Origin of the sequence: Pseudonocardia sp. EC080619-01 (assembly GCF_001420995.1) — a bacterium.
GTDB lineage: Bacteria > Actinomycetota > Actinomycetes > Mycobacteriales > Pseudonocardiaceae > Pseudonocardia.
Genome location: NZ_CP012184.1, coordinates 6,062,608 through 6,120,278, shown reverse-complemented (window position 1 = coordinate 6,120,278; position 57,671 = coordinate 6,062,608). Strand labels below are relative to the sequence as shown.

Below are 57,671 nucleotides of genomic sequence, written 5' to 3'. Positions count from 1 at the left end.
ACCTCGACCAGCGTCCGGCCCAGGTCGGCGGCCACCCGGTCGATCATGGACGAGCTGACCGCGGTCTTGCCGATCCCGGCGGTGGCCGGCCAGCCGGGGCGGTGCGCGAACAGGTAGCCGATCGCGACGGCCAGGTAGTGGTTCGGGTTCATCAGCCCGCCGTCGGCGGTGACGATGCCGTGCCGGTCGGCGTCGGCGTCGTTTCCCGTCGCGATCCGGAACGGCGCCGGGTCGGCCTCCATCCGACTGCGCAGCGACGCCATCGCGTACGGCGACGAGCAGTCCATCCGGATCTTGCCGTCCCAGTCGAGGGTCATGAACCCGAACGCCGGATCGACCGCCGGGTTCACGACGGTCAGGTCGAGGCCGTAGCGCTCGGCGATGACACCCCAGTAGTCGACCGAGGCCCCGCCGAGCGGGTCGGCGCCGATGGTGACGCCGGCGTCGCGGATCGCGTCCATGTCGAGGACCTGGTCGAGCTGGGCGACGTACTCGCCGAGGTAGTCGTAGCGCCCGGCCTCGAACGATGCCGTCCGCCGGACCCCGGAGAGCCCGGCCTCGAGGAGCTCGTTCGCCCGGTTCGCGATCCAGGACGTCGCCTCGGTGCCGGCCGGACCCCCGTCCGGCGGGTTGTACTTGAAACCGCCGTCGGCGGGCGGATTGTGCGACGGGGTGACGACGACGCCGTCGGCGAGGTGCTGCGACCGGCCGGCATTGGTCACGAGGATCGCGTGCGAGATCGCGGGTGTCGGGGTCAGACCGTCCCGCGAATCGATCACCAGCTCGACCCCGTTCGCGGCGAAGACCTCGGCGGCGGTGAGCCACGCCGGCTCGGACAGCGCGTGCGAGTCCCGGCCGAGGAACAGCGGGCCGTCGATGCCCTGCCCCGCCCGGTACTCGACGATCGCCTGGCTGGTCGCGGCGATGTGGTCGTCGTTGAACGTGGCGGTGAATGCCGAGCCCCGGTGCCCCGAGGTGCCGAACGCGACCCGCTGGACGTCGACCTTCGGGTCGGGGTGGGTCTCCCGGTACGCGGCGAGCAGCGCGTCCACGTCGATGAGGTCCTCGGGGCGGGCCGGCGTCCCGGCGCGCTCGTGCACGGACATGCGTCGTCCTTCCGTCCGTATCGTTCGGACTGCACACACTGCCGCATGGGCGGGTGTGGTCGCAGCACCTACGCTCGTCCTCGTGCGGATCGCGTCGTTGCTGCCCGCGGGCACCGAGATCGCAGGCCGGCTCGGGCTGGCCGATCGTCTGGTCGGTGTCACCTTCGAGTGCGACGACCCGCCCGGTGTCCGCGACCGGGTCCCGGTCGTCGTCGACACCGCGCTCCCGCACGGCGCGACGCCGGGTGAGATCGACGCCGTCGTCCGGTCCCGCGCCGCGGCCGGACTCCCGATGTACGAGGTCGACGGCGCGACGCTCGCCGCCGCGGATCCGACGCTGATCCCGACCCAGGACCTGTGCGCGGTCTGCGCGCTGCCCGGCGCCACCGTCGCCGAGGCGCAGGCCGCGCTCGGCACCCGTGCGGAGGTGCTGTCGCTGAACCCGCACCGGCTCACCGATGTCCTCGCGATGATCGCCGACGTCGGCGCGGCGGCCGGGGTACCGGCGGTGGCCGCGGAGCTGGTGGGGGTGCTGACCGACCGGTTGGACGCCGTCGCGGTGGCGGTGACGGACCGTCCCGCGCCGCGCGTGCTGGTGCTGGAGTGGACCGACCCGCCGTTCCTGCCCGGGCACTGGGTGCCCGACCTGGTCACCGCCGCGGGCGGCGTCCCGGTGGCGGGGGACCCGGGCGGGCGCAGTGTCGGCGTCGGGTGGGAGACATTCCCCGGCGACGTCGACGCGGTGCTCGTCGCCCCCTGCGGGTTCGGTCTGGACGACGCGGTGGCCCAGGCCCGTGCGGTGCTCGACCGCCTCCCGGCCGGGGTGCCGGTGCACGCGATCGACTCGGCGGGGCTCGTGGTGCGGGCAGGGCCCCGGCTGGTCGACGGGGTCGAGGCGATCGCGGCGGCGCTGCACCCCGGGACCGTCGCGGAACCGCCGCCGGGGCGGACCGAGCGCGTCCGTTAGGTGCGTGCGCCCGCGCCGAGCCGCCGGCCGACGAACCGGGCGATCCACGGCGCGACCATCAGCATCAGGATCACCCGTAGCACCTGCACCGCGACGACGGTCGTGACGTCGGCCCCGGACGAGATCGCCGTCGCCAGGACCGCGTAGATCCCCCCGGGCGTGGTCGCGAGGTAGCCCTCGAGCGGGGTCATCCCCGTGAAGTGCGACAGCAGGAGCCCGAGACCGGCGCAGACCGCGACGACGGCGAGGATCAGTGCGGTGGCCAGCGGCAGCACCCGGACCACCGTCCCGAGCGCCGCGCGGGTGAACCGGAGCCCGGCCTGCCAGCCGATGACGGCGTAGGCCACGTCGACGATCGGCAGGGGCACGGACGCGTCGAAGGAGAACCCGGCCAGGCTGATCACCAGCGCGACGACCATCGGCCCCAGCAGCGAGCCGGCGGGCACCCGGGTGACGCGTCCGAGCGGGACGCCGATCACGATGCAGGCCACGGTCACGCCGAGGCCGATCCACCAGGGTGCGGCAGGGCCGGCGGGCGGGCTCCCGGCGGGCTCCGCGACCTGTGCGCCGTAGGCCAGCGCGGCGACGACGGGCATCGTCGCGGTCACCAGCCCGACGCGGAGGTACTGGATGACGGCGACGGTGCGCTCGTCACCGCCGAGCTCGCGGCTGATGGCGACCAGGCCGGATGCCCCGCCTGCGGTCTGCGCGAGCATCCCGGTCAGCGGGGTCACACCGCGCTGCAACCCCATCAGCAGGCCCGCACCCATGCTGACCAGCAGCGTCAGCAGGCTGATGACGAGCACCGGGATCCACTGCGTCGCGACGGTCGCGAGCGTCTCCGGGCGGGCCAGCAGCCCGATGACGATGCCGATCACCGCCTGGGAACCGGCGGTGGCCGGTCGCGCGACCCGCGTGGGGCCGAGCCCGGCGAGGGCGAGGACCGTCGCCACGAACAACCCGGCGAACAGCGCCGGTGAGGGGACGTCGAGTGCGTCGAGCGCGACCGTGGCGGCGACGGTGAGCGCGGCGAGCAGCAGCCATCGCCACCAGGGGAAACTCCGGAGGCGCCCGGGCGCCGTCACCGTGCGATCACCGGTTCAGCCTAGGCGTCGGCCACGGGAGGTGTCCCGGTGAAACCGGCCACGGTCGTTGGCACGGGACAAGTACTTTCGGTCCCGGCGCGGACCGGGTAGTACGGACGGGCGAGGCGGGTCGGCAGGACGGGCGAGGCCGACGGGGGAGACGGACGGGCGAGACTCACGGGCGAGGAGGTGCGCCGATGGCGGAGCACGCCGACGAGATCGGGCTGGGACCGGTGATCGCGGGTCTGACCGGACCGGGCGGGGAGTTCGAGCTGGAGACCGTCGGTGCCGGCGGTGGGCGCCCGGTGCGGGTGTACCGGCGCGGCCCGCACACGCTGCGCGAGCTGTGGGAGACGACGGCCACGTGGCCGGAGCGGATCTTCACCGTGCACCACGGGGAACGGCTCACCTACGGCGCGCACCGGTCGCTGGTCGCGGACCTGGCGCGGCATCTCATCGACGGGCTCGGGCTGCGCCGCGGGGACCGGGTCGCGATCGCGATGCGCAACCTCCCGGAGTGGCCGGTCGCGTTCTTCGCCGCGCAGGTCGCGGGCCTCGTGACCGTTCCGCTGAACGCGTGGTGGAGCGCGCCCGAGCTCGCGTGGGCCGTCGCCGACTCGGGAGCACGGGTCGTGGTGGCGGATCCGGAGCGGGCCGCGGCACTCACGACGGCGTGGTCCGCGGACGAGGGGCCGCCACGCGCGGTCCCGGTGATCCGCGTCCGCGGGGACGTGCCGGCTGCGGCCGCTGCGGGCGTCGTCGACTGGGACGCGCTCGGCCTGCGCACGGACGGCCCCGGCACGCTCGACGGGCTGCCCGCCCCGGACGTCGGTGACGACGCCACGATCCTCTACACCTCGGGCACCACCGGCCGTCCCAAGGGCGCCGTGGGGACGCACCTCAACCACGTGACGAACCTGCTCAACGTCGCGCTGCAGGCCCGGGCCACCGCGCTCCTGACCGGCGCAGAGCCGCCCCCCGGGCAGCAGGGCACGCTGCTGATGTACCCGATGTTCCACATCGCGGGCATCAACGGGCTGGTCGGCGCGGTGCTCGGCGGGTCCAAGCTGGCCACCCTGCACCGCTGGGACCCGGTCGCGGCACGGTCGGTCGTCCGCGAAGAGCGGCTGACCCGGTCCAACGGCGTTCCCTCGACCACCGCCGAGCTCGTCGACGGCGCGGACCCGGCCGACCTGGCGTCGTTGCGGATGTTCGGGATGGGCGGTGCGCCGGTACCGCCGGAGCTGGTGACCCGGATCGGCCGCGAGCTCGGTGCCGGTACGGCGAACGGGTACGGCCTCACCGAGACGACGTCGGCGATCTGCGCGAACACCGGCTCCGACTACGCGGCCCGCCCGGACAGCGTGGGCAGGCCTGCGCCGGGGGCGGACCTGCGGATCGCCGGGCCGGCGGGGGACGCGCTTCCCGACGGCGAGGTCGGCGAGCTGTGGTTCCGCGGACCGAACATCGTGCGCGGCTACTGGAACGACCCGGACGCCGACGCGGCCGCCTTCACCGACGGCTGGTTCCGCACCGGCGACCTGGGGCACGTCACCGACGGCTGGGTGTACGTCGTCGACCGGCTCAAGGACGTCGTGCTCCGCGGCGGCGAGAACATCTACTCGGCGCAGGTCGAGGCGGCGATCCACGAGGTGCCGGGCGTCGTCGAGGCGGCCGTCGTCGGCGTGCCGCACCCGCGGCTCGGCGAGGAGGTCGCGGCGATCGTCCGGGTGTCGCCCGGCACGGCCCCCGACGACGACGCGGTGCGCTCGGCCGTCGCGGAGCGGGTCGGCGGGTTCGCGGTGCCCGCACACGTGCGGTGGACCGTCGAACCGCTGCCGCGGACGGCGACCGGGAAGGTGCGCAAGCGGGAGCTGCGGGACGGGTTCACCGCGGGCTGACCGTGGTCCGGCGCAGCGCGTGACGTCGCGTGACGTCGGAGCGGCACACCGGCGCACCGGCGCACCGGCAGAGCGGCGGGGCGGCGGGGCCGGCCGAGTGGGCTGGTCCGAGTCGGGGACTCCGGTCCGAGTCGTCAGTCCTCCAGGTCCGCGAGCGCCCGCTCGGCGTGCGTGACCTCGGCGTCGGCACGCCCGGAGCGGCGTGCGGCGTCGGCGGCGTCGCGTTCCGCGGAACGCAGGGCGCGCTCGGCGTCGGTGACATCGGTGCGGGCCCGGTCGAGGTCCGCGCGCAGCTCGTCGACGCGGCGGTGGGCGTCGTCGCGCCGGGTCGTGGCGGCGTCGGCGCGTTCGCGGGCGTGGTCGCGTTCGCGGGAGGCGTCGTGGGCGGCGAGCCGGGCCCGCTCCACCCGGTCCTCGGCCTCGGCGTGTGCCTGCTCGCGCCGGCGGCGCTCCCGGTCCTCGGCGGCGGCGCGGTCGCGCTCCCGGCGTTCCGCGGAACGCTGCTCGGACGCCCGCTCGTCGATCTCGCGACGCTTCCGGCCGAGCTCGCCGCCGGCACGGGCGCCGGCACCGGCATCGGCTCCCGCAGGTGTCTCCGCCGTGGCGCCGGCCGCGGCCCCCGCCCCGGCACGGTCTCCGGGGTGCTCCCGACCGTCCTCGCTGCCGCTCGAGCCGCTCGAGCCGCCCGAGCCGCCGGAGCCGTCGGAGCCGTCGGAGCCGCCCGGGTCTGCCGGGGCGTGCCGCGACGGTCCACTGCGGCGTTCCGCGGAACGCCCGGAGCGGCGGCCGGCGGCCGTGTCCGGTGCGTCGGCCCGGTCCCGGGGCGCGGCGTGGGAATCGGCGGTGCTGCCCGCGGTGCTGCCCGTTCCTGTGCCGACTGCCCCGGTGCCGCCTGCCCCGGAGCCGCTCGGCGCGGAGCCGGTGGTTCCGGGGTCGGCAGTCTCGAAGCCGAAGGTCCCGAAGCCGCTGTGGCGCTCGGCGCGCACCAGCCGTCCGGCGCGGACCTGCTCGGCCAGCTCCGGATCGGCCAGCGCCGCCTCCAGCACCGCGCGGACGTCGCGCTCCAGCCCGGAGTCGATCCGCTGCCCGGCGTCGCGGCCGAGCCCGGCCGCCCGCCGGGCCAGCCCGCCGACCAGCCGGGACCGCTGCGCCGAGACCCGGCGCAGCTCCGCACCGTCCAGGGAGCGCTGGGCCTCGGCCAGCGGACCGGCCAGCTCCAGCAGACCCGCCACCTCGTCCGGGACGGCGGCGACCAGCAGGTTCGTCAGCCAGGCCGCCCGCGTCGGACGCTTGAACCCCGCGATCTCCTTCGCGGCGGCGCGCTCCCCGGCGGCCCGGGCCTGCGCGACCAGATCGTCGCGGACGGCGACGAAGTCCTCGGGCGCGACCCGGTAGAGCCGGTCCGCGGCGTCGCCGACGTCCACGACCGACTCAGCTCAGGTTCGCGTGCGTACCCACCAGCACCGCGCGGGCGAGGGTGTGGCCGAACAGGTTGAACCCGAGGAACGACGGCGTCGCGGTGGCCGGCACCTCCAGCGACGGGACGTCGACCGCGTGGACGACGAAGTAGTAGCGGTGCGGTCCGTGCCCGGGCGGCGGGGCCGCGCCGAGGAAGCGGCGCAGGCTCGCGTCGTTCGCGAGTTGCACGGCGCCGTCCGGCAGGCCGGAACCCGTGTCGTCGCCCGCGCCGGTCGGCAGCTCCGTGACCGAGGCCGGGATGTCCAGGACGGCCCAGTGCCAGAACCCGGCGCCGGTCGGGGCGTCCGGGTCGAAACAGGTGACCACATAGGAGCGGGTGCCCTCGGGGGCGCCGGACCAGGACAGCTGCGGCGACACGTCCTCACCGCCGGCACCGAAGATGCCGGACAGCTGGGGCGTGGAGAGGGCAGCGCCGTCGTTCACGTCCGTGCTGGTCAGGGTGAACGACTGGACCGGGGGCAGCTCGTCGTAGGGGTTGCGGGGCACGGGGTGGACCTCCTCGTCTCGGATGCATGTGATCGGGTGAATCCTGGCACGGCGCGCCGCTCCGCGGTGCGGTGAGGAACGGGCAGGGTGGTGCGGGTGGAGATGCTGCTGGTGGTCGTCGGCCTGATGCTGGCGGCGGTCGTCCTGGTCGGGGTGGGGGAGCGGCTGCGACTGCCCTGGCCTGCCCTCATGGTCGTCCTCGGCGCCGCCGTCGCGCTGGTCCCGGGTCTGCCCGACGCGTTCGTCGTGGATCCCGAGCTGATCCTGCCGCTGTTCCTGCCGCCGCTGCTGTTCGCGACCGCGCAGCGGACGTCGTGGGCGGTGTTCCGGGCTCGCTGGCGGACGATCGCACTGCTCGCCGTCGCGCTGGTCCTGGTCACCGTCACCGCGGTCGCAGGGACGGTGTGGGTGCTGGTCCCGGGGATCGCGGTGACCGCGGCGATCGCGCTCGGGGCGATGGTGGCGCCGCCCGACCCGGTGGCGGTGGAGGCCGTCGCGGGTCAGACGCCGATCCCGCGCCGGATGATCTCCGTGCTGCAGAGCGAGGGCCTGTTCAACGACGCGACCGCCCTGGTCATCTTCCAGACCGCGGTGCTCGCGACCGTCTCCGGCGACGAACTCAGCCCGCTCGCGCTCGGCACGCGGTTCGTCGCGGGAGCCGTCGCCGCCGTCCTCCTCGGGCTGGCGGTCGCCTGGCTCGCCCGCACCGTGCTCGGCCGTCTCACCGACTCCACCGGCCGCAGCGCGCTGACCCTGGTGCTGCCGTTCGCCACCTACCTGGCCGCCGAGGAGATCCACGCGTCCGGGGTGATCGCCGTCGTCGTGCTCGCCCTGCAGTTGCGCGCCGGGGCGGACGCCGACGAGGCCGCCGAGCGGATCACCCAGTCGTCGCTGTGGAACGTCGTGGAGCTGCTCGTCACCGGCATCGCGTTCGGGCTGATCGGGCTGGACCTGCGCCAGGTCGTCGCGGCCGCCGGGGACGAGCTGCCACGGATGCTCGGGCACGCCGCGCTCGTGTGTCTCGTGGTGGTCGTCGTGCGGACGGTCTGGATGGTCGCCGCCTGGCGGGTCGTGCGCCGCACCGACGACGTCAGCGCCGCGCCGCGCACCGGCCGGGAGGCGGTGCTGCTGGCCTGGTGCGGGATGCGGGGACTCGCGACGCTGGCGCTCGCGCTGTCCCTGCCGACGACGCTGGCCACCGGCGAGCCGTTCCCGTACCGCGCCGAGCTGGTGCTCATCGCCGTGTCGGTGCTGGTGGTGACCCTGCTGGTGCCCGGGTTCACGCTGCCGCTGCTGGTCCGCGCGCTGGGTGTGGACGACGAGGCCGAGGCCGAGGAGCGCGCCGAACGGGAGATCGTCCTGCGGGCCCGGCGGGCCGCGATGGCGACCATGGAGTTCGAGCAGAAGGTCCGTGACCTCCCGGAGGAGGTCGGCGCGCGGATGCGCGACCGGGTCGAGCGTCTGGAGGCGGTGCTGTCCGGGGAGACGCCGTCCGACGAGGAGCGCAAGCAGTTCGCCACCATGAAGGCGGTGCGCGGGCAGATCGCCGACGCGCAGGCCTCGGCCCTGGCCGCGGCCCGGACCGAGGTGCTGGCGGCCCGCCGGGAGCCGGGGGTGGACCCGCACGCCGCCGACCGGGTCCTGCGCCGCCTCGACCTGCGGACCGTGCTGCTCGACTGAGACACCGGCGCGGTGTGGGCCGGCCGGACGTGCCGTCCGGCCCACACCTGCCGCTCGGCCCGGCCGCTCAGCGCAGGACGATCGCCGCGTCCGGTTCGGTGACCCGGAAGGTGAAGGACTCCTCCAGGTAGAGGTGCACCTCGCGGGCGTCGTGGTCGGAGTAGCCGATCGCGACGTCCTGGCCGACGTCGAGGACGAAGTCCCCGCCGCGCTGGGACACGACGAGCGCGCCGTCGAGGCCGGGCGCGCGCAGGATCTGCCCGCCCAGGATCCGGGTCAGGTGGTCGAACAGCGGGTAGCCGCCGTGCTCGGCGGTCTCCGCGATCCGGGTGAAGCCCTCCGGTGCGACGGCCAGCGCGAACGGCCCCTCGATGCCGTTCCGCCGCAGCACGTCCACCGCCCGCGCGACGACGGCCGGGTACCGGTCGGTCTCCTCGCCGAGCCCCAGCGCGTCGTACGGGCTCGACGCGGCGATGCCCTCGATGAGGGCGTCCGGCCAGCCGTGGAACAGCGCCCGGTTCTCGATCTCGGAGGCCTCCCGGGCTGCTCGGGCGAGGTCGTCGAACTCGGGGTCCTGGGCGCCGCGCTCGAGGTCGTCGATCTCGTCACGGGACACCGTGAAGGGCACCCGCACCTCGGCGAGCGGCTGGACCCGGCGCAGCCGCGCCGTCGCGTCGGTGGCCTTCACCCCCGGTGGCGGCCCGGACAGCCGCGTCGAGCGCCCGAGCGCCACCGACGACGCCTCCCAGCCGGCCGTCCCGCCCCAGTCGGCGATCCGGCGTCCGGCGAGCAGCGGGGTGAGGCGCTCGCGGGCCTCGTCGTCGATGGCCTTCCAGGCGGTGACGGGGATCGGGGCCTTGTCGCGGAGGAGGTGGTCCTGGACCGTCACTGCTGCCGTCCCTTCAGGTCGCCGATGCCGAGCCCGGTGGTGGACGGGTCCGGCGGGTCGATGCGGTTCTCGATCTCCTCGACGTAGGCCTCGGGGTCCTTGTCGGAGTTGTCGAGCCCGGCGGGGGTGGGGTGGGCGCCCATGAACTCCTCGAACTGCCGGCCGAGCGACTCGCGCAGGCCGGTGGTGGCGTGCAGCCGGAAGTTCGCGAGGCCCTCGTTCTCCTCCTCGCCCATGTGCTCGTCGTTGGCGCGGCGGGCGTCCCAGACGCCCGCCCACCACTCGGCCGAGCCGACGGGGTTGCGCTCGGCGCGCGCGACCCCGTCGCGGATCTCGTTGTGGTCGCCGATCGCGTCGAGGGTCTCGTCCTCGGGGTCCTCGCCGTGCTGCAGCAGTTGCGGGTAGAAGATCTTCTCCTCGGCGATCGCGTGCACGTCGAGCCGGGCGGCCAGGGGCTCCCAGAGCCGTGTCAGCTCGCGCGTGTCGGTCCCGGCGCGCGCCTGGAGCTCGTCGAGCTCCGCGAACTGCCGCCGGAACCAGGCGTGATCGTCGAGGATCAGCGTCGTGATGTCGGGCACACGGCGAGCCTAGGACCGCGCGGCCCGCCCGGCGCGCCGGGAACGCGCTCAGGTGATGGTGATCCCACCGTCGACGGCGACGGTCTGCCCGGTCAGGTAGCCGCCGGCGTCGGAGGCGAGGAACAGCACGGCCGCGGTCAGCTCCTCGGGGTCGTCCTTGCGGCCCATCGGGATGCGCTCGGCCATCTTCTCCAGGTACCCGGGCTTGTACTGCTCGGTCATCTCGGAGGCGAAGAAACCGGGCGCGATCGCGTTGACCCGGATCTCCCTGCGGCCGGACCACTGCTGCGCGAGGTCCCGGGTCAGGCCGATGACGCCGGCCTTCGACGCCGAGTACGCGGCCTGCGGCAGCCCGGCCGTCGTGAGGCCGAGGATGCTGGAGATGTTGACGATGCTCGACCCCGGCTGCATGTGGGCGGCGCAGGCCTGCGCCATCCAGTAGCTGCCGTTCAGGTTGATGTCGACGACCTGGGAGAACTGCTCGGGGGTCTCCTTCAGCGCGGGCACCGCGGTGCCCACCCCGGCGTTGTTCACCAGCACGTCGAGCCGGCCGAACTCGTCGACGGCGGCCTGGGCGAGGGCCCGGCAGTCGTCGGGTACCGCCACGTCGGTGGCGACGGCGACGGCGCGCCGCCCCGCGGCCTCGACCAGTTTCACGGTGTCGGCCAGCTTGTCGGTGCGCCGGGCGCCGAGCACCAGGTCCGCGCCGGCCTCGGCGAGGCCCTTCGCGAAGGCCACCCCCAGCCCCGACGACGCACCGGTGACGACGGCGACCTTGCCGTCCAGTCGGAATCGCTCCATCACGCTCACGGTCGAGACCCTAACCGGCGCCGGCTCAGCCCTGCTGCTGCGTGGCCGCCAGCTGCGGCACCAGCCGCTCCAGCGCGAACGGAGCCGAGAGCACGCTGTTGTAGGTCATCGCGCCGCGGGTGTCGGCGTCCGGGACGACCATGCGGCCCTGCGCGACGACCGGCACCTGCTGCAGCACCGGGTCGCCGTCGACCTGGGTCTTCGCGGCACCCTCGTCGGCCAGCATCACGAGTGCGTCGCCGTCGAGCAGGCTCGCCTGCTCGGACGACACCTCGACGTAGAAGCTGCCGGTGTCCTGCTCGGCGATCCGCGGCGGCTGGACGAAGCCCAGCCCGGCCATGAACTGGCCGCGGGCGTCGGCGGTGGTGAAGGCGCCGTACTTGCCGTCGAAGGGCAGCACGGTCGCCCCGACCTTCCCCCGGAAGGCGGGGTTGGCGGCGACGGCGTCGGCGAACGCGGCGTCGGCCTGGCGGATCAGCTCCTCGCCGCGCTCGGGCTGCCCGAGCGCGGTCGCGACGGTCCGCATCTGGTCGCTGCGGGGCACACCGAACGCGATCGTCCCCGCCGGGCGGGCGACGACCGGGGCGATGGCGGAGAGCTGCTCGTACATCGGCTGCTCGATGCCCGCGCTGACGGCGATGATCACGTCCGGGGCGAGTGCGGCGATCTGCTCGAGGTTCGGGTCCCCGGTCAGGACGACCGGCGGTTCGCCCTGCACGAGGTCGCGTGCCCACGGGCCGAGGCCGCCGGCCTCCTCGTAGAACGTGTACGTGGCCGTGGCGACCGGCGTGACGCCGAGCGCGAGCACCGGGTCGGCGTCGGTGACACCGAGTGCCACGACGCGCTGCGGCTGCTCGGGGATCTCGGTGCTGCCGTAGACGTGCTCGATCCGGGCCGGGAAGGCGCCGTCGGAGGCAGGGGCGGGCGCGCCGGAGGCGGAGTCCGGGGCGGGGGCGGAGGAGCACGCGGTCAGCAGGCCGAACAGGGCCAGCACCGGAAGCAGCTTGCGAAGCACGTGCCGACATTAGCCGAGCCTCCCCTTACGGGCGAGATGCCCGTTTTCCGTACCGCGTTCGCGCCCGCGTCGATCGCGCCGGTGCGGCCGACGCGGGCGCTCCGGTACTACGCGCGCGGGCGGCGCTTGCGGGCCACGACGGCCCGGTAGAGCAGGGGATCGCGAGAGGTCGCGAGGCGGTGCCGGTAGACGGTGGAGCCCAGCTGTTCGAGCTCCCCGGTCTCCAGCAGTGAGGTGATCAGCCCGGCGAAGCCGGAGGTGTCGGCCTCGGAGAGGAAGTCGTCACGCAACGTGATGGCGACGAATCCGTCCACCGCGACCATGTCCAGCGCCGCCCGGAAGGCCGCGGGCGGGATGTCCCCGAACCCGAGCGCGGCCACACAGGTCAGCGCGTCGAACCCGCCGGAGGCGATGGCCGAGGCCTCGCCGTCGTCCAGCGCCGTGAGGTCGATCACGTGGTAGTCGTCGTAGACACCCGGACGGTCGCGCTCGGCGGCCTCGCGGGCCTCCGGGATGATGTCCACCCCGACGACCTTGCCGATCCCGCGGGTCCGGAGTTCCTCGGCGACGATGCCGTTGCCGGCCCCGACGTCGAGCACCCGCAGGCCCGAGGGGTCGACGTTCTCGCCGGTCAGCTGCTCGGCGAGGAGGTCGCACACCACCGGTGGCGACTGGCACTGCAGGATGTCGTAGAAGAGCTTCTCGTAGAGGCCCGGGATCCGGTACAACGCGTCGTAGTCGTGGAACCGGTACTCGGTCCACCCGTCCCCGTCGTCGAGGACGCAGTACTCCACGTCCTGCTCGAACGAGGCGGTGGGTTCCGGCAGGGCCAGCCGGTAGGAGGGGTGGGAACGCTCGACGGCCATGAAAATCCTTCCTGGTCGGGAACGGACGCTCCGACGTTAGTCGAACCTCGCCGCCGCGTAAGGGGTGAGCAATCCCGCACAGCCGCCTGCCCATTCGCGTGCGCGGGGTGACACGATCGGCTCCGGCGGCGCCCCGGACCCGGGCGGACTCTCGCGTCCGGTGGTGTGCCGCACCGGGATCACCGGCGATAACCCGAGACGCGAGGAGAGACATGACCCAGCAGCAGAGGACCGCCATCGTCACCGGGGGTGCCCGCGGGATCGGCGCGGCCACCGCTATCCGGCTGGCGGCCGACGGGCACAAGGTGGCCGTGCTGGACCTGGAGGAGTCGGCGGCGAAGGCGACCGTCGAGGCGATCGAGGGCGCCGGGGGCACCGCGGCCGCCGTCGGGGCGAACGTGGCCGACGAGGCCGCCGTCGCGGCAGCGGTCGAGACGGTCACCGAGAAGCTCGGTGCCCCGACGATCCTGGTCAACAACGCCGGGATCACCAAGGACAACCTGCTGTTCAAGATGAGCACCGACGACTGGGACGCCGTGATGGGCGTGCACCTGCGCGGCTCGTTCCTGATGACCCGCGCGGTCCAGAAGCACATGGTCGACGCGCAGTGGGGCCGGGTGGTCAACCTGTCGTCGACCTCGGCGCTGGGCAACCGCGGCCAGGCGAACTACTCCACCGCCAAGGCAGGCCTGCAGGGCTTCACCAAGACCCTCGCCATCGAGCTGGGCAAGTTCGGCGTGACCGCGAACTGCATCGCCCCCGGGTTCATCGCCTCCGAGATGACGAAGGCGACCGCGGAGCGGCTCGGCGTGGACTGGGAGGAGTTCAAGTCCGCCCGCGCCAAGGAGATCCCGGTCCAGCGCCCCGGCGCGGTCGAGGACATCGCCCACACCGTGTCGTTCTTCGCCGACGAGCGGTCGTCGTTCGTCAGCGGCCAGATCATCTACGTGGCCGGTGGCCCCAAGGCCTGACCGGGACCCCATGACGACGACGGGGCCGGCCCACCGCGCAGGTGGACCGGCCCCGTCGTCGTCCCGGGTGCGTCCGGATCAGGTGCCGGCCTCCATGGGGACGATCGCCCAGCCCGGGATGTCCTCCTGCCCGGGGACCTCGACCGGTTCGCCGGCGAGGTTCATCAGCAGGACGGAGCCGTCCGGGGCGCGGAACGCGGCGAGCGTGGAGCCCTGGGCGCGGCCGAGCTCGACGGTCCCCTCGCGCAGCTTCGGGACCAGCCAGCGCCAGGCGTCGGTCATCGCCGTCGGCTGCCCGCCGTCCTCCTCGGTGGCGGGGCTCCAGAGCGACGAGTACTCCAGCGAGTCGCTGCCCTCCGGGCCCCACAGCAGCGCGCCCTGGGTGCCGGACCGGGCCATCGACTGCAGGACGGCCAGGGTCGAGACCGCGCTGGCCGGGGTGCCGTAGCCGGCCTGGGCGTCGGCCGGGACGTTCGCGTAGAACTCGGCCCACCAGATCGGCAGCTGGGTCCGCTCCTGGATCCACCGGTCGATGACGGAGAACTTCTCGGCGCCGACGTCGACCGGGGAGATCGCGTCCTGCTGGCCGCGGTTGGTGGTCGAGCCGTCGACGACGATGAAGTCCGCGCCCACGTTGTTGCGCAGCCAGTAGTCGAGGACGTCGAGCGGGCGCTGGTCGAGCGCGCCCCACGGGCCGCGGATGTCGGAGGCGTCCGAGGAGTCCGCCGGCACGCTGCTCATGACGACGTAGGGCCCGCCGACCTGCACGTCCGGCCGGACGGACTTCACGGCCTGGTAGACCTTGTTGTAGAGCTCGGTGTAGCCCTCGTAGTCCCAGCGGTTCTGGTCCTCGTGGTAGAAGCCCTTGAGCTCGTTCCAGACCAGGACGCGGTCGACCTGCGGGTAGCGCTGGACGGCCTCGCGGGCGAGGTTCGCGTAGTCGTCGAAGAACTCCGGCAGGATCTGGCGCTCCAGCTTGTCCCACGCCGTGACCCCGGGCGGGCCGCCCTTCATCCAGTCCGGCCCGCAGCACAGCGTGAGCATCGCCTTGCCGCCGGTCTCCTCGGTGAGCGCCATCCGGCGGTCCAGGGAGCCCCACTCGAACTGGCCGGGGGCGGGCTCCGGGTTCAGCGTGCCGAAGCCCATGAGGTGGTGGTTCTGGTACTCCTGGCCGAGGCTGGACAGGATGTCCGTGCCGCGCTGCCGGGCGGCGGCGGGCTCGGTGTCGTCCAGGCTGTTCTGCGTGTGGGTGACGCCGAGCTCCATCGGACCGGGCTGCGGATCCCACGTCCAGCCGTCGTTCAGGTCGACGGCGCGTGCCGAGGCCTCCAGCCCGGAGGCCGGGGCGGCGCCGGTCGCGTCCTCACCGGTCCCGCCGGAGGTGCACGACGCCAGGGTCAGGACCCCGGCCAGGAGGGCGGCCGGCAGGGACACCCTCCGCGCCCGGCCGGTCGGCCGGGGCCGCCGGGGGGACGTCGTCGGGGAGGGACGGCGCAACACTCGCACGGGTGGGGACCTCACGTTCTGACACGGTCTCGGCTCGTTCACGACCACGGGGCGGGACCGTGTCACCCGATGGTCGCTCCCAGCGTGGCAGCGGGGTCCTGTGATCCACCTGAGAGCGGTGCGCGACCGGTCGTCCACGCGCCGCACCCGGTGTTCGGAGCAGGGTAGGGGCGCGGTTCGGCTGCCGGTTCGTCACCCCCCGTTGCGGGGGTGCAACCGCCCGTCGCGCAGTGTGTGCACGGCGTGCACCCGGTGCAGGACGGCCGGGTCGTGGGTGATCAGCAGCAGGGTGCGACCGGCCGCCGCGACCAGCAGGTCGTCGAGGACGGCGTCGCGGGTGTCCGGGTCCAGGTGGGCCGTGGGCTCGTCGAGCACCAGGACGGCCGGGTCGACGAGCAGCGCCCTGGCGAGCGCGAGCCGGCGCCGCATCCCGCCGGAGAGCCGGGCGCCGTGCGCGCCGACCTCGTCGTCGAGCGCCAGGCCGCCGAGCCCGACCCGGCGCAGGACGCCGGCCAGCTCGTCGTCGGGCGCCGCGGGCCGGGCCAGGCGCAGGTTCTCCCGCACCGTCGAGTCGAACACGTGCGGGTCGGCCGGGACGCCGGAGACGACGACCCGCACCTCGTCCGGCGGACGGGTGGTGAGCTCCTGCCCGCCGAGGGTGACCGAACCGGCGACCGGGTCCAGGAACCGGAACAGCACCGAGGCGAGCGTCGACTTCCCGGAGCCGCTGGCGCCGACCAGCGCGACGTGCTCGCCCTCGGCGACGTCGAGGTCGAGCCGGTCGAGGACGGTGCGGCCCGGTGTCCCGTCCGGGTCCGGGTGGGCGACGACGAGACCGCGGATCCGCAGCCCGCCGCGCCGGGGGAGCGGCTCGGCCCCCGGGGCCCGGTGGGTCACCGCCGGCTCGGCGGACAGCACCGGGACGAGCCGCGCCAGGCCGGCCCGGACGCTCGCGAGCCGGGCCGCGGCGGCCGGTAGCGGCGCCGTGATCTCGAACGCGGCGAGTGCGGTGAGCACGAGGACCGCCATCGGGACGGCGCCGAGGGTGCCGTCCCCGACGGCGGCGACACCGAGCAGCAGCGTCCCCGCGAGGGTGAGCCCGGCGACCAGCGCACCGGACCCGGCGCCCAGCCCCAGCAGGACGGCGTCGCGGCGGGCGGTGTGGGTCAGCTCCGCGTCGGCCCGCTCGACGGCGGCCACGGCCCGGCCGGTGGCGCCGTACGCGAGCAGGTCGGGGGCGCCGTCGAGAAGGTCGACGAGCCCCGCCGACAGCCCGGCGCGGGCCCTGCCGGCGCGGGCGGCAGGCCCCCGGGACAGCGCCGCGGCGAACGCCGGGACGGCGACGCCCGCCAGCAGCAGCCCGGCCGCGAGCAGCGCGCCACCGGGCACGAGCAGCACGGTGGCGAGCAGCACCGCCCCCGAGCCGACGAGGGCGGCGGCCACCACCGGCAGTACACCCCGCACGACGAGGTCCTGGACCGAGTCGGTGTCGGTGACCAGCCGCGACACCAGGTCGCCGGACCGGAACCGGCGGACCGGCTCGGTCGCGGCGAGCCGGGCGTAGACCCGGTTGCGCATGTCGGACAGCGCGCGGAGGGCGGCGTCGTGACCGACCAGCCGCTCCGCGTAGCGGGTGACGCCGCGCCCGACGCCCAGCGCCCGGGTGAGCACGACGGCGACCGACAGCGCCGTCACCGACGGGTGCTGCGCGGCCGTGGCCAGCAGCCACGCGGCCAGCGACAACAGCCCGGCCCCGCAGGCCGTCGCGAGCGCGCCGAGCAGGGCGCCGCCGAGGACACCGCGGGCCTGCGGGCGGAGCACGGACCCGGCGAGCGACCAGGGGCCCCCGGGGGCGCTCGGGGTGCTCATCGGCGGGCCTCGTCCCGCTCGGGGCCGTGGGCCGGGACGGGCCCGGTGATCCGGCCCCGCTCCAGGTGCACGGTGCGGTCGGTGTGCTCGGCCCAGCCGGCGTCGTGCGCGACGACGGCCGCCGTCCGGCCGCGGAGCAGGTCCGCGGCCGCGGAGCGGACGGCCTCGGCCGAGTCCGGGTCGAGGTGCGCGGTGGGCTCGTCGAGCAGGACCAGCGGGGCGTCCCGCAGGAACGCCCTGGCCAGCGCGACCCGCTGCCGTTCCCCGGACGACAGCCGCGCGCCGCCCTCGCCGAGCGGGGTGTCCCAGCCCTGCGGCAGGCCCGCGACGACGGCGTCGAGACCGGACCGGCGGCCCGCCTCGCGTACCGCGGTGTCGGACGCACCGGGCTCGCCGAGCCGCACGTTGTCGGCGACCGACCCGGCGAACAGGTGCGGTTGCTGGGGCACCCAGGCGACAGTGCGCCGCCACGCGTCGAGATCCAGGTCGGCGAGCTCCCGGTCGGCGCAACCCGGGCCGGGCACGCGCACCGTGCCGCCCGTGGGGGCCACGAAGCCGAGCAGCACCCCCAGCAGGGTCGACTTCCCCGACCCGGACGGTCCGCTGAGCAGCACCGACTCCCCGGGGCGCAGCTCCAGTGAGAGACCGGTCAGTGCGTCGGCGGGGGCGCCCGGGTACCGGACGTGGAGCGCGTCGACGGCCAGCGCGCGCCCGGCGGGGGCGGGCGCCGGTGGGGGGAGGGTCCCGCCTGCCGGGCCGGTGGAGGGGCGGTCGAGCTCGTCGAACACCTGCCGGGCGGCGGCGACGCCCTCCAAGCTCGCGTGGAACCGGGCGCCGACCTCGCGCAGCGGCAGGTACGCCTCCGGCGCGAGGATCAGCACGAACAGCGCCGTCGCGTAGTCGAGGTCGCCGTAGAGCAGCCGCAGCCCGACCTCGACGGCGACGAGCGCCACGGCGAGGGTCGCGAGCAGCTCCAGCACGAACGCGGACAGGAACGCCACCCGCAGCGTCCCCATGGTGGCGGTGCGGTGCTGGTCGGTGGTCTCGCGGACCTTCTCGGCGACGACGGTCGCCCGCCGGAACAGCGCCAGCGTCGGGAGGCCCTGCACGACGTCGAGGAAGTGCCCGCCGAGCCGCGACAGCAGCCGCCACTGCCGGTCGGTGCGCGCGCGGGTGTGCATCCCGACCAGCGCCATGAAGACCGGGATCAGCGGCAGCGTCACGCCGATGACGACCGCGGAGATCCAGTCCGCGCCGCCGACGACGACCAGCACGGCCACCGGGACCAGCACCGCGAGGACGAGCTGGGGCAGGTAGCGGGCGAAGTAGTCGTCGAGTGCGTCGAGGCCGCGGGTGGCGAGTGTGACGACCTGCCCGGTGGACCGCGACGGGTCCGGCGGGGCCGCGGCGAGCCTCCGGACCAGCTGCATCCGCAGCTGCGACTTGGCGCGTGCGGCGCTGCGCAGCGCCGCGGACTCCGCCCCGTAGGACAGCAGGGCGCGGGCCAGCGGCACGCCGGCGACCCCCACGACGAGCGGCCACAGCACGTCGAGCCCGGAGCCCGGGCCCAGCGGTGACCCGTCGCCGGTGAAGGCCGGGGTCGCCCCGGCGACGACCCGGGACACCAGCCAGGCCTGCGCCAGGATCAGGCCGGTCGCCGCGACCCCGCAGACGGCCGCGACCAGCAGGTGCACCCGGACGGCGCTCGCGGTCCGGACGAGCCGGGGATCGACCGGCGGGGAGGCGGGAGCGGGCCGGGACACGACGCTCATCGTGGCGCCGGTACCGCCGCGCCGCCAGAGCCGTCGGTCCCGGCGGGCGACACCCGGTCGCCGCCGAGCCGCCTGCGGAACACCCAGTAGCTCCAGCTCTGGTAGAGCAGCACCAGCGGCAGGAACACGACCGCGACCCAGCTCATCACGGTCAGCGTGTACGGCGCGGACGCCGCGTTCGCCACCGTCAGGGTGTGCGCCGGGTCGGTGGTCGAGACCAGCAGCTCCGGGTGGAGCTGCCCGAAGAGGACCACCGACAGCGCCCCGACCGCGGTCGCGGTGGCGGTGAACGCCCAGCCCTCGCGGCCCAGGAGCAGGGCGAGCCCGGCGAGCGCCAGCGCCAGCCCGGACGCCCAGGCCACCGGGGTGGTCCAGGACGGGGCGCGCAGGGCCAGCGTGGCGGTCAGGAACGCGACGGTCACCAGCAGTACCGGGACCACCGCGCGGACCGCGAAGCGGTGGGCCCGGCGGCGGACCGGGCCGTCGGTCTTCAGGGCGAGGAACACCGCGCCGTGCAGCAGGAACAGGGCGGTGGTGACGACGCCGCCGAGCAGCGCGTAGCCGTTGGCGAGGTCGAGCAGCGACGCCGTGACCACGGTGTTCGCGCCGTTCCCCGGCGCCGTCGTGGTCGTCGGCAGTCCGCGTACCAGGTTCGCGAGCACCATCCCCCACACGAAGGCGGGGACCAGCGACCCGATGCCGATGCCGACGTCCCAGCGGAGCTTCCAGGCGTCGTCGTCGCGCTTGTGGCGGTACTCCAGCCCGACCCCGCGCACGATCAGCGCCAGGAGCACCAGCAGGACGGGGACGTACAGGCCGGAGAGGGTGGCCGCGTACCAGGCGGGGAACGCGGCGAACATCGCGCCGACGGCGGCGATCAGCCAGACCTCGTTGCCGTCCCAGACGGGGCCGATGGCGCCGAGCGCGACCTCGCGGTCCTCCTCGTCGCGGCCGAACGCGCGCACCAGCATGCCGACGCCGAAGTCGAACCCCTCGAGCACGAGGTAGCCGGTCCAGAGGACGGCGACGGCCAGGAACCAGATCGTGGGCAGGTCCATGACGCTCTCCTCAGTAGCTGAACGCCGGGTCGCGGCGCTCGCCGGGTGCGGCGGTGGGGCCGTCGGGCTCCGGGGGGTCGGGGTAGGGCATCGCGGCGGCCGGGCCCGCCTTCACGTAGCGGAACAGCAGCCCCACCTCGACGACGGCGAGGACGCCGTAGAGCAGCGTGAACGCGGCCAGCGAGAACGCCACCTGCCCGAGGCTCACCCCGGGCGACACGCTCGCCGCGGTCAGCAGCTCGCCGTGCACGGTCCACGGCTGGCGGCCCATCTCGGTGAGGATCCAGCCGAAGATGTTCCCGGCCAGCGCGGCCGGCAGCGCCGCGACGACGACGCGGTACATCCAGCGGTGCCGGGGCAGTCGTCCGCGGCGGGTCAGCCACAGTCCCGCCGCCGCGACGGCGACGCCGGCCAGCCCGAGCCCCATCATCATGCGGAACGACCAGTAGAGGACCGCGATGTTCGGCCGGTAGTCGCCGGGGCCGTAGAGGGCCTCGTACTGGGCCTGGACGTTCTCGATGCCCTGCACCGGCCCCCAGGGGTCGCCGGTGGCGAGGAAGCTGAGCACGCCCGGGATCTGGACGTTGATGTGGTTGCGGCTGCCCTGGATGTCGCCGACCGCGAACAGCGAGAACCCGGCGGAGCCCTCGGTCTGCCACAGCGCCTCGGCCGAGGCGAGCTTCATCGGCTCGTAGGTCGCGGCGAGCTTGGCCTGGTGGTCCCCGGAGGCGACGACGAGCGCGCCGGCGATCAGGGTGACCAGCAGGCCGGCCCGCAGGCTCTTCCGGAACAGCTCGTGCTCGGAGCCGTGGGGGACCGCGTCACCGGTCCGCGGCCACCGCTCCCGCATCAGCTTCCAGGCGCTCACGGCGGCCACGAACAGCCCGGCGATGACGAACGCCGCGGCGACGACGTGGAAGTACGTCGACCACGCCTGCGGGTTGGCCAGGACGGCGCCGATGTCGGTGAGCCGGGCGCGGCCGGTGGCGGGGTCGACCTCGTAGCCGACCGGGTTCCGCATCCAGGCGTTCGCGGCGAGGATGAAGTACGCCGACAGGTTCGACCCGAGCGCGGCGGCCCAGATGCAGGCCAGGTGGACGCCCTTCCGGAGCCGGTCCCAGCCGAAGATCCAGAGCCCGATGAAGGTCGACTCCAGGAAGAACGCGATCAGCGCCTCCATCGCGAGCGGCGCCCCGAAGACGTCGCCGACGAAGGTCGAGTAGGTGCTCCAGTTCATCCCGAACTGGAACTCCTGCACGATGCCGGTGACCACACCCATCGCGAAGTTGATCAGGAAGAGCTTCCCGAAGAACTTCGTCGCGCGCAGGTACTCGGTCCGGCCCGTGCGGAACCACGCGGTCTGCAGTGAGGCGACGATCACCGACAGGCCGATCGTCAGCGGGACGAACAGGAAGTGGTAGATCGTCGTGATCCCGAACTGCCAGCGTGCCAGGTCGAGCGCGTCCATTCCGGCCCCGTCCTCCGCGAAGTTCTACGTTCAGTAGTAGTTCTACCGTAAGTAGAAGATCGACGGGGGCCGGGGCCGGGGTGGGGCCCGCCACTCAGGACTGCGTGAAGGCTCCGTGCTCGCGGAGGACGTCGAGCACCGGTGGCAGGCCGGCGAACGCGCGCTCGACGTCGGCGGGCCCGGCGACCCGGTGCGCGTTCGCGTCGAGGTAGCCGCGGACCGCCTCGTCGAACCGCTCCGCTCCGACCCGGCGGCGGCCCTCCAGCAGGGCGGCGGCGCCCTGGTCGTAGACGCCGGTGACGTAGCCGTCGAACCCGCCGCGGCGGTCCCACACCCGCATCGGGTCGCCGATCCGCCCGTCCGACCCGGCCGAGTACTTGTCGAGGCGGTAGTAGTCGAACTGGTCGGAGACGATCGCCTGGGCCCAGGTCGCGAACGACTCGTCGAGCCACGGGTCGCGGGCCTGGTCGTTGCCGACCAGCGCGTAGAACCACATGTGCGCGAGCTCGTGGGCCACCAGCGACGGGCGGGTGCCGTTCGAGACGTCCCCGAACTGGACGTGCGTCGGGAACTCGACGCCGTCGCTCTGGGTGGGGACGATCGTCACCCACAGGTCCGGATACGGGTGCGGGCCAAGGAGCTGTTCGAGCCGGGTCAGGTTGTCGGCGACGCTCTCCGACCAGTCCGAGGCGGACCCGCGGAGATCGCCACCCTGCTCGCTGCCGCCGCTCTCACCGTCACCGGCGCCGGCGCGGCCGGCCGCCGGGAGCGCGACGTGCACCCGGGTGCCGCCGACCGTCGTCTCGGTGATCCGGTAGGCGCCCACCGCGATCGCGACGTCGCGGATCGCGTCGGCGGTGAAGGTGCGGGTCGTGCGGCCCGGGGCCGCCGGGCTGCTCCCGGTCGGGGTGCCGACGCCCGCGACCTGCTGGTCGTCGCCCGAGGTGACGGCCAGCGAGTTCAGCCGGACGTCCTCCGACACGACCGTCTCGCCGGAGATGTCCAGTGCCGGCTCGCGCACCCAGCCGCGGCCCCGGACGTGGTCGAGCACCGGCAGCGGGCTGCCGAGCCAGGCCGTCCCGGCGCTCGGCGAGTACCCGATCCGCTCGGCGGAGTCCGCGCCGAGCGTGAGCCGGAAGCCGAGATCGGCCGTCACCGGGGTGCCCGCCTCGGCGCACGACGGCAGCGGCAGCTCGACCAGGGTGCCGGGCGCACCGTCCGGGGCGCCCGCCTGCTCGACCCGCGGGGTGACCGGCGTCCCGCCGACCGACGCCCGGGTGACCTCCGACGACGTGCCGTCCTCGGAGGCGGTCGGCCGGTTCGCCCAGAGCCGGAACACCAGCTCGCAGACCCGGGTGTCCGGGGTGAAGCGGACGGTCTGGGTGCCGGTCGCCGACGACAGGTCGGGTGCCATGTCCAGGGTGGCGTCGACGACCGGACGGTCGGGCGCCGGGGCCGCCCGGTCGGTGTCCGGGACACCGGCCGCGCAGCCGCCGACGACCGCCAGGACGACCGCCACCCCGGCGAGACCGCGGTACCGCCGGGTGAGGTCGATCATGGACGCGAGGCTACCGGCGGTCGCGGCCCGCAGCGATCGGCGAGCGCGGCGCACCGGCGGGTGCCACCCGATCGCGGGTACGGGCCCGGACCCGGTCGCGCACGGCGTGCGCGGGTGCGGAGACCAGCGTCTCCAGCGGCCCGCGGCCGACCGCGCGGCGCCACGCCGTCCCGGCGGCCAGGGCGACGCCGATCTGCCACAGGTAGCCCTCGACCGGGTCGAACACGTCCAGCGGGGAGTTCATGAACAGGATCGAGGCGACGTAGAAGGTCAGCGTCATCGACCCGGCCGCGGCGAGCGGGCGGACGAGGACGCCGGCGACCGGTGCGACCACCCGGTGCGTGGCACCCGCGAGCAGCAGCGCCGCCCCCAGTACCGCGAGCGCGGAGCCCGCGGTCTGCAGCACGTCCAGCGGCGTGCCGGAGTGCGGGGCGACCGTCGCCAGCCACCACCAGGTGGTGGTGGGGGTGACGCCGTCGGGGTAGCCGGCGACGGCGTCGGCGATCGTCGGGGCGGACGCCGGCAGCGCGGGCGGGCTCGCCGCGGCGATGGCGGCGTACCCGCCGCCCGGGCCGAGCAGCCACATCGACGTCACGGTCGCGACGACGGCGACGGCGGTGCCCCCGCCGAGCAGCGCGAGCGCCGTGCGCGGCGACGACAGCCGCAGCCGCCCGACGACGATCCCCACCGCCATGTACGACACCCACAGCACCGCGGGGTAGGCCCCGGTCACGGCCAGCTCGGACAGCACCCCGCCCGGGTCGGTGACGATCTCGACGAGCGACGGGTTCGCCAGCGACGGATCGGGAAGCGCAGGCCGCACCAGGTGCGACAGCACCGGCACCCCGGCACAGAGCAGCACCGCGAGCGGCGCGAGCACCCGCGTCGGGACGGCGACCAGCGGGATCGCCAGCAGGAACGCCACCGCGTAGTACGGCAGGATCAGCGCGGCGATCGTCGGGTCGGTCCAGCTCAGCGCCAGCCCGACCAGCATCAGCATCCCCGCGCGGGTGGCGAGCGACGCCGCGGCCGCCGCCAGGTCCGGTCCGGGTCGGACCCGGGCCCGCGCGGTCAGGAACGCGAACGACACCCCCGCGAGCAGTGCGAACAACGCCGCGGACCGGCCGCCGAAGATCAGGTAGCTGGGGGTGGGGACGCCGTCGTCGGTGGTCTCGACGAGAGCGTGCACCGCGACGATCCCCAGCAGCGCGACACCACGGGCGGCGTCGACGCCGATCAGCCGGTTCCCGGACCGGTTCCCGTCCGGTGCCCGGTCCGGTCGCGGCCGTGGGGCGGGGACCGCGCGCTGCTCCGGCAGCCGGACCGGCTGCAGTGCCGGGACGGTCCGTTCGGCGTCGGGGGTCGGTCGGGTCACGCCATCACCTCGTCGATCAGTTGCAGGCCGAGGTCGCGCGCGTCGGTGCGGGGGAGCCCGGCGTCGTCGAACCAGTCGGGCCCCGCCTCGGGGTGCGGGCCGACGACGCCGACCCGGCCGGCGCCGAACGGCGTCACGGCGGCGGCGACCTCGTGGTCGGGGTAGCGGGCCAGCACGGTGCCGCCGGCGTCCGCGTCGAGCAGGAAGCGGGGCCCGTCCTGGAAGTAGAGCGCCCGGTCGCGGCCGCGCCAGTCGACCCGGACGACGGCGTCGCCGTCGTGGCCGACGGTGGCGCCGGGCCGGCCGATCCACCGGTCGGTGTCCCCGGGCAGCAGCCCGAAGCCCGGTGTCGCCCCGGCCAGGTACGCGCCGAGGCAGAAGCCCAGGTAGCGGCCCCCGCCCGCGACGAACTTGCGGACCGGGCCGCGGGCGCTGCGCATCCGGCGCCAGGCCGCGTCGAGCGTCCCGCCGCCGGGCTGGGCGTACAGGGCGGCGCCGGCCAGGGTCTCCGCGGTCAGGGGGAGGTCCTCGCGGCGGCCGACGAACCGGACGTCGAACCCGTGCCGGGACGACGCCAGCAGCGCCGCCACCGACTCCGGGCAGCCGGGCACGCTCGCCCGGCCGCGGTAGACCAGCGCGAGGGGCCGGTCACCGGAGGGCCGCCGTGGGCCGCCGACCAGGTCGCGCAGCCTCACCGCGGGTCCGGCCCGGGGCGGTCGCCCGCCGGTCCCGGCGACGGCCGGGAGGCCTCCTGCGCGGGGCCCCGGCGGTGCCGGCCCTGCCCGGCACCGGGACGCCGCGGACCGGGCGCCGCCGGCGGGGCGGGCCGGGAGGCCGGGGCCGGAGGGCCGGACCGGCTCGCGTGCCGTGGAGCCGGGACCGGGACCCGCTGCGGCCCCGGACCGGACGTTGCGGGGACGACGGGCGCCTGCCGGGCCGTCGCCTCCACGGGTGCCTCCGCGGGTGCCTCCTCGGGCCGGCGCGCGGCCGGGACGGCCGGGGCCCGGCGCACGGTGTCGCCACCCGACCGCCGCGGCGCCGACCGGGCCGCCTGCACCGAACGGAGCCGCACCGTGCGGCCCGGGTCGGGTGCCCCGCCGACCCGCGCGAGCGCGGTCGTCCGCTCCGGGTCGGCGTGGTCGGTGACGGGGGCGATCCGGGTGGTCCGCTCCGGGTCCGGCGCCGGGAGGGCGGGGAGCGGCTCCGCCGGCGCGTCGAGCACGGCCTGCGCGGTGATGCCGCGCCAGCGCGTGCCGTCGGGCAGGTGCTCGCCCTTCATCACCAGCGACAGCGGGTCCAGCCGGGTCCCGGCGCCGACGACGGCGTCGTAGAGCACGATCGCGCGGTCGCCGACCGAGGCGCCGGGGCCGACGGTGACCGTCGACATCTTCATGACCCGGTCCTCGAACAGGTGGGTCTGCAGGGAGACGTCCCGGCCGACCACGGCGTCGTCGCCGATCACCACGAGGTCGAACTCGGTGAGGTAGGTGGTCGACACGCACGTCCGCCGCCCGATCCGGGCGCCGAGCAGCCGCAGCATCGGGGGCAGCAGCGGGGTCCCGGACAGCATCGTCAGCAGCCCGGGGACCGCGGACGCCTCGTAGAGGCCGGTGACGAACTCCGAGCGGCGCACGAACCGGCTCCACAGCGGTTCCCGGCGCGGCCGGTAGGTGCCGACGACCAGCCACTTCACGGCCGCGACCAGCAGCACCAGCAGCAGCGCGGTGCCGAGCGCGAGAGCGGGCGCCGCGAGCACCACCGCCCACGCCGGGGCGGTCCGTGCGACGTCGGACAGGCCCTGCAGGAACAGGTAGAGCGACACGGAGATCGCCGACGCGGGCAGCGTGGCACGCAGGAACTCGATCCCGAGCCGCTCCGCGACCCGCCGCCGCGACGGCGCGAACGTCATGCTCTCGGGGTGGTCGCCGGAGTCCTGCCGGACCGGTAGGTGCATCGCGGGGGACCCGAGCCAGGTGGTGTCACGCGGGACGCCGGACGTCGGCGGCACCGTGGCGACCCCGACCAGCGACTCGTCGCCCAGTTCCGACCCGGCCGGGACGACGGCGGCGTTCCCGACGAACGCCCGCCGGCCCACCAGCGTCGGACGGCGGACCATCCAGCCGTTGTGGAAGGTGGCGCTGCCGACGCTGGCCATGTCGGCGACGAACGAGCCCTGCGCGATCGTGAGCATCTCGGGGTCGATGTGCGATGCCGTGGAGACCTCGGCGCCGCGCTCGATCCGGGCGCCGAGCAGCCGCAGCCAGCCGACCGTGTAGAGCGTGGAGTACAGCGAGTTGGTGTAGGCCAGGCTCATCTCGAGCAGCTTGTCGCCGAACCACTTGCGCAGTCCCAGCGCGGACCGCGCGGGGAACACGCCCGGCCCGGTGCGGGGCCGGACGATCCGGCGGCCGAGCGCGACGAGCACGCAGACGGTCACCACGAACACCGGGCCGACGGCGACCGCGACGGCCAGCGCGGGGCCGTCGCCGAAGAACAGCAGCGACGTCCACACCAGCAGCACCGCCGGGACGAGCGACGCCAGCGCGACCAGTTCGAGGGCGGCGACACCGGCGGCCGCGGCGGCCATCTGCGCCCGGGTCCACGCCGGTGCGGGCCCGCGCTCGGACAGCTCGGCGACGGCGGCGTCGGCCGCGTCCGGCGCCGAGGGCGACCCGGCCCAGTGCTCGCCGGGCGGGACCAGCTGGTCGGCCGCCACCGCCGACTGCTCGCCCAGGACGGCGTCGGCACCGATGACCGCGCCCGGTTCGACGACCGAGCCGGCCCCGACGTGGGCGCCCTCGCCGATCATGATCGGGGCGACGGTGATCCAGCCGTCCGCGGCCGTCCACGGGCGCAGCGCCGCGCTGTGCCCGACGGTGGCGCCGTGGCCGAGGTGCAGCATCCGCGGCAGCGACAGCACCGAGCTGCCCAGGTGGACGTCGCGGCCCGCGCGGGCCCCGAGCATCCGCAGGTAGCCGGGCGCGAGCGGGCCACCGGAGAGCACCGGCAGCGGGGACATCGACAGCAGCAGGTCCGCCGCCCACAACCGCAGGTGCACCCGCCCCCACATCGGGTAGCGCCCGGGACGGACGCCCGCGCTCAGCGCCCGCACCGCGAGCGGCGCCAGCAGCCAGCGCTGCAGCAGGAAGACCGCGGTGGCGCCGAGCGCGAGCTGGGCCAGCACGTCCGGGGCGACGCGGCCGCCGTGCCAGGCGTAGACCCCGGCGGCCGGCAGCGTCATCACCAGCATGAGCACGAACAGGGACCCGGCCTGCGCGGCACCGGCGGCGGAGTAGCGGCGCCGCGAGTGCCGCAGCGGCTCCGGGCGCGGCGGCGGCGGGACCGAGCCGGGCGTGCCCCCGGTGCCGGTGCCGGCGTCCGGGTCGAGCGCGGCGGCCAGCGCGCGGGCGTCCGGGTTCTCGTAGAGGTCGCGCACGGCCGGGCTGCGCCCGACGCCGCGCTCCCGCAGCAGGGTGACGACGCGGGCGGCGAGGAGCGAGTGGCCGCCGAGCTCGTCGAAGAAGTCGGCGGTGACCGAGACCAGGTGCGGTTCCAGCGACAGCGCCTCGGCGAGCACCGACCGGACCCGGGTCTCCAGCTCCGTCGCGGGGTCGACCACCGGCCCGTCCGTCACGACGATCCGCGGCCCGGACGGTGCGGGCAGCTTCGGCCGGTCGACCTTGCCGCTGGGCATCATCGGCAGCCGGTCGAGCACCTCCAGGTACCCGGGGACCATGTACTCGGGCAGCCGGGTCCGGAGCAGCTCGTGCAGGGCTGCTCGGTCCACCGGCCCGCCCGGCCCGGCCGCGGGCACGACGTGGACGACGAGCTCCTCGCCGGTGCCGTCCCCGGGCTTCGTCAGGGCCGCGACGGCGCTCTCGACGTCGGCGCGCTCCAGGGCGACGCTCTCGATCTCGCCGAGGTCCACCCGGTGGCCGCGGATCTTGACCTCGTCGTCGGCCCGGCCCAGGTAGACGATCTCGCCGTGGTCGTCGATGCGGCCGAGGTCGCCGGTGCGGTAGAGGCGGCCGTCGCCGTTCGGCGGTGCCGCGGGGTGCCGGACGAACCGGTCGGCGGTCTTCTCCGGCAGGTTCACGTACCCGACGGCGACGCCCGGTCCGCCGATGCAGATCTCGCCGACCTCGCCGCGGGGGACCTCGCGCAGGGCGTCGTCGAGGATCACCACCGAGTAGGTGGGCACCGGTCGGCCGATGGTGACCGCGCGGCCGGGCACCAGCTCGCCCCAGGTCGCGGTGACGGTCGCCTCGGTCGGGCCGTAGGTGTTGAGCATCCGGCGGCCCGGCCGCGCCCAGCGCTCGACCAGCCCGGCCGGGCACGCCTCGCCACCGACGAGCAGGGTCCGCAGCGCGGGCAGCTCGCGCGGGATCGTGGCGAGCAGCGTGGGGACGCAGCACATCACGGTGACGCCGGTGTCGGCGAGGAAGTCGCCCAGCTCGGCGCCGATCCGGCGGGAGTCGGTGGGCCCCACGACGAGGGTCGCGCCGGCGGCGAAGGTCGTCCAGATCTCCTCGATGGAGAAGTCGAACGAGATCGTCATGCCCTGGTAGACGCGGTCGTGCGGGCGGACGTCGTACACCTGGGTGATGACGTGCACGAAGTTGCAGATGCTGGGGTGCGCGACGGCGACGCCCTTGGGGCGGCCGCTGGAGCCCGAGGTGTAGATGATGTACGCGAGCGGGTCCGCGCCGGGCCGGACGGGCTCGAGCGGGTGCCGCGGCAGCGCGGCGACCTCGGCGGCGCACAGGTCCAGCGGCACGACCCGGTCGCGGGGCAGCTCCTCGGCGAGGTCCGAGGTGGTGACGAGCAGGTCGAGCCCGGCGTCGTCACGGATGTAGACGACCCGGTCGGCGGGCGCGGCCGGGTCGATCGGCACGAACGCCGCACCGGTCTTCAGCACGGCGAGGAGCACCGCGTAGGTCCGCCAGCTGCGGTGCAGCAGGATCCCGACCCGGCGCCCCGGCCCGGCACCCCGCGCCAGGTACCGGGCGAGCTGCGCCGCACGGGCGTCGAGCTCGGCGTAGGTCAGCTCCAGGGCGCCGTCCTGGAGGGCGACGGCGTCGGGGCGGCGGGCCACCGACGCCTCGAAGAAGCGGTGCAGCCGATCGGGGTGGGGCGGTCCGGCCGGAGCCGGGCGTGTCTCGGTGCCCGCCCGGGGCGGGGACAACGTCAAGGTCATTCTCCTTGGGGGAGCTGCTGGGGAGCGCTCCGGTCACGAGGCCGTGGTGCTCCCGGTACGTCGGTCCGGAAACCCGATCGTGTTACGCCGACAGCGTTCGAGGTGACCTATCTCAATCACGTTGCGTGAGCATGGGGAGCGGTCTGCCCGCTGTGTGGGTGCCGCCGGTCGGCTACCCGGGGGAGTGCCAGGTCCGGGACGGATCAGCTGCCGGTGGGGCCGAACTGCTCGATCCGGATCGCGTCGTCGGGCACGCCGGCCTCGGCCAGCAGCGCCGCGGCGGCGTCGGCGAACGCGGGGGAGCCGCACACGTAGGCGGTCTCCCCGCCGCGGACGAGCGGTGCGACGTCGTCGAGTACGAGCCGGCCCGCCGGGCGGGCCGAACCGTCCGGCGCGGTGCGGGTGAACACCGGCGTCACCTGCGGCACGTGGAGTTCGTCGCCGTAGTAGAGGTCGCTCGGGGTCCGCACGGACAGGATCATCCGCACCAGGTCGGGACGTCCGGCGGCGCGGGCGTGCCGCAGCATCGCGGTGAGCGGGACCTGCCCGGACCCGCCGCCGACCAGCAGCGCGGGGGAGTCCCCGGTCCAGGCGAACCAGCCGCCGACGGGGCCGCGCACCTCCAGCACGTCCCCGGGGACGACGACGTCGTGCAGGAACTCCGAGACCTCGCCGTCGTCGAGGCGCTCGACGGTCAGGTCGATCTCGGGGCGCCCGTCCGGGGCGGAGGCGACCGAGTACGACCGCTGGGCGGTGTAGCCGTCCTCGGCGGTGAGCCGCAGGACGTAGTACTGGCCCGGCAGGTGGTGGGCGGGCTCCTCCAGGCCGAGGGTGAAGGTCCGGACCGCCGGGGCCTCGTCCCGGATCCCCAGGACGGTGGCGGCCTGCCAGCGCAGGGTGCGGCGCGGTGTCGTCGGGCGGGTGCCCGGGTCCGTGCTCATCGGTGCCCTCAGTCCCCCTGGAACCGCTGCTCGCGCCACGGGTCGCCGCGGTCGTGGTAGCCGTTGCGCTCCCAGAACCCCGGCTCGTCCTCGGCGAGCACCCGCAGCCCCGCCACCCACTTGACGCTCTTCCAGAAGTACAGGTGCGGGACCAGCAGCCGGGCCGGGCCGCCGTGCTCCCGGGTCAGGGGCCCGCCCTGGGCGTCGAACGCCAGCCACGCCCGCCCGCCGGTGACGTCGGCCAGCGGCAGGTTGGTCGTGTAGCCGGAGTGCGAGTGCGCGACGACGAACCGGGCCCGCGGCAGCGGGCCCGCCGCCTCGAGCAGGTCGTCGACCGGGATGCCCGACCAGCGCATCCCGAACTTGCTCCACGTCGTGACGCAGTGGATGTCGCCGTCCCACCGTTCCCGGGGCAGCGCGCCGATCTCGTCCCAGGTCCACTCGACCTCGCGCTCGACGAGCCCCTCGATCCGGAACGTCCACCGGTCGGTGTCGAGGTGCGGCGCCCGCTCGGCGGTGAGCACCGGCCACTGGTCACCGGCGTCGTACTGGCCGGGCGGCAGCCGGGAGTCGCGGGGGCGGCGGCCGACGAAGCCACGGGTCACACGGGGCATGACGACGACAATGCACCCGGAGGGCCGGTTGTTCCCGCCGGCGGTCGGTTGCGTCACAGCCCGTGCGCGCCTCGCCACACCTGAGACCGCACGGTGCCGGCCCGTCACTACACTCCCGACGACTTCGGTGACGCCGCGACGGCGTCGCCCCGGCGGGCAACGAGGCCGCCCCGCGGGCCGGTGAGGAGATACTGAGCGGATGACGGACAGCGACCGCGGAGCGGTCGGCGCACCTGACACGGACGCCCCGGTGGAGCCGGACGAGCTCGTCCTGGCAGGGGGCTTCGACCCGGTCACCCGCGAGCAGTGGACGGCGGCCGCGGACGGCGTGGTGCGCAAGTCGGGCCGCATCACCGACGACGCCGAGCCCGGGGCCGGGGTGGACACCCTCACCCGGACCTCGGCCGACGGCTTCCGGGTCGCGCCGCTCTACGCCGCCGAGGACGTCGAGGGCCTGCCGGAGACCGGCGTCCCGGGCTCGTGGCCCTTCACCCGCGGCGCCCTGACCGACGGTCACGTGCCCGAGGGCTGGGACATCCGGCAGCGGCACGCGGGCACCGACCCCGCCGCCGTCCGCGAGGCCCTGCTCGCCGACCTGGAGTGCGGCGTCAACTCGATCTGGCTGCGGGTCGGCGAGGGCGGTGTCCCGGTCGCGGACCTCGCGCGCACCCTCGACGGGGTCTACCTGGACCTCGCCGCGGTCGCGCTGGACGCCGGCACCGACGCCGTCCCCGCCGCGCACGCCTACCTCGACCTGGCCGCCCGGAACGGCGTCGAGGACGCCGACCTGCTCGGCTCGCTCGGCGTCGACCCGATCGGGCTGCGCGCCCGCGCCGGGTCCGCCGCCGGTGCGGCGGGCGAGCCGGAGACGGTCGTCGAGCCGGCCCGGCGGGTCGCGGAGTCGTTCCCGAAGGTCGCCGCGGTCACCGTCGACGCGACCGTGGTCCGCGAGGCGGGCGGCTCCGACGGCCAGGAGCTGGGCTGGTCGCTCGCGGCCGGCGTCGCCTACCTGCGGACCCTCACCGCGGCCGGGCTCGACGTCGCCGCCGCGGCCCGGGTGCTGGAGTTCCGCTACGCCGCCACCCCCGAGCAGTTCCCGACGATCGCGAAGCTGCGCGCCGCGCGCCGGCTGTGGTCGCGGGTGCTGGAGGCCAGCGGCACCACCGAGGTCGCCCAGCGCCAGCACGCCGTGGTGTCGGAGGCGTCGTTCTCCCGCCGCGACCCGTGGGTGAACATGCTGCGCGGCACCGTCGCGGGGTTCGCGGCGGGTGTCGGCGGCGCCGACGCGGTCACCGTGCCGCCGTTCGACGCCGCGCTCGGTGCGGCCGAGCCGTTCTCCCGCCGGATCGCGCGCAACACCCAGAGCCTGCTGATCGAGGAGTCGCACCTGGCCCGGGTGATCGACCCGGCAGGCGGCTCCTGGTACGTGGAGCACCTGACCGAGGACCTCGCCGCCGCCGCCTGGGCCTTCTTCCAGGAGATCGAGGCCGCCGGCGGGGCCGTCGCCGCGCTGGACTCCGGCCTCGTCGAGGAGAAGGTGGCGCAGGTGCGGGCCCGCCGGGAGACCGACGTCGCCCGCCGCAAGGTCCCGCTGACCGGCGTCTCGGAGTTCCCGGACCTCCACGAGCGCCCGGTCGAACGGACACCGCTGCCCGAGCCGGTGCGGCGCGGGGGACTTCCGCTCTACCGGCCCGCCGAGGCCTACGAGGTCCACCGCGACCGCTCGGACGCCGTGCTGGAGGCGACCGGCAGCCGTCCCACCGCGTTCCTGGCGACGCTGGGCCCGCTGGCCACCTACACGGCCCGCGCCGGGTTCACCCGCAATCTGCTCGCCGCGGGCGGGATCGACGCCACCGAGGCCGGCCCGACCGAGTCCGTGCAGGACGTCGCCGACGCGTTCCGCGGGGCCGGGACCACGGTCGCCGTGCTCTGCTCGTCGGACGCGCTCTACGACGAGCGCGCCGGCGCGACGGCCGCCGCGCTGCGCGAGGCCGGCGCGACCCGCATCCTGCTGGCGGGGAAGCCGAAGGACGACGTGCCCGGTGTCGACGGGTACCTGTTCGCCGGCTGCGACGCCCTCGCCGTGATCGACGACGTGTTCAGCGCGCTGGAAGCGCGCACCGGTACCGCCCTGGAGGGATCGAAGTGACGCAGATTCCCGACTTCACCTCGGTGCCCCTGGGCCCCGCGACGACGCCGTCGTCGGACTGGGCGGGGTCCGCCCCCACCTGGGAGGCGCCGGAGGGCATCGGCGTCAAGCCGCTGTACACCGCCCGCGACCTCGACGGGCTCGACTTCCTGGGCACCTACCCGGGGATCACGCCGTACCTGCGCGGCCCGTACCCGACGATGTACACGAACCAGCCGTGGACGGTCCGGCAGTACGCCGGGTTCTCCACCGCGGCCGAGTCGAACGCCTTCTACCGGCGCAACCTCGCCGCGGGCCAGAAGGGCCTGTCGATCGCGTTCGACCTGGCCACCCACCGCGGCTACGACTCCGACCACCCGCGGGTCGCCGGCGACGTCGGCATGGCCGGTGTCGCGATCGACTCGATCCTCGACATGCGCCAGCTGTTCGACGGCATCCCGCTGGACCGCATGTCGGTCTCGATGACGATGAACGGCGCCGTGCTGCCGGTGCTCGCGCTGTACATCGTCGCGGCGGAGGAGCAGGGGGTGAGCCCCGACAAGCTGACCGGAACCATTCAGAACGACATTCTGAAGGAGTTCATGGTCCGCAACACCTACATCTACCCGCCGCAGCCGTCGATGCAGATCATCTCCGACATCTTCGGCTTCACCAGCGCGAAGATGCCGAAGTTCAACTCGATCTCGATCTCCGGGTACCACATCCAGGAGGCCGGGGCGACGAACGACCTGGAGCTCGCCTACACCCTCGCCGACGGCGTGGAGTACCTGCGGGCCGGCGTCGACGCCGGGCTGGACATCGACAAGTTCGCGCCGCGGCTGAGCTTCTTCTGGGCGATCGGCATGAACTTCTTCATGGAGGTCGCCAAGATGCGGGCCGCGCGCCTGCTCTGGTCGAAGCTCGTCCACCGGTTCGACCCGAAGAACGCGAAGTCGCTGTCGCTGCGGACCCACTCGCAGACCTCGGGCTGGTCGCTGACCGCGCAGGACGTCTACAACAACGTCGTCCGCACCTGCGTCGAGGCGATGGCCGCCACCCAGGGCCACACGCAGTCGCTGCACACCAACGCCCTCGACGAGGCGCTCGCGCTGCCCACCGACTTCTCGGCGCGGATCGCCCGGAACACCCAGCTGCTGCTGCAGCAGGAGTCCGGCACCACGAACGTCGTCGACCCGTGGGGCGGCAGCTACTACGTCGAGAAGCTGACCTACGACATCGCGCGGCGCGCGTGGGCGCACATCGACGAGGTCGAGAAGGCCGGCGGCATGGCCGAGGCGATCGACGCCGGCATCCCGAAGATGCGCGTCGAAGAGGCCGCGGCCCGCACCCAGGCCCGGATCGACTCCGCCCGCCAGCCGGTGATCGGCGTCAACAAGTACGTGCTGGAGGCCGACGAGCAGATCGACGTCCTCAAGGTCGACAACGCGAACGTGCGCCGCGAGCAGCTCGAGAAGCTGCAGAAGCTGCGGGCCGAGCGCGACGACCGTGCCCTGGACGAGTCGCTCCGCAGGCTGACGGGCGTCGCCGAGAAGATCGCCGAGGGGTCGCGGCGCGGTGCCGAGGACAACCTGCTCGGCCTGGCCGTCGACGCGGCCCGCAACAAGGCCACCGTCGGGGAGATCTCCGACGCACTGGAGAAGGTCTTCGGGCGCCACGCCGGTCAGATCCGCATCATCTCCGGTGTGTACTCCGAGGAGGCCGGGCAGAACCCGGCGATCGACCGCGCCCGCGAGCTCGTCTCCGAGTTCGCCGAGCACGAGGGCCGCCAGCCCCGGATCCTGGTCGCGAAGATGGGCCAGGACGGCCACGACCGCGGCCAGAAGGTGATCGCGACGGCGTTCGCCGACATCGGCTTCGACGTCGACGTCGGGCCGCTGTTCCAGACCCCGGCCGAGGTCGCCAAGCAGGCCGCCGAGTCCGACGTGCACGTGATCGGCGCCAGCTCGCTGGCCGCCGGGCACCTCACGCTGGTCCCGGAGCTGCGCAGCGAGCTCGCCGCGCTGGGCCGCGAGGACATCATGGTCGTGGTCGGCGGCGTGATCCCGCCCGCCGACGTGCCGGAGCTCCTCGACATGGGTGCCGCCTCGGTCTTCCCGCCCGGCACGGTCATCGCCGAGGCGGCGGTGGACCTGCTCGGGAAGCTGTCGGCGGCCCTGGGCCACGGCGACGGCGCCGGTGACGGTGCAGGCGACGGTGACGCCCCCGCCGCGGCGGGGAGCGTGTTCGCCGACTGATGGGCAGCGACTGATGGGCGGATCCACCGGGCCCGGCCGCGCCGCCGGCCGCGTCCCGGACCCCGCCGCGCTCGCCCGCGGGGTCCTCGACGGAGACCGCACGCTGCTGGCCCGGGCGATCACGCTGGTCGAGTCCAGCCGCCCCGACCACCAGCGGGCGGCCCAGGAGCTGCTGCTGGAGCTGACGCCGAAGTCCGGCGACGCCGTCCGGGTCGGCATCTCCGGGGTCCCGGGGGTCGGGAAGTCGACGTTCATCGAGGCGATGGGCACCCGGCTGACCGGCCAGGGGCACCGGGTCGCGGTGCTGGCGGTGGACCCGTCGTCCACCCGGACCCGTGGCTCGATCCTCGGTGACAAGACCCGGATGCCGCGGCTGGCCACCGACCCGGACGCCTTCGTCCGGCCGTCGCCGTCGGCGGGCACGCTGGGCGGGGTCGCCCGGCGCACCCGGGAGACGATGGTGGTCATGGAGGCCGCCGGCTACGACGTCGTGCTGGTGGAGACGGTCGGGGTCGGCCAGTCCGAGACGACGGTCGCCGGCATGGTCGACACCTTCCTGTTCCTCACGATCGCCCGGACCGGCGACGCCCTGCAGGGGATCAAGAAGGGCATCCTGGAGCTCGCCGACGTCGTCGCGGTGAACAAGGCCGACGGCAAGCACGAGCAGGACGCCCGCGCGGCGGCCCGCGAGCTGGCCGGGGCGCTGCACATGATGACCCCGGCGTCCGCGCACTGGCGCACCCCGGTGCTGTCCTGCTCGGCGCACACCGGCATGGGCCTGGACACGGTCTGGGAGAAGGTCGGCGAGCACCGCGAGGCGCTGGACAAGGCCGGCGAGCTCGCGACCCGGCGCGCGGACCAGCAGGTCGACTGGATGTGGCAGATGGTGCGGGACCGGCTGATGGACCGGGTGGTGCACGACCCGGAGCTGAAGCAGCGGCTGCCGGAGCTGACCGCCGACGTCCGCACCGGCGGGCTCACACCGACCCTCGCCGCGCAGACCATCCTCGACGTCCTGCGCTGACGTCCTGCGCGGGCGGCGGCCGCTGCGGGTGCTCCTCGGCGGTGGCGGCCGGCCGGGCGGACGCGCCGTGATCACCGGCCTCGCCACACCGGGCGGCGCTTCTCCACGAACGCCGCGACCCCCTCGACGCGGTCCTCGCTGGTGTACGGGTCCGGTCCCACCGACAGCCGCAGCGCCGACGCGAGGGGGAGCTCGCCGCCCCGCCCGACGGCCGCCTTGTACCGGCGCACCGTCAGCGGCGCGTTCCCGGCGATCCGGCCGGCCAGCGCGGCGCAGTGCGCGGCGAGCTCGTCGCCCGGGACGACGTGGTTCACCAGCCCCCAGCGGTGCGCCTCGGCCGCGTCGATGTCGTCGCCGGTGTAGAGCAGCTCGTAGGCGATGCCGCGCGGCACGGTGCGGGACAGCAGGTGCACCCCGAAGTTGGCGCCCATGCCGCGTCTCGCCTCGGGCAGCCCGATGCGGGCGTGGTCGGCCGCGATCCGGATGTCGCAGGCCAGTGCCAGCTCGCAGCCCCCGCCGAGCGCCCAGCCGTTGAGCGCGGCGACGGTCGGCTTGCCGCACTCGAGGACGGTCTCGAACACGTTGCGGGAGGTCCCGCCCATCGGCCGCAGCCCGTTCCCGGCCCCGTCGTCGTGCTCGCGGACCTCCTTGAGGTCGACACCGGCGCTGAACGCCCTCGACCCGGCACCGGTGAGGACCACGACCCAGACGTCGTCGTCGGCGTCGAAGCGGTCGAAGGCCTGCACCAGGTCGGCCTGCAGACCGGCCGACAGCGCGTTGAGGCGTTCCGGCCGGTCCAGGGTGACGGTGGCGACGCGGCCGGCGACGCGGACGTCGAGGCCGTTCTCCGTGCGGGTCGGCGCGCTCACGCCACGGCTCCCCGCGCGATCGACGGCCACAGCGCGTCCGGCCCGCCCGCGACCAGGGACGCCCCGAGCCGGGTGCTCCACTCCCGTTCCGCGCCGTACTCCTCGCGCCACGACCAGAGGCGCCGGGTGAGGCGGCCGAGCTCGTACTCGCGGGTCATCCCCATCGCCCCGGTGGCCTGGTGGGCGGCCGTCGCGATCGTCCCGGCCGCCGCGGAGGCGACGGTCTTGGCGGCGGCGACGTCGAACTCCGCCGGGGTGCCCCCCGGTGCGGCCGTGGCGTTGGCGGCACAGACCCGGGCGGCCATCCGCACCGCCTCGGTCTGCTCGGCCAGGCGCACCAGGTGCGCGGCGACGGCCTGGAACCGGGCCACCGGCCGTCCGAACTGGTGCCGGTCGTTCGTGTAGCCGACGGTCAGCTCCAGGACCCGCCCGGCCGCACCCGCGACGAGCGCCACCCGGGACAGCGCCCCGCGGCGGCGCAGCGCGGCGAGGGTGACGCCGTCCGGTGCCGGCGCGGCCTCGTCGACGGCGACGCCGTCCAGGTGCACGGTGTCGCGCGGCTCGCCGGCGAGGTTCCGACCGGGCTCGACGCGGGCGCGCGCGGGGTCGACCGTGACGACCTGCGGGCCGTCGTCGGAGCGCGCCAGCAGCACCAGCCGCTGCGCGGACCGCGCCCACGGCACCCGGGCGACGGTCCCGTCCACCACCCGGCGTGCACCCTCGCGGCGCAGCGCGACCCCGGTGGGCGCCGTCGTCACCGGGCCGGGTGGGACGTCCGTGCCGGACGCGGCCAGCAGCCACCCGCCGAGCAGCCCGGTCTCCGCGACCGGGAGCGGCGCGGCGAACCGGCCGATCTGCTCCAGCACCGCGCACGCCTCGGCGACGGTGCCGCCGACCGCCGGACCGCCCGCCGTGTCGGGGACCGACACCCACGGGAAGCCGCCGTCCGCCGTCGTCGCCCAGAGGCCGCCCGCCCAGCCGGTCTCCTCGGCGGCGTCGACGACCTCGGCGGTGCAGCGGTCCCGCAGCACGTCCGCGACGGCCTCGCCGACGAGGTCCGCGTCGCTGCGCGCCCCGCTCATCGCCGTGCCCCCGCGTACTCCGCCGACAGGCCCCGGGCGGCGATGCTACGCAGCACCTCCGTGGTCCCGCCGCGCAGGGTGAAGGACGGGCCGGTGAGGACGGCCTCGGCCAGCAGCCGGCCGAACATCCCCGGCGACCCCGGGTCGATCTCCTGCGCCGCGACGTGGCGCAGCGCCTCGACCACCTCCTGCTCGTGGACCGTCCCGATGTCCTTGACCAGTGCCGCCTCCACGGCCGGCGCGGCACCGTGCTCCAGCGAGCGGGCCACGGCGAGCGACAGCTGCCGGATCGTCCACAGCGTCGCGGCGGCCCGGCCGACGGCGGACCGCCCGGCGTCGTCGAGCCGGTCGCCGCACTCCCGGACGAACGCGGTGAGCAGCCCGAACACCGACAGGTAGCGGTCCGGCCCGGACCGCTCGTAGGCCAGCTCCGAGGTGACCTGGTGCCAGCCCGAGCCGATCTCGCCGAGCACCATGTCGTCGGGCACGAACACGTCGGTGAAGACGACCTCGTTGAAGTGGTGTCCGCCGTCGAGGAACCGGATCGGGGACACCGTGATCCCGGGCGCGTGCAGGTCGACGATCAGCTGGGACAGGCCGCCGTGCCGGTCGTCGGACGGCGAGGTGCGGCACAGCACGACGAAGAAGTGGTTGAGGTGCGCCGCGCTCGTCCAGATCTTGGTGCCGTTCACCGTCCAGCCGCCGTCCACCCTCGTCGCGGCGGTCCGCACCGACGCCAGGTCGGAGCCCGCGTCGGGCTCGCTCATGCCGAGGGAGAACCAGCACTCGCCGGCCGCGATCCGGGGCAGGAACCACCGGCGCTGCTCCTCGGTGCCGAACGCGAGCAGGGTCGGCGCCGTCTGCCGCTCGGCGACCCAGTGCGCGACGATCGGTGCGCCCGCGGCCAGCAGCTCCTCGACGACGACGAACCGCTCCACCGGGGTGGCCCCCTGACCGCCGTACTCGCGCGGGATCGCCATGCCCACCCACCCGCGGGCGGCGAGACGGCCGGAGAACTCCGGGTCGTGCGCGCCGCCGAGGCCGAGCCCGGGCCGGAAATCCGGCGGCAGTTCGGTGGCGAGGAACCCGCGCACCTCGTGGCGCAGCTGTTCCTCCCGTTCGGTCAGCACGGTCGGGGTGAAGATCATGCGCTGCTCCTGCTCCGGTCGTCCGTGCGGCGGGGGCGGGCCACCGCCGCGCCGGAGCGCAGCAGGCGGCGGGCCTCGGCCGGGGTGAAGCCGAGCTCGTCGAGCACGGCGGTGGTGTGCGCCGCGAACGGCGGCGAGGGACGGGTCGGCTCGGACGGGGTGCCGCCGAACCGGATGGGTGCGCCGAGGCCGCGGTAGCGGCCGATCGCCGGATGCTCGACGTCGGCGACCAGGCCCTCCGCCTCGACGTGCGGGTCGGTCAGCACCTCGTCGAGGGCCCGCACCACGGCGCACGGGATCGCCACCTCCCGCAGCCGCGTCACCCACTCCGCGCTGTCGCGGGTGACGAAGAGCGCCGCCAGGTCGGCGCGGACGGCCTCGGTGCCGGTCCGCAGCCGGTCCACCGGCATCCCGGCGATCGCGGCCAGCCGCTCCTGGGTGGGCGGGCTGCCCGCCCCGACCGCGATGGCGCCGTCCGCGGTGCCGAACACCCGGTAGTGCCCGGTCAGGGTGAGCCGGTCGGGCTGGTGCGCCTCCCGGGCGGCGGCGATGCGGTCCCGGCCGGCGCCCGCGCGGCGCAGCCGGGGCAGCTCGTCGGCGACGAACGCCGCGCGCCACCCGTCGACGGCGTCGACGTGCGAGAACTGGTTGTTCTGCAGGGTCAGTGCCGCACCGAGCAGCGAGACGTCGACCGGCTGGCCGCGACCGGTGCGGTCGCGGGCGACCAGCGCCATCGACACCCCGGCGAGCAGGAGCAGCGACGACGCGTAGTCGGCGACCTGCACCTCGCTGTGCCGCGGGACGCCGTCGGCCTCGGCGCCGAGCGCCGCGACCAGCCCGGAGTGCGCCTGCACCACGACGTCCATCCCGGGCAGCCCCGCGTCCGGGCCGACCGTGCCGTAGCCGGTGACCGCCCCGTGCACGAGCCGCGGGTTCACCGCGGACAGCGTCGCGGCGTCCAGGCCGCGGCGCGCGACGGCGGCCGGGCTCATGTTCACGAGCACGACGTCGGCGAGCGCGGCGAGCCGGCGGACGACCTCGCCGGCGTCGGGGTGGCCCAGGTCCAGCGCGACCGACTCCTTGCCCCGGTTCTTGATCGCGAACTGGCGGCTCTCGCCGGGCGCGAGCTCGTGCGAGCTCCGGTAGGAGTCGCCGCCGGGCGGTTCCACCTTGATCACCCGGGCTCCCGCGTCGGCCATCAGCTGGCCGCAGAACGGCACGGACACGAACTGCCCGAACTCGACGACCGTGATCCTGTCCAGCGCGCCCGTCACGGCGCGACCGCCCCGGCCGGGACGCCGGTCTCCAGGTGGCAGGCGACCTCGCCGCCGCCGTCGACGGGGGTCATGGCGGGCGGGGTCTCCCGGCAGACGTCCATCGCGAACGGGCACCGGGTGACGAACGGGCAGCCCGCGGGCGGGTCCGCCGGGTCGGGCAGGTCGCCGGAGAGCAGCATGCGGGTCCCGGTCCCCGCCCGTCCCGGGTGCGTCGCGGGGATCGCCGACAGCAGGGCGCGGGTGTAGGGGTGGGCCGGGGCGTCGTAGACCCGGTCGGTGGGGCCGGTCTCCACGACGTGCCCGAGGTACATCACGGCGACGGTGTGCGCGATGTGCCGCACCACGGCCAGGTCGTGCGCGATGAACAGGTAGGACAGCCCGAACTGCTCCCGCAGGTCCTCCAGCAGGTTGATCACCTGGTTCTGGGTCGACACGTCGAGTGCGGACACCGCCTCGTCGCACACCACCAGGCTCGGGTGGAGCGCGACCGCCCGGGCGATCGCGACGCGCTGCCGCTGCCCGCCGGAGAACTCGTACGGGTAGCGGTCCGCGTGGCTCGCGGGCAGCCCGACGACGTCGAGCAGCGCGCGGACCCGGCTCGCGGCGTCGCGCCGGGACAGGCCCTCGTGCTCGCGCAGCGGCTCGGCGATGCTGTCGCCGATCACCGCGCTCGGGTCCAGCGACGAGTACGGGTCCTGGAACACCATCTGCATGGTCCGGCGGGCGTCGCGCAGCGCCCGCCCGCGGAGCGCGGTCAGGTCGGTGCCGTCCAGCCGGACCCGCCCGCCGGCCACCGGGACGAGCCGCAGCACGGCCCGCCCCAGCGTGGACTTGCCGGAGCCGGACTCGCCGACCAGCCCGAGCGTCTGCCCGCGCGCGAGGCGCAGGCTGACGCCGTCGACGGCGCGCAGGGTCCGCCCGCGGCCGCGCAGGCCACGGGACCCGAACGTGACGCGCAGGTCGTCGACCTCCAGCAGGCCGGCCGCTCCGCCGCCGGTCACCGGGCACCGCGCAGGGTCAGCTCGTCGTGCCGGACGCAGCGGGAGAGGTGCCCGGGCCGGGCGGTGACCAGCGGTGGCGGTTCCCCGCAGACCGTCGTCGCACGGCCGCAGCGCGGCGCGAACCGGCAGCCCGGGGGCATCGCCCACGGTTCCGGGGTGCGCCCCGGGATCGACGGCAGCCGCTGCCCCCTCGACCCCAGCTGCGGCATCGCCGCCAGCAACCCCTCGGTGTAGGGGTGGCGCGGATGGTCGAACAGCTCACCGACCCCGGCCCGCTCCACGACCTGCCCGGCGTACATCACGACGACCCGTTCGCACACCTCGGCGACGACGCCGAGATCGTGGGTCACCAGCAGCACGCTCATCCCGAGATCGCGCTGCATCGTCGCCAGCAGCTCCAGCACCTGGGCCTGGATGGTGACGTCGAGTGCGGTGGTGGGCTCGTCGGCGATCAGCAGGCGCGGCTCGCAGCTGACCGCCATCGCGATCATCGCCCGCTGCCGCATCCCGCCGGAGAACTCGTGCGGGTAGTCGTCCACGCGGCGCCGGGCGTGCGGGATGCCGACCAGGTCGAGCACCTCGACGGCCCGTTCGCGTGCGGCCCGGCGGGACACCCCGCGGTGCAGCCGGACGGTCTCGGCGATCTGGTCGCCGATCCGGAACGCCGGGTTGAGGCTGGTCATCGGCTCCTGGAAGACCATCGCCACCTCGTTGCCGCGCACCGCCCGCAGCTCCCGACCGGAGAGCTCGGACAGGTCGCGGTCGCCGAACCGGACGGCCCCGGAGGTGATCCGGCCGACGCCGCGCGGCAGCAGCCCGAGGACGGACAGGCCGGTCACGGTCTTGCCCGAGCCCGACTCCCCGACGAGGCCGACGATCTCGCGCTCGCGCACGTCGAACGAGACCCCGGCGACGACCGTCGACCACCCGTGATCGGTGACGAACTCGACGTGCAGGTCGTCCACGCCGAGCAGGGTCCCGGCACGGGTGGGGGCGGCAGGTGCGGTCATGATCCGGCCTTCCTGGTACGTCGGCCGAGGGCGTCGCGCAGCCCGTCACCGATGAGGTTGAACGACAGGGTGGCGACGGCGATCGCGACGCCGGGCCAGAACACCAGCAGGGGAGTGGACCGGATCTCCCGGAACCCGCTCCCGAGCATCACGCCCCAGCTGGGCGTGGGCGGGACGACACCGAGCCCCAGCAGGCTCAGCGCGGCCTCGGCCAGCAGCGCCGCGGCCAGCATCACCGAGACCTGCACCAGCACCGGTGAGGCGATGTTCGGCAGTACCCGCCGGACGACGATCCGCCAGGCCGGGGTACCGATGCTGATCGAGGCCTCGACGTAGGTCTGCGCGCGGACCTGGAGCGTCGACGCCCGCGCGACCCGGAACAGCCGCGGTGCGTACACGATCCCGAGCGCGATCATCGCGTTCTGCAGGCCCGGCCCGGTGGCGGCGATGATCGCGATGGCCAGCACGATCGCCGGGAAGGTCATCAGCACGTCCCCGGCCCGGCCGAGCAGCCAGTCGACCCGGCCGCCGACGTAGCCCGCGAGCAGGCCCAGCGGCACGCCGATCACGGTGGCGACGGCGACGGCGAGCGCGGCGGCGAACAGGGACACCCGCCCGGCGTAGAGCAGCCGGGTGAACGTGTCCCGGCCCAGCGCGTCCGTGCCCAGCCAGTGCTGCGGCGTGGACAGCGACAGGCGGCGCGGCACGTCGATCGCCTCCGGGGCGTAGGGCGCGATCAGCGGGGCCGCCAGGGACCCCACGACCAGCAGCCCCAGGACGACGAGTGCGACGGACGCCGGCCGGTTCTCCCGGAAGCGGCGCCAGAACCCGGCACGGACGGGGACGGCGGGCGCGGCGGCGGTACCGGCCGCGGCGGTGGGCGCGGTGGTCGTCATGACTGCCGGATCCTCGGGTCGAAGTAGCCGTAGGACAGGTCGACGAGCAGGTTGATCAGCAGCACCAGCGCCGCGACCACCAGCAGCACGCCCTGCACCATCGGGAAGTCCCGGGCGAACACCGAGGTGTAGGCCAGGCTGCCGAGCCCGGGCAGGGCGAACAGCTGCTCGATCACGACGGTCCCGCCGATGAGGCGGCTCGCCTCCAGGCCGAACGCGGTGACCACCGGGACGGCGGCGTTCTTGAGCGCGTGCCGCCCGACGACGCGCGCCGGCGGGAGCCCCTTCGCGGTCGCGGTGCGGACGTAGTCCTCGCGCAGCACGCCCGTCATCCCGGCCCTGGTCTGGCGGGCGATCACCGCCGCGGGGGCGAGACCGAGCGCCGTCGCGGGCAGGACGAGGTGCAGGAACCACTGCAGCGGGTTCTCCGTCAGCGGCACGTAGCCGACGGCCGGGAAGATCGTCGCGTTGATCGCCAGCAGCAGCACGAGGATCATGCCGACCCAGAAGTACGGGACGGCGACGCCGAGGCTGGCCGCGAACGTCGCCACCCGGTCGAGCCGGCTGCCCGGCCGCATCGCGGCGACGACACCGACCGTGACACCCAGCACGAGCGCGACGGCGAGGCTCAGCAGCGCCAGCGACAGGGTGGCGGGCAGCCGCGAGAACACCGCCTCGGACACCGGCTGGCTGGAGAACAGCGACTGCCCGAGGTCCCCCTGCACGACCCCGGAGAACCAGTTCCAGAACTGCACGAGGAACGGGTCGTCGAGACCGAGCCGCTCCCGTACGGCCGCGATCTGTGCGGGATCGGGGTTCTCCCCGGCGAGGGCGACCGCGGGGTCGCCGGGCACCAGGACGATCAGGCTGAACACGCAGAAGCTGACGACGACGAGCATCGGGACGGTGAACGCCAGCCTGCGGACGAGAAGGCCGAGCATGGGAACCTCCGCCTCTAGGGGTTGATCGCCGCGCCGCGGAACTGGCGGGACGCGTCGGCGTAGATCTCCACACCACCGACCTTCGGGTTCATGACGTACGGGGTGGTGAGGTTGCACAGCGGCAGGTGTGGCGCCTGGACCTCGGCGACCCGGTCGAAGAGCTTCTCGAACTGCGGTGCCCGGTCCTCCGGCGTCGCGCCGCGGGCCGCGGCGTCCTCGGCGGCGACGACCACCGGGTCGCTGTACCCGCCCGGGTTGTTGAAGCCGTCGGGCCGGTAGTACTCGGCGGTGAGCACGCTCGGGTCGGACTCGGCCTTCTGCTCGAACAGGATCGCGTCGACGCTCTTGGCCACGGAGAAGTCCTCCGCGAGCTTGTTGAGATCGACCGGCGTGATCGACATCGTGATGCCGACCTCGGCGAAGTTGGCCTGCAGGATCTGCGCGATCTGCTGGTAGACGTCGAGGTTGACGACCTCCAGGTCGAACGAGAAGCCGTCCGGCAGACCGGCCTCGTCGAGCAGCCGCCGGGCCTGCTCCGGGTCGTGCTCCGGCGGTGCCACGTTCGTCGACGACGCGTAGTAGAAGTCCGGGAACATCTGGCCCGCGGGCTGGCAGAGGCCGCTGACGAGCAGGCTGATCGACCTCCGGTCGACGGCGACGTTCATCGCCTGCCGGACCTTCTCGTCGCCGAACTCCGACCGGGCGGTGTTCAGGTTGAGCGTGTAGCTCGACAGCGACGGCTGCTGGCAGATCACCAGCCCCGACTCCTGCGCCGGTCGCACCATGTTGGCCCGGAGGAACGTCACGTCCGCGGCGCCGGTGGTGACGGCGTTGAGGCGGGCGTTGTCGTCGCCGGAGATCAGGTAGGTCAGCCGCTCGACCCGCGCACCGTCCTGGTCCCAGTAGCCGGGCACCCGGGTGTACTCGACCCGGTCACCGGGGACGTAGCGGCTCATCGTGTAGGCACCCGAGCCACCGGTGGGCCGGACGTCCTCGCCGGGCCGGTCGAAGGCCGCCGGGCTCATCATCATCCCGGCCGAGCCGCCCAGGATGGTGATCAGCGGGCCCGCCGAGGAGTCGGTGACGAGACGGACGGTCCGCTCGTCGAGCACCTGGACGTCGGTGAGCGACTCGAGCCGGTTCGCGTTGAACGAGCCCTCGAGGTCGCGGTGGCGGAGCAGGTTGGCGCGCACCGAACCGGCGTCGAACGGGACGCCGTCGTGGTAGCGCCACCCGGGGATCAGCCGCATGTCCACCGACCGGCCGTCGGGGGACAGGCTCCACGACTCGGCCAGCATCGGCTCGGCCTCGCCGGCGGCGTTGACGTGCACGAGGCTGTCGTAGACGGGGTAGAGGTACATCTGGCTGTTGTTCGTGGTGATCCGGTCCGGGTCGAAGCTGGTGTTGTCGACCGTGTAGATCCAGGTCAGCTCGGCGGCGCGGTCCGATCCGGGTGCGACGGGCGGGCAGTCGACCGGGCCGGTGTCGGCCTGCGGGATCGCACCGCTGCCCGCGCCGCAGCCCGCGGCGAGTCCGAGCAGCAGGCAACCGAGCAGGCCGGCGACGAGGGTGGTGGGGGACGGGCGCACGGGGGGACCTCCTTGTCCGGCGTGCGACGTGGCGCCGTCAGCGGGAGTTGCGCCGCCGCTGGGACCACATCTGGGTGGCGCGCTCGAACTCGACCGCCGCGTCCCAGCCGATCCCGGGCGGACCCAGCTCGGTGCGGAACGAGCGGACGGCCTCGCGGGCGAGGGCGGGGTCCTTCGCGGGCTCGGCGGCGAGCCGGTGCGCGGTGTCCTCGACGTCGGCGTCCGGGACGGCGGACCAGGCCAGACCGATCTCGGCGGCACGCCGGCCGTCGATCTCCTGGCTGAACAGCCCCATCGCGGCCGTGGCCTCGCGACCGGCGGTCCGCCCGGCGATGGTGAAGAACCCGCCGCCGGGGTGCAGCCCGATCCGGAGGAACCCGGCCAGCAGCCGGGCGTCGGTGGCGACGACCCGCAGGTCGGTGGCGAACATCAGGTTGATGCCCGCGCCGACGGCCGCGCCGCGGACCGCCGCGACCGTCGGGACGGCGAGGGCGCCGACCCGCACGAAGGCCCGGTACACGGCGCCGGTCTCCCGGAACGTCGCGTCCTTGGCCTGGTCGGCGCCCGGGTTCCAGGTGCGCCGGTCGGCGCCGGAGCAGAACGTGCCGCCGGCCCCGCGGACGACGGCGGCGCCGATCGCGGGGTCGGCGTCGATCTCCTCGCAGGCGGCGACCAGCTCGTGGCCCATCGTCGGCGTCAGCCCGTTCCGCACCTCCGGCGAGTCGACGGTCAGGGTCGCGACCCCGTCGGTCTTGTCCAGGACGATCGAGCCCATCTGTGTGGTCCTCCAGGGTCGGTGGGTGGGTCAGGAACGGGTGGTGACGAGGACGTCGACGGCGACCACGCCGTCGCCGGCGGCGCCGACGATCAGCGGGTTGATCTCGAGCTCCTCGATGTCGGGCCGGTCGGCGACCGCGGCGCCGAGCCGCACCAGGACGTCGACGACGGCGTCGACGTCGCGTGGCGGCGCGCCGCGGTGCCCGGCCAGCAGCGGCCAGGACCGCAGCTCGCGCAGCAGGCCGCGGGCCTCGTCCGGGGTGGTCGGGACCAGGGCGGTCGCGACGTCGCGGTGCACCTCGGTGGCGGTCCCGCCGAGGCCCACGGTCACCACCGGCGGCCAGCCGTCGCGGGCACCGGCGACCCCGACCAGCAGCTCCAGGCCCGGCGGCACCGCCTCCTGGACCAGGACCCCCTCCAGCTCCGGGACCCGGGCCGACAGCTCGTCGAACACCTCCGCCGCGCTCGCCACCGGGACCCCGAGGCGGACGCCGCCGGCGTCGGTCTTGTGCTCCAGCCCCGGCGCGACCGCCTTCATCACCACGGTGCCGACCGCACCGGCGAGGTCCCGGGCGGCGGGCAGGACCTCGTCGCGCCGGCGGACCTCGGCCGACGCGGGCGCCGGGACACCGGTCCGGCGCAGCAGCGCCCAGCCGTCCGTCCGCGGTGGACGGTGCGCCGGGCCGGGCACCGCGTCCCCGGCGGGGAGGAGGGGCGTGTCCGCGGTCGCCGGCGGGGCGAGCGCGCCGGCGACCCGCGCGGCGACGGCGATCGAGGAGAACACCGGGATCCCGGCCCGGCGCAACGTGGCGCGTGCCTCGGTGGTCCGCTCGGCGGCGGCGAGCCACACCACCGAGCAGGGCACGTCGGTACCGGCCATCGCCCCGGCCAGGTCCTCGGCGAGGTCGGTGGCCTGGTCGCCGACGACCATGGTCAGCAGCACCATCAGGGCGTCGACGGAGGGATCGGCGCAGACGATCGAGCAGACGTCGCCGAACGCCCGGTCGTCGCGGTTGAACAGCTGGGCGGTCACGTCGACCGGGTTGGCCAGTGCCCCGAACTCCGGGACGACCCGGGCGAGCTTCGCCCGGGTCTCCGGGGCCAGCCCGGGCAGCTCCAGGGCGGTGCTCTCGCACCGGTCGGCCGCCAGGATCCCGGCACCCCCGGACGTGGTGACGGCGGCGATCCTGCGGCCTCGTGGCCTCGGCCCGCCGCGGAGCGCGGTGGCGGCGGCGAGCAGCTCGTCGACGTCGTCCACGAGGACGACCCCGTGCCGGTGCGAGACCAGCCGGAACGCGGTGTCGTCACCGAGCATCGCGCCGGTGTGCGACACCGCGGCCCGGCGCCCGGACTCCGACCGGCCCGACCGCAGCACGACCAGGGCCGTGCCGCTCGCGGCGGCCTCCGCGGCGAGCCGCGCGTAGGCGGCGCCGTCCTGCACCGCCTCCAGGTACACCGCGAGGACCGAGACCTCCGGCTGCCGGACGAGGAACCGGCCCACCTCGGCGACGTCGACGTCGGCCTGGTTGCCGGTGCTCACCCACGCCGTCAGGTCGAGGCCCTGCTCCGCGGCGAGGTCCAGGACCGATCCGCCGACGGCGCCGCTCTGCCCGGCGTAGGCGATCCCCGACGTGCCGGTCAGCGGGCGGTCGGCCGCCGCGGTGAAGGTGGCGAACAACCGCGCGGGCGGGTAGATCACGCCCTGGCAGTTCGGCCCCAGCACCCGCACGCCGGACTCGCGGCCGGCCCGGACCAGCGCGTGCTGCAGGTCCGCGCCCTCGGGGCCGGTCTCGGCGAAGCCGGACGCGAACACGACGACCGCGGCGGCTCCGGCCGCCCCCGCCTCGCGGACGGCCGCCTCGGCGTGCGGCGCCGGGACCATGGCGAGCACCAGGTCCACGGGGCCGGGGACGTCCGCCAGCGACGGGAAGCACGGCAGCCCCGCCAGCTCGTCGTACTTCGGGTTGACCGGCCGGACCGCTCCCGCGAACCCCCGCTCGGCCAGCCACCGCAGCGGGCGTGCCATCGGGCTGTCCGGCCGGCCGGTGGCACCCAGTACCGCGACGCCCCGGGGCCGGAACACCCGCTCCCAGTCGGTCGGGCCGGGGGTACCGGCCGGGCCCGGCCGGGTCGCGCCGGCTGTGTCCGTCACGGTGGGACCTCCTCGTCCGCAGGGCACGACCGGTCACCCGTCGCTCGGACGGGTGAGGAAGGTCGATGCTGGTCAGGGCGCCGATCCGCGGCCCGCGAGATCGTGTCCTGGGCCACACGGTAAGTCGACATCGATATCGACTACAAGTCTTTCGGGTGATGCGGTGCTGTGCCATCCTCGGCACGCGAGTGAGGGGAGCTGCAGGTGACCGAGCAGGCGACGAGCCCTGCCCGCAGCGGGATCGGCAGCCGCCGCCGGGCGAGCATCGGCACGATGCCGAGCACGGCGCGCGGACGGCGCACCCGCTCGCTGCTGCTCGACGGGGCGCGCACCGTCTTCGAACGGGACGGCTTCCTCGACGCGCGGGTCGCCGACATCGCCGCGGCGGCGGGGACCGGCCACGGCAGCTTCTACACCTACTTCGACTCCAAGGCCGACGTCTTCCGCACACTCGTCAACGAGGTGATGGAGTCCGGGCTCTACGCCCCGGAACCGACCGGCCCGCACGGGGACGGCCGCCCGCCGACCCTCGCCGAGGCGTGGGACCGGATCGAGCGGGGGAACCGCCGCTACCTCGGCCTGTTCCGGCGGGACCGGAAGCTCCTGGCCCTGTTCGAGCAGGTCGCGTCCTTCGACGACGAGATGCGCCGCTACCGGCTGGAGCTGCGGGAACGCTCGGTGGCCCGGGCCGAGACCGGGATCCGGCGCCTGCAGGAGTGGGGCCTCGCCGACGACGACCTGGACCCCGTGCTGGCGTCGCACGCCCTCAACTCGATGGTCACCCAGTACATCTACTACTGGCTGGTCCTCGGGCAGGACCACGACGAGGAGGAGTCGGTCGCCGTGCTGACCCGGCTGTGGGGACGCTCGCTCGGGCTGCCGCGCCGCTGACGCGGCTCAGGGGCGGCTCGCGCCGAGCGCCTCGGCCGCCGCCGCCCGCAGGATCACGTGCTCGGCGGCGAGCATGGCGAACGTGGCGCCCAGCTCCCGGAACCGCCGGACGTGCGCGGGGGAGTCGCAGTAGGCCCCCACCGGCACACCGGCCGCCGCGCACCGCTCGGTGATCCCGCGGACGAGGTCGCCGTACTCCTCCGCCCGCGGCCCGCCCGGACCCTGTGCGGCGAGCGGGAAGCCGTGGGCCAGCGCCAGGTCGGACGGCCCGACGAAGACGGCGTCGACACCCTCGACGGACAGGATCTCCTCCAGGTTCGCCACCGCGGCGACCGTCTCCACCATCACCACGCACCGTCCCGGCGCCAGGGGGTCCCGTCCGAGCCAGGACGGGCGGACCGGCCCGAAGCTGCGGATCCCGCCGTCCGGCGGGTAGCGGCAGGCGGCGACGGCGGCCGCGGCCTGCTCGGCGGTGTCCACCAGCGGGACGATCACGCCGTCCGCGCCGCGGTCCAGCGCCCGGCCGATCGGCTCCGCGCCGTGCCCGGGCACCCGGACCAGCGAGCGGGTGCCCGACGCGGTCAGCGCCTGCAGCATGCCGAGCACGGTGTCGTCGCCGATCAGCCCGTGCTGGGTGTCGACGCAGATCACGTCGAACCCGACCGCGCCCATCACCTCGGCGACGGCGGGGGAGGGCAGCTGCAGCCACCCGCCGACCGCGTCGCCGGTGAACATCGGATCCCCGTCGATCACTGCGCTCATGACGTCGACCGTGCCCGCCCGCGCGGCCGCGCGCCAGCCGTGGGGCATCATCGCCGGATGGCCCCGCCCGCGCTGTCCCTCCCGCCCCGCCCGGTGATCGGGATCCTGCACCCCGGAGCCATGGGCGCCGCGATCGGCTCGGCGCTCAAACCCCGTGCCGGGGCGGTGGTCTGGGCGGACGCCGGACGCAGCCACGCGACGGCGAAGCGCGCCGAGCTGGCCGACCTGGTCGCCGTCCCGGACGTCGCCGAGCTCGCCCGCCGCTCGCACGTGATCGTCTCGATCTGCCCGCCGCACGCCGCCCGCGAGGTCGCCGGGCTGGTGGGGGCCGCGCTCGCCGACCGGACCGACCGGCCGCTGTACGTGGAGGCGAACGCGATCGCCCCGGACAGCGTCCGCGGCATCGCGACGCTGCTGGGCGACCGGGCGACGGTGTGCGACGGCGCCGTGATCGGCCCGCCCGCGTGGGACCGTGGCACGACGGTCCTGTGGCTGTCCGGCCCGGGCGCCGACACCGCGGCCGCGCTGTTCGAGGGCAGCCCGTTCGACGCCCGGGTGCTGGCCACCGGGCCGGCCGACGTCGGCACGGCGAGCGGGCTCAAGGCCTGCTTCGCGTTGCAGAGCAAGGCGCTGCCGACCCTGTGGCTCGCGCTGGAGGAGGCCGCGGCCCGGTTCGGGGTCACCGAGGCGCTGCACGGCGAGCTGGACCGGACCGGGTCCGCCTACGCCGGCGCGCTGGCCGACGTCCGCGCGACGGCGGCGGCGAAGGGCTGGCGCTGGGCGGGGGAGATGGAGGAGGCCGCCGACGCGCTGGCCGCGATCGGTGTGCCCGACGGGTTCTCCCGCGCCGCGGCCGAGCTGTACCGGCGGGCGTCGGACGGCGGCTGACGGACGCGGGTCCCGCCGCCACCCGAGGGTGCGGTGGCGCACGACGGCCGAGCGCCCCGGCGCCGGGAGGACCGGCACCGGGGCGCCTTGTGTGCCCGTCGGGTCAGGCCGCGACGGAGCCGTGCGGGTCGATGACGAACTTGCGGGCCACGCCGCCGTCGAACTCCTGGTAGCCGCGCGGGGCGTCGTCCAGGGAGATCGTCGTCGCGTTGACCGCCTTCGCGATCTCCGCCCGGCCGGAGAGGATCGCGTTCATCAGCTGCCGGTTGTAGCGCTTCACCGGGCACTGGCCGGTGGTGAGCTGGTGCGACTTGGCCCAGCCCAGGCCGATCCGGACGCCGAGGGTGCCCTCCTTCGCACTGTCGTCGACCGCGCCCGGGTCCCCGGTGACGTAGAGCCCGGGGATGCCGAGCGCGCCGCCGACCCGGGTGATGTCCATGACCGAGTTCAGCACGGTCGCCGGCGCCTCGTCGGCGTCCTTGCCGTGGCCACGCGCCTCGAAGCCGACGGCGTCGACGGCGGCGTCCACCTCGGGCTCGCCGAGCAGCTGTTCGAGGTGCTCGGGCAGCGTCCCGTCCAGCCGGAGGTCGATCGTCTCGCAGCCGAAGCTGCGGGCCTGCTGCAGGCGCTCAGGGATCATGTCCCCGACGACGACCGCGGCCGCGCCGAGCAGCTGCGCGGCGTGCGCGGCGGCCAGCCCGACCGGGCCCGCGCCCGCGACATAGACGGTCGACCCGGTCGTCACCCCGGCACTGAGCGCGCCGTGGTAGCCGGTCGGGAAGATGTCGGACAGCATCGTGAGGTCGAGGATCTTCTCCAGCGCCTGGTCCCGGTCCGGGAATTTCAGCAGGTTGAAGTCCGCGTAGGGCACCATGACGTACTCGGCCTGGCCACCGACCCAGCCGCCCATGTCGACGTAGCCGTAGGCCGCGCCGGGCCGCGCCGGGTTGACGTTCAGGCAGACACCGGTCTTGCCCTCGTTGCACATCCGGCACCGCCCGCAGGCGATGTTGAACGGTACCGAGCAGATGTCCCCGGGCCCGACGAACAGCACGTCGTCGCCGACCTCGACGATCTCGCCGGTGATCTCGTGGCCGAGCGACTGCCCGACCGGTGCGGTGGTGCGGCCACGGACCATGTGCTGGTCGGAGCCGCAGATGTTGGTGGTGACGATCTTCAGGATGGCGGCGTGCGGCGCCTTCCGCTTGATCTTGAGACCGTCGACGATGTCGGTCGGAAGCTCCAGCTTCGGGTACTCGATCGACTCGACGGCGACCTGTCCCGGTCCCTTGTAGACCACGACACGGTTGTCGGGCATGATGCCTCGCTCCCCTCGAAGGCGTTGCGCGCGATCCGCGGTCGCGGACCCGCGGGCGTCGCGCCGGGTGCCCGCCCCCGTGCGCCGGCCACGTCGCCGAATGCGACCGTGCCACGGATATGCGGATCCGAACATGGGTCGATGGGCACTGCACCGGAGGAGAGGTGGCGTGCATGGCCCCGGCCGCGGCACCGGGCGATACTGCGCGGATGACCGACGACGATCTCCTCGAGCCCCCGGTGCCGGTGCTGACCGCGCCGCACCACACCCCCGAGCGCGAGGCGCTGCAGAAGCAGGCACGCGAGTTCGCGACGACGCGGGTGCTGCCGGTGGCCGACGAGCTCGACCCGCGCAAGGGCGAGATCCCGCGCGACCTGCTCGACGAGATGGGGGAGCTGGGGTACTTCGGGATCACGGTCGGCACCGAGCACGGCGGGCTCGGTCTCGGTGCCTTCGAGTACTGCATGGTCGCCGAGGAGCTGGCCCGGGCCTGGATGAGCGTCGGGTCGATCATCGCCAGGGCCCAGGGGGCCGGGACGAACGTGGCGGACCCGGCCCGCAGGGCGGAGCTGCTCCGGCGCAGCGCGCGCGGCGGGTGGATCGGCGCGATCGCGCTGTCCGAGCCGGACGCCGGGTCCGATCTCGCCGCCGTCGAGACCCGGGCGGTCCGCGACGGCGACGAGTACGTCGTCACCGGCCGGAAGCGCTGGACCGGCAACGCGAAGGCCGCCGACTTCGTCCAGGTCCTCGTCCGCACCGCCGACCCGGAGCCGGGGGAGAAGCGCTCGGCCGGGCTCGCGACCGTCGTCGTCGAGAAGCAGCGGGACACCTTCCCCGACGGGCTCACCGGCACCCCGATCGACAAGATCGGCTACCACGGGTTCGTGACCTGGGACCTCGAGTTCGACGGGCTCCGTGTCCCGGTCGCCAACCAGCTCGGCGCGGGCGGCGAGGGGTTCGCCGACGCCCAGGCGTGGCTCAACATCGCCCGGGTGCACACCGCGGCCCGCGCCGTCGGCCTGGCCAGGGCGGCCGTCGAGGACTGCGTCCGCTACCTGCAGCGGCGCCGGCAGTTCGAGCACCCGATCGGCGACTTCCAGGCGGTGCGCTTCACCCTCGCGACGATGGCGGCCCGCGTGGAGCAGGCGCGGTCGTTCTACCAGCACGTCGCCCACCGCCTCGACCAGGGCGAGTCGTGCGAGCGGGAGGCGGCGATGGCGAAGCTCGTGGCCACCGAGATGGCCGCCGAGGTGACGGCGGACGGCATCCAGCTGCACGGGGGCAACGGTTACACCACCGAGCACCAGGTGGAGCGGCACTGGCGCGACGCCCGGCTGACGACGATCTTCGAGGGCACCAGCGAGATCCAGAAGAAGATCATCGCGGACCGCCTGCTGCCGCGGAGCCCGCTGGGGTGACAGGAGGAATTTTTTCCTGTCACGACCTGCCGACCCTCCGTCGTGTCACACAGGCGTGACACGGGCGACACCGATCGGTAGTGCGCCTGGTCCACCCTGTGCGTCTCCCCGGTCGCCCACCGTGATCGCTTCCACGCGACAGGGGACGAAGCGGACGGCGAACATCGGAGGGTGGATGGCACGGTCGGACATCGGGCGTACGGGGGCCCGCTTCGGCGCCCCGACGTCCCGGCACGCGCCCGATCCGGAGCACCCGCACGGTCGCCCCGTCGAGGAGGCCCCGGAACCCGCACCGGAGCCCGCCGCGGTTCCCGTGGACGACGCGGAGCCGCCGCAGGAGGACCTCGTCGGGGTCACCGGCGCCCGGTTCGGTGGCCACTCGGTGAAGCGGAAGCGGAAGTCCCGCAAGGAACGTGCGGCCGAGTCGGCCGCCGCCGAGACCGCCGCCGCACAGGAGGACGCCGCGGCGACCGCCCCGGACGACGGCACGGGCTGGGAGACGGCCCCGCTGCCCGCCGTCGTCGACGACCCCGGCCCGGTCGAGCAGGTCGCGTTCGCGCCGGTGCGGCCCTACGTGATCACCGGCGGCCGCACCCGGGTCCGGATGGAGCTCCGGCTGGAGACCCTGGTGTCGGTGACGCCGGTCCGCGGCCCGGTGCGGGTCGACAGCCGGGAGAAGGCGGTCGTGCTGGGCCTGTGCGCGCAGACCCGGTCGGTCTCGGAGGTGGCGGCGCTCGCGTCGGTCCCGCTCGGCGTGGCCCGGGTGCTCATCGACGACCTGGCCGGCGAGGGCAGGCTGACCGTGCACGGCGTCTCCTCCGCCGAGGACGGGCCGAGCATGAAGCTGATGGACCGCGTGCTGGCCGGACTGCGGAAGCTCTGACCCGGCGGCAGGATGGGGCGCATGAGCGACCCGCGTCCCGTCCGTATCGGGCTGCAGCTGCAGCCCCAGCACGCCGACTACTCCGAGATCCGCCGCACCGTCGCCGCCGCCGAGGAGGCCGGCGCCGACGTCGTGTTCAACTGGGACCACTTCTTCCCGCTCTACGGCGAGCCCGACGGCAAGCACTTCGAGTGCTGGACCATGCTCGGTGCCTGGGCCGAGGCGACCTCGAGGATCGAGATCGGCGCCCTGGTGACCTGCAACAGCTACCGCAACCCCGAGCTGCTCGCCGACATGGCCCGCACCGTCGACCACATCTCCGGCGGCCGGCTGATCCTCGGCATCGGCGCCGGCTGGTTCCAGCGCGACTACGACGAGTACGGCTACGAGTTCGGCACGGCCGGTGGCCGCCTGCGGGACCTGGCCCAGGCGCTGCCCCGCATCCGGGACCGCTGGGCGGCGCTCAACCCGGCCCCGACCCGCGACATCCCGGTGCTGGTCGGCGGCGGCGGGGAGAAGAAGACGCTCCGCTACACCGCCGAGCACGCCACGATCTGGCACGGATTCGGCGACGCGGAGACCGTGGCGCACAAGTGCTCCGTGCTCGACGGGCACTGCCGCGACCTCGGTCGTGATCCCGCGGAGATCGAGCGGTCCTGCGCCGTGGAAGGCTCCCCCGAGGAGAGCGACCCCGGCCTGTACGACGCCGGCGTCCGCCTCTTCACCGTCGGCCAGGACGGGCAGGGCGGCTACGACCTCGCCCGGCTGAAGGACTGGATCGCCTGGCGCGACGAGCGCAACGCCTGAGCGGCGTCAGAGGTCGCGGAGGAACGGGTCGCCGATCAGGTCCGGGATCCGCCCCGGGACGACGGCGGGGGCGTAGTACCAGCCCTGCGCATTCGCGCACCCGTACTCCCGCAGCCGGGCCGCCTGCTCCCGGGTCTCGACGGCCTCCGCGGTCACCTCCAGGTCGAGCGCGGAGGCCAGCGAGATCAGGGTGCGCAGGATGACGTCGTCGCGCTCGGCCGACCCGGCGACGAAGTGCCCCGCCAGCTTCAGCACGTGCACCGGCAGGTGGCGCAGGTAGGCGAGGTTCGAGTAGCCGGTGCCGAAGTCGTCGATCGCGATCCGGACACCCATCCGGTCCAGCTCGCGCAGCGTGGCCAGCGGCCGTCCGGGGGAGCCCATGAGGTCGGACTCGGTGAGCTCGATCTGGAGCTGCCCGGCGGGCCAGTCGTGCCGCTCCAGGGTCGCGGCGACGTCGGCGACCAGGTCGGACTCCCTGATCTGGCGGGCCGCGACGTTCACGCTCACCAGCAGCGGACGATCGGGCCGCTCGTCGGCCCAGATCCGGCCCTGGCGGCACGCCTCGTCCAGCACCCGCCTGCCGAGCGGTACGACGAGCCCGGTCTCCTCGGCGAGCGGGATGAACCGGTCGGGGCCGAGCAGCTCGCCGTCCGGTCGCTGCCAGCGCACCAGCGCCTCGACGCCGACCGTCTGCTCGTCGGCGAGCCGGACCAGCGGCTGGTAGACGACCACGAAGTCGTCGCGGCGCAACGCCTCCGGCATCTGCGAGGAGAGCTCGAAGCGGCGCACGTCGGAGCGGTGCCGCTCGCGGTCGTAGTACACGTAGCGGCCGCGGCCGGCGTGCTTGGCGGAGTAGAGCGTCGTGTCGGCGGCCTGCATGAGCTCGTCGGGGCCGAGCTCCCCGTCGTGCCGGACGACGCCGACGCTCGCCGAGATGACGATGTCGCGGCCGTCGATCCGGACCGGGCGGCGGACGGTGCCCAGCGCCCGTCCGGCGACCTCCTCCAGCTCTGCCCGGTCGGTGCTGCGCTCGACGAGCACGACGAACTCGTCGCCGCCCATCCGGGCCACGAGGTGCCCGTCCGGTTCCAGCGCCGACCGCAGCCGGTCGGCCAGTACCTGCAGGAGCTGGTCGCCCGACTGGTGCCCGAGGGTGTCGTTGACGACCTTGAACCCGTCGAGGTCGAGGTAGCAGACCCCGGGCCGGACGCCGTCCGCGCCGTCCCGGTCGATCGCGGCGGACAGCCGCTCGAAGAACAGCGACCGGTTCGGGAGCTGGGTCAGCGGGTCGTGCAGCGCCTGGTGCTCGAGCCGCTGCTGCAGCTCGAGCTGGTCGGTCACGTCGCTGAGCACGGCGACGAGCA

Annotated in this window: 46 protein-coding genes (2 of these 46 only partly in view); 12 read left to right on the top strand and 34 right to left on the bottom strand. The window is 74.8% G+C overall.

Features of this window, described 5'->3' with window-relative positions; translation table 11 throughout:
- Positions 1-1,106: the 5' portion of a phosphoglucomutase (alpha-D-glucose-1,6-bisphosphate-dependent) gene (pgm, locus tag AD017_RS28110; RefSeq protein WP_060576131.1), read on the bottom strand. It extends 532 nt beyond the left edge of the window; 1,106 of the gene's 1,638 nt are visible here — the first part of the coding sequence; the start codon lies at positions 1,104-1,106; the stop codon falls past the left edge of the window.
- Positions 1,107-1,188: 82 nt separating this feature from the next.
- On the opposite strand from pgm, the gene AD017_RS28105 reads away from it, so the two are divergent.
- The gene (locus tag AD017_RS28105) at positions 1,189-2,073 is read left to right on the top strand and encodes a cobalamin-binding protein (RefSeq protein WP_060576130.1); all 885 of its coding nucleotides are present in this window, start codon (positions 1,189-1,191) and stop codon (positions 2,071-2,073) included.
- Here the strand turns inward: AD017_RS28105 and AD017_RS28100 are convergent.
- Entirely contained in the window at positions 2,070-3,158 is a 1,089-nt protein-coding gene (locus tag AD017_RS28100; protein WP_060576129.1) for an AbrB family transcriptional regulator, read from the bottom strand. The genes AD017_RS28105 and AD017_RS28100 overlap by 4 nt on opposite strands.
- 197 nt (positions 3,159-3,355) lie before the next feature.
- Here AD017_RS28100 and AD017_RS28095 point away from each other — a divergent pair, with 197 nt between their 5' ends.
- Entirely contained in the window at positions 3,356-5,059 is a 1,704-nt protein-coding gene (locus tag AD017_RS28095) for a class I adenylate-forming enzyme family protein (protein ID WP_060576128.1), read from the top strand.
- A 134-nt stretch (positions 5,060-5,193) separates the two neighbouring features.
- Here the strand turns inward: AD017_RS28095 and AD017_RS28090 are convergent, their stop codons facing one another.
- Together AD017_RS28090 and AD017_RS28085 are read right to left on the bottom strand one after the other, a co-directional pair.
- Entirely contained in the window at positions 5,194-6,483 is a 1,290-nt protein-coding gene (locus tag AD017_RS28090) for a hypothetical protein (RefSeq protein WP_060576127.1), read from the bottom strand.
- A gap of 7 nt (positions 6,484-6,490) precedes the next feature.
- The gene (locus AD017_RS28085; protein WP_060576126.1) at positions 6,491-7,024 is read right to left on the bottom strand and encodes a YbhB/YbcL family Raf kinase inhibitor-like protein; all 534 of its coding nucleotides are present in this window, start codon (positions 7,022-7,024) and stop codon (positions 6,491-6,493) included.
- Positions 7,025-7,111: 87 nt separating this feature from the next.
- On the opposite strand from AD017_RS28085, the gene AD017_RS28080 reads away from it, so the two are divergent.
- Complete coding sequence (locus tag AD017_RS28080; protein WP_010240681.1) at positions 7,112-8,704, top strand: Na+/H+ antiporter; 1,593 nt, start codon at positions 7,112-7,114, stop codon at positions 8,702-8,704.
- Positions 8,705-8,771: 67 nt separating this feature from the next.
- Here the strand turns inward: AD017_RS28080 and AD017_RS28075 are convergent, their stop codons facing one another.
- The 5 genes from AD017_RS28075 to AD017_RS28055 all read right to left on the bottom strand — a co-directional run bounded on the left by AD017_RS28075 (position 8,772) and on the right by AD017_RS28055 (position 12,862).
- On the bottom strand, positions 8,772-9,593 hold the full coding sequence (locus tag AD017_RS28075) for a family 1 encapsulin nanocompartment shell protein (protein ID WP_060576125.1): 822 nt from the start codon (positions 9,591-9,593) through the stop codon (positions 8,772-8,774).
- Positions 9,590-10,171, bottom strand: a complete 582-nt coding sequence (locus AD017_RS28070) for a hemerythrin domain-containing protein (protein ID WP_010240685.1) — start codon at positions 10,169-10,171, stop codon at positions 9,590-9,592. Before AD017_RS28070 ends, AD017_RS28075 begins: the two co-directional genes overlap by 4 nt.
- Before the next feature lie 48 nt (positions 10,172-10,219).
- Complete coding sequence (locus AD017_RS28065; RefSeq protein ID WP_060576124.1) at positions 10,220-10,981, bottom strand: SDR family NAD(P)-dependent oxidoreductase; 762 nt, start codon at positions 10,979-10,981, stop codon at positions 10,220-10,222.
- 25 nt (positions 10,982-11,006) lie between these two features.
- Positions 11,007-11,996 carry an iron-siderophore ABC transporter substrate-binding protein gene (locus AD017_RS28060; RefSeq protein WP_060576123.1) on the bottom strand — a complete coding sequence of 330 codons (990 nt, stop codon included), beginning with the start codon at positions 11,994-11,996 and terminating at the stop codon, positions 11,007-11,009.
- A gap of 107 nt (positions 11,997-12,103) precedes the next feature.
- Positions 12,104-12,862: a class I SAM-dependent methyltransferase gene (locus AD017_RS28055; protein ID WP_060576122.1), complete on the bottom strand. Its 759-nt coding sequence runs from the start codon at positions 12,860-12,862 to the stop codon at positions 12,104-12,106.
- Between the two features lie 212 nt (positions 12,863-13,074).
- On the opposite strand from AD017_RS28055, the gene fabG reads away from it, so the two are divergent.
- Positions 13,075-13,833 carry a 3-oxoacyl-ACP reductase FabG gene (gene fabG, locus AD017_RS28050; protein WP_060576121.1) on the top strand — a complete coding sequence of 253 codons (759 nt, stop codon included), beginning with the start codon at positions 13,075-13,077 and terminating at the stop codon, positions 13,831-13,833.
- 78 nt (positions 13,834-13,911) lie between these two features.
- On the opposite strand, the gene AD017_RS28045 is transcribed toward fabG, so the two are convergent.
- The 11 genes from AD017_RS28045 to AD017_RS27995 form a co-directional block, all read right to left on the bottom strand.
- Complete coding sequence (locus AD017_RS28045; protein ID WP_010240695.1) at positions 13,912-15,267, bottom strand: hypothetical protein; 1,356 nt, start codon at positions 15,265-15,267, stop codon at positions 13,912-13,914.
- A 264-nt stretch (positions 15,268-15,531) separates the two neighbouring features.
- Positions 15,532-17,208 carry a thiol reductant ABC exporter subunit CydC gene (cydC, locus tag AD017_RS28040; protein WP_060576120.1) on the bottom strand — a complete coding sequence of 559 codons (1,677 nt, stop codon included), beginning with the start codon at positions 17,206-17,208 and terminating at the stop codon, positions 15,532-15,534.
- On the bottom strand, positions 17,205-18,980 hold the full coding sequence (gene cydD, locus AD017_RS28035; RefSeq protein ID WP_060576119.1) for a thiol reductant ABC exporter subunit CydD: 1,776 nt from the start codon (positions 18,978-18,980) through the stop codon (positions 17,205-17,207). Before cydD ends, cydC begins: the two co-directional genes overlap by 4 nt.
- The gene (gene cydB / locus AD017_RS28030; protein ID WP_060576118.1) at positions 18,977-20,038 is read right to left on the bottom strand and encodes a cytochrome d ubiquinol oxidase subunit II; all 1,062 of its coding nucleotides are present in this window, start codon (positions 20,036-20,038) and stop codon (positions 18,977-18,979) included. Before cydB ends, cydD begins: the two co-directional genes overlap by 4 nt.
- Before the next feature lie 10 nt (positions 20,039-20,048).
- A complete protein-coding gene (locus AD017_RS28025; RefSeq protein WP_010224871.1) occupies positions 20,049-21,506 on the bottom strand; it encodes a cytochrome ubiquinol oxidase subunit I in 1,458 nt (485 codons plus the stop codon).
- A gap of 94 nt (positions 21,507-21,600) precedes the next feature.
- Complete coding sequence (locus AD017_RS28020) at positions 21,601-23,064, bottom strand: M1 family metallopeptidase (RefSeq protein WP_145982584.1); 1,464 nt, start codon at positions 23,062-23,064, stop codon at positions 21,601-21,603.
- A gap of 10 nt (positions 23,065-23,074) precedes the next feature.
- Positions 23,075-24,439, bottom strand: coding sequence for a heparan-alpha-glucosaminide N-acetyltransferase domain-containing protein (locus tag AD017_RS28015; protein ID WP_060576116.1), 1,365 nt, complete (start codon positions 24,437-24,439; stop codon positions 23,075-23,077).
- Entirely contained in the window at positions 24,436-25,134 is a 699-nt protein-coding gene (locus tag AD017_RS28010; RefSeq protein WP_227012619.1) for a BPL-N domain-containing protein, read from the bottom strand. The genes AD017_RS28015 and AD017_RS28010 overlap by 4 nt, the downstream gene beginning before the upstream one ends.
- Positions 25,131-29,630 carry a Pls/PosA family non-ribosomal peptide synthetase gene (locus AD017_RS28005; protein WP_227012618.1) on the bottom strand — a complete coding sequence of 1,500 codons (4,500 nt, stop codon included), beginning with the start codon at positions 29,628-29,630 and terminating at the stop codon, positions 25,131-25,133. Before AD017_RS28005 ends, AD017_RS28010 begins: the two co-directional genes overlap by 4 nt.
- A gap of 209 nt (positions 29,631-29,839) precedes the next feature.
- On the bottom strand, positions 29,840-30,577 hold the full coding sequence (locus AD017_RS28000) for an FAD-binding oxidoreductase (protein WP_060576115.1): 738 nt from the start codon (positions 30,575-30,577) through the stop codon (positions 29,840-29,842).
- Positions 30,578-30,585: 8 nt separating this feature from the next.
- Positions 30,586-31,191, bottom strand: coding sequence for a sulfite oxidase-like oxidoreductase (locus AD017_RS27995; RefSeq protein WP_029239249.1), 606 nt, complete (start codon positions 31,189-31,191; stop codon positions 30,586-30,588).
- A gap of 199 nt (positions 31,192-31,390) precedes the next feature.
- Between AD017_RS27995 and AD017_RS27990 the strand changes: the two genes are divergently transcribed.
- From AD017_RS27990 to meaB, 3 genes are read left to right on the top strand one after another with little or no spacing between them, the layout of a single operon-like run.
- Positions 31,391-33,340 carry a methylmalonyl-CoA mutase family protein gene (locus AD017_RS27990; protein WP_082538322.1) on the top strand — a complete coding sequence of 650 codons (1,950 nt, stop codon included), beginning with the start codon at positions 31,391-31,393 and terminating at the stop codon, positions 33,338-33,340.
- Between the two features lie 23 nt (positions 33,341-33,363).
- Positions 33,364-35,574, top strand: a complete 2,211-nt coding sequence (gene scpA, locus AD017_RS27985) for a methylmalonyl-CoA mutase (protein WP_050802219.1) — start codon at positions 33,364-33,366, stop codon at positions 35,572-35,574.
- A gap of 13 nt (positions 35,575-35,587) precedes the next feature.
- A complete protein-coding gene (gene meaB, locus AD017_RS27980; protein WP_010225525.1) occupies positions 35,588-36,598 on the top strand; it encodes a methylmalonyl Co-A mutase-associated GTPase MeaB in 1,011 nt (336 codons plus the stop codon).
- Between the two features lie 71 nt (positions 36,599-36,669).
- On the opposite strand, the gene AD017_RS27975 is transcribed toward meaB, so the two are convergent.
- From AD017_RS27975 to AD017_RS27925, 11 genes are read right to left on the bottom strand one after another with little or no spacing between them, the layout of a single operon-like run.
- Positions 36,670-37,467 carry an enoyl-CoA hydratase/isomerase family protein gene (locus AD017_RS27975; RefSeq protein ID WP_060576664.1) on the bottom strand — a complete coding sequence of 266 codons (798 nt, stop codon included), beginning with the start codon at positions 37,465-37,467 and terminating at the stop codon, positions 36,670-36,672.
- Positions 37,464-38,549, bottom strand: a complete 1,086-nt coding sequence (locus tag AD017_RS27970) for an acyl-CoA dehydrogenase family protein (RefSeq protein WP_060576114.1) — start codon at positions 38,547-38,549, stop codon at positions 37,464-37,466. Before AD017_RS27970 ends, AD017_RS27975 begins: the two co-directional genes overlap by 4 nt.
- Positions 38,546-39,697, bottom strand: coding sequence for an acyl-CoA dehydrogenase family protein (locus tag AD017_RS27965; protein WP_060576113.1), 1,152 nt, complete (start codon positions 39,695-39,697; stop codon positions 38,546-38,548). Before AD017_RS27965 ends, AD017_RS27970 begins: the two co-directional genes overlap by 4 nt.
- The gene (locus tag AD017_RS27960) at positions 39,694-40,971 is read right to left on the bottom strand and encodes a CaiB/BaiF CoA-transferase family protein (protein WP_060576112.1); all 1,278 of its coding nucleotides are present in this window, start codon (positions 40,969-40,971) and stop codon (positions 39,694-39,696) included. Before AD017_RS27960 ends, AD017_RS27965 begins: the two co-directional genes overlap by 4 nt.
- Positions 40,968-41,975, bottom strand: coding sequence for an ABC transporter ATP-binding protein (locus AD017_RS27955; protein WP_060576111.1), 1,008 nt, complete (start codon positions 41,973-41,975; stop codon positions 40,968-40,970). The genes AD017_RS27960 and AD017_RS27955 overlap by 4 nt, the downstream gene beginning before the upstream one ends.
- Positions 41,972-42,985: an ABC transporter ATP-binding protein gene (locus tag AD017_RS27950; protein WP_060576110.1), complete on the bottom strand. Its 1,014-nt coding sequence runs from the start codon at positions 42,983-42,985 to the stop codon at positions 41,972-41,974. Before AD017_RS27950 ends, AD017_RS27955 begins: the two co-directional genes overlap by 4 nt.
- Positions 42,982-43,881, bottom strand: a complete 900-nt coding sequence (locus AD017_RS27945; RefSeq protein ID WP_060576109.1) for an ABC transporter permease — start codon at positions 43,879-43,881, stop codon at positions 42,982-42,984. The genes AD017_RS27950 and AD017_RS27945 overlap by 4 nt, the downstream gene beginning before the upstream one ends.
- On the bottom strand, positions 43,878-44,822 hold the full coding sequence (locus AD017_RS27940; protein ID WP_060576108.1) for an ABC transporter permease: 945 nt from the start codon (positions 44,820-44,822) through the stop codon (positions 43,878-43,880). The genes AD017_RS27945 and AD017_RS27940 overlap by 4 nt, the downstream gene beginning before the upstream one ends.
- Positions 44,823-44,836: 14 nt before the next feature.
- A complete protein-coding gene (locus AD017_RS27935; RefSeq protein WP_010226322.1) occupies positions 44,837-46,411 on the bottom strand; it encodes an ABC transporter substrate-binding protein in 1,575 nt (524 codons plus the stop codon).
- 37 nt (positions 46,412-46,448) lie between these two features.
- Positions 46,449-47,186 carry an enoyl-CoA hydratase/isomerase family protein gene (locus tag AD017_RS27930; protein ID WP_060576107.1) on the bottom strand — a complete coding sequence of 246 codons (738 nt, stop codon included), beginning with the start codon at positions 47,184-47,186 and terminating at the stop codon, positions 46,449-46,451.
- 30 nt (positions 47,187-47,216) lie between these two features.
- Positions 47,217-49,340, bottom strand: a complete 2,124-nt coding sequence (locus AD017_RS27925) for an acetate--CoA ligase family protein (protein ID WP_202968928.1) — start codon at positions 49,338-49,340, stop codon at positions 47,217-47,219.
- 204 nt (positions 49,341-49,544) lie between these two features.
- Between AD017_RS27925 and AD017_RS27920 the strand changes: the two genes are divergently transcribed.
- Positions 49,545-50,231 (top strand): TetR/AcrR family transcriptional regulator, encoded by a 687-nt coding sequence (locus AD017_RS27920; protein ID WP_010230356.1) that lies wholly within the window; start codon positions 49,545-49,547, stop codon positions 50,229-50,231.
- Positions 50,232-50,237: 6 nt separating this feature from the next.
- On the opposite strand, the gene AD017_RS27915 is transcribed toward AD017_RS27920, so the two are convergent.
- Complete coding sequence (locus AD017_RS27915) at positions 50,238-50,993, bottom strand: HpcH/HpaI aldolase/citrate lyase family protein (protein ID WP_075301552.1); 756 nt, start codon at positions 50,991-50,993, stop codon at positions 50,238-50,240.
- 57 nt (positions 50,994-51,050) lie between these two features.
- Here AD017_RS27915 and AD017_RS27910 point away from each other — a divergent pair, with 57 nt between their 5' ends.
- Complete coding sequence (locus tag AD017_RS27910) at positions 51,051-51,881, top strand: NAD(P)-dependent oxidoreductase (protein ID WP_010230350.1); 831 nt, start codon at positions 51,051-51,053, stop codon at positions 51,879-51,881.
- A gap of 103 nt (positions 51,882-51,984) precedes the next feature.
- On the opposite strand, the gene fdhA is transcribed toward AD017_RS27910, so the two are convergent.
- Positions 51,985-53,199, bottom strand: coding sequence for a formaldehyde dehydrogenase, glutathione-independent (fdhA, locus tag AD017_RS27905; RefSeq protein WP_060576105.1), 1,215 nt, complete (start codon positions 53,197-53,199; stop codon positions 51,985-51,987).
- A gap of 209 nt (positions 53,200-53,408) precedes the next feature.
- Between fdhA and AD017_RS27900 the strand changes: the two genes are divergently transcribed.
- From AD017_RS27900 to AD017_RS27890, 3 genes are all read left to right on the top strand, one after another.
- A complete protein-coding gene (locus tag AD017_RS27900; RefSeq protein ID WP_060576662.1) occupies positions 53,409-54,617 on the top strand; it encodes an acyl-CoA dehydrogenase family protein in 1,209 nt (402 codons plus the stop codon).
- A 175-nt stretch (positions 54,618-54,792) separates the two neighbouring features.
- Positions 54,793-55,500, top strand: a complete 708-nt coding sequence (locus AD017_RS27895) for a DUF742 domain-containing protein (RefSeq protein ID WP_060576104.1) — start codon at positions 54,793-54,795, stop codon at positions 55,498-55,500.
- 21 nt (positions 55,501-55,521) lie between these two features.
- Positions 55,522-56,307 carry an LLM class F420-dependent oxidoreductase gene (locus AD017_RS27890; RefSeq protein WP_060576103.1) on the top strand — a complete coding sequence of 262 codons (786 nt, stop codon included), beginning with the start codon at positions 55,522-55,524 and terminating at the stop codon, positions 56,305-56,307.
- Between the two features lie 6 nt (positions 56,308-56,313).
- On the opposite strand, the gene AD017_RS27885 is transcribed toward AD017_RS27890, so the two are convergent.
- On the bottom strand, positions 56,314-57,671 hold the 3' portion of the coding sequence (locus AD017_RS27885; protein ID WP_060576102.1) for a bifunctional diguanylate cyclase/phosphodiesterase. 790 nt of this gene lie beyond the right edge of the window; only the last 1,358 of its 2,148 coding nucleotides appear in the window; its start codon lies off the right edge, out of view; it ends in the stop codon at positions 56,314-56,316.

What these genes read in the sequence shown, in the direction of transcription:
- AD017_RS28095 (WP_060576128.1), top strand. Translation starts at nt 3,356, where the DNA reads ATGGCGGAGCACGCCGACGAGATCGGGCTGGGACCGGTGATCGCGGGT.
- AD017_RS28055 (WP_060576122.1), bottom strand. Translation starts at nt 12,862, where the DNA reads ATGGCCGTCGAGCGTTCCCACCCCTCCTACCGGCTGGCCCTGCCGGAA.
- fabG (WP_060576121.1), top strand. Translation starts at nt 13,075, where the DNA reads ATGACCCAGCAGCAGAGGACCGCCATCGTCACCGGGGGTGCCCGCGGG.
- cydC (WP_060576120.1), bottom strand. Translation starts at nt 17,208, where the DNA reads ATGAGCACCCCGAGCGCCCCCGGGGGCCCCTGGTCGCTCGCCGGGTCC.
- cydD (WP_060576119.1), bottom strand. Translation starts at nt 18,980, where the DNA reads ATGAGCGTCGTGTCCCGGCCCGCTCCCGCCTCCCCGCCGGTCGATCCC.
- cydB (WP_060576118.1), bottom strand. Translation starts at nt 20,038, where the DNA reads ATGGACCTGCCCACGATCTGGTTCCTGGCCGTCGCCGTCCTCTGGACC.
- AD017_RS28025 (WP_010224871.1), bottom strand. Translation starts at nt 21,506, where the DNA reads ATGGACGCGCTCGACCTGGCACGCTGGCAGTTCGGGATCACGACGATC.
- AD017_RS28020 (WP_145982584.1), bottom strand. Translation starts at nt 23,064, where the DNA reads ATGATCGACCTCACCCGGCGGTACCGCGGTCTCGCCGGGGTGGCGGTC.
- AD017_RS28000 (WP_060576115.1), bottom strand. Translation starts at nt 30,577, where the DNA reads ATGAGCACGGACCCGGGCACCCGCCCGACGACACCGCGCCGCACCCTG.
- AD017_RS27995 (WP_029239249.1), bottom strand. Translation starts at nt 31,191, where the DNA reads ATGCCCCGTGTGACCCGTGGCTTCGTCGGCCGCCGCCCCCGCGACTCC.
- AD017_RS27990 (WP_082538322.1), top strand. Translation starts at nt 31,391, where the DNA reads ATGACGGACAGCGACCGCGGAGCGGTCGGCGCACCTGACACGGACGCC.
- meaB (WP_010225525.1), top strand. Translation starts at nt 35,588, where the DNA reads ATGGGCGGATCCACCGGGCCCGGCCGCGCCGCCGGCCGCGTCCCGGAC.
- AD017_RS27970 (WP_060576114.1), bottom strand. Translation starts at nt 38,549, where the DNA reads ATGAGCGGGGCGCGCAGCGACGCGGACCTCGTCGGCGAGGCCGTCGCG.
- AD017_RS27965 (WP_060576113.1), bottom strand. Translation starts at nt 39,697, where the DNA reads ATGATCTTCACCCCGACCGTGCTGACCGAACGGGAGGAACAGCTGCGC.
- AD017_RS27950 (WP_060576110.1), bottom strand. Translation starts at nt 42,985, where the DNA reads ATGACCGCACCTGCCGCCCCCACCCGTGCCGGGACCCTGCTCGGCGTG.
- AD017_RS27945 (WP_060576109.1), bottom strand. Translation starts at nt 43,881, where the DNA reads ATGACGACCACCGCGCCCACCGCCGCGGCCGGTACCGCCGCCGCGCCC.
- AD017_RS27940 (WP_060576108.1), bottom strand. Translation starts at nt 44,822, where the DNA reads ATGCTCGGCCTTCTCGTCCGCAGGCTGGCGTTCACCGTCCCGATGCTC.
- AD017_RS27930 (WP_060576107.1), bottom strand. Translation starts at nt 47,186, where the DNA reads ATGGGCTCGATCGTCCTGGACAAGACCGACGGGGTCGCGACCCTGACC.
- AD017_RS27915 (WP_075301552.1), bottom strand. Translation starts at nt 50,993, where the DNA reads ATGAGCGCAGTGATCGACGGGGATCCGATGTTCACCGGCGACGCGGTC.
- AD017_RS27910 (WP_010230350.1), top strand. Translation starts at nt 51,051, where the DNA reads ATGGCCCCGCCCGCGCTGTCCCTCCCGCCCCGCCCGGTGATCGGGATC.
- fdhA (WP_060576105.1), bottom strand. Translation starts at nt 53,199, where the DNA reads ATGCCCGACAACCGTGTCGTGGTCTACAAGGGACCGGGACAGGTCGCC.
- AD017_RS27900 (WP_060576662.1), top strand. Translation starts at nt 53,409, where the DNA reads ATGACCGACGACGATCTCCTCGAGCCCCCGGTGCCGGTGCTGACCGCG.
- AD017_RS27895 (WP_060576104.1), top strand. Translation starts at nt 54,793, where the DNA reads ATGGCACGGTCGGACATCGGGCGTACGGGGGCCCGCTTCGGCGCCCCG.
- AD017_RS27890 (WP_060576103.1), top strand. Translation starts at nt 55,522, where the DNA reads ATGAGCGACCCGCGTCCCGTCCGTATCGGGCTGCAGCTGCAGCCCCAG.